At 49.3% G+C, this 57,671-nt stretch carries 61 protein-coding genes (2 of these 61 only partly in view); 18 read left to right on the top strand and 43 right to left on the bottom strand.

What is annotated here, in order from left to right; genetic code table 11:
* A protein-coding gene (cysM, locus tag ACJJIS_RS05910; RefSeq protein ID WP_475709694.1) for a cysteine synthase CysM crosses the window boundary here: on the bottom strand, window positions 1-614 show its 5' portion. The gene continues 283 nt to the left of window position 1, outside the view; 614 of the gene's 897 nt are visible here — the first part of the coding sequence; its start codon is at window positions 612-614; the stop codon falls past the left edge of the window.
* A 298-nt stretch (window positions 615-912) separates the two neighbouring features.
* Between cysM and ACJJIS_RS05905 the strand changes: the two genes are divergently transcribed.
* Window positions 913-3,744: a response regulator gene (locus ACJJIS_RS05905; protein ID WP_475709693.1), complete on the top strand. Its 2,832-nt coding sequence runs from the start codon at window positions 913-915 to the stop codon at window positions 3,742-3,744.
* Here ACJJIS_RS05905 and acpS read toward each other — a convergent pair.
* From acpS to ACJJIS_RS05865, 8 genes are all read right to left on the bottom strand, one after another.
* Entirely contained in the window at window positions 3,741-4,127 is a 387-nt protein-coding gene (acpS, locus tag ACJJIS_RS05900; protein WP_475709692.1) for a holo-ACP synthase, read from the bottom strand. The two genes, ACJJIS_RS05905 and acpS, sit on opposite strands and share 4 nt — an antisense overlap.
* The gene (gene recO / locus ACJJIS_RS05895; protein ID WP_475709691.1) at window positions 4,124-4,876 is read right to left on the bottom strand and encodes a DNA repair protein RecO; all 753 of its coding nucleotides are present in this window, start codon (window positions 4,874-4,876) and stop codon (window positions 4,124-4,126) included. Before recO ends, acpS begins: the two co-directional genes overlap by 4 nt.
* A 26-nt stretch (window positions 4,877-4,902) precedes the next feature.
* On the bottom strand, window positions 4,903-5,802 hold the full coding sequence (gene era, locus ACJJIS_RS05890) for a GTPase Era (protein WP_282931965.1): 900 nt from the start codon (window positions 5,800-5,802) through the stop codon (window positions 4,903-4,905).
* Between the two features lie 123 nt (window positions 5,803-5,925).
* A complete protein-coding gene (rnc, locus tag ACJJIS_RS05885; protein ID WP_282931964.1) occupies window positions 5,926-6,606 on the bottom strand; it encodes a ribonuclease III in 681 nt (226 codons plus the stop codon).
* Window positions 6,599-7,039, bottom strand: a complete 441-nt coding sequence (locus tag ACJJIS_RS05880; protein ID WP_475709690.1) for a DUF4845 domain-containing protein — start codon at window positions 7,037-7,039, stop codon at window positions 6,599-6,601. Before ACJJIS_RS05880 ends, rnc begins: the two co-directional genes overlap by 8 nt.
* A 53-nt stretch (window positions 7,040-7,092) precedes the next feature.
* Window positions 7,093-7,860, bottom strand: a complete 768-nt coding sequence (gene lepB / locus ACJJIS_RS05875) for a signal peptidase I (protein WP_413662745.1) — start codon at window positions 7,858-7,860, stop codon at window positions 7,093-7,095.
* Window positions 7,861-7,910: 50 nt separating this feature from the next.
* Complete coding sequence (lepA, locus tag ACJJIS_RS05870; RefSeq protein ID WP_475709689.1) at window positions 7,911-9,716, bottom strand: translation elongation factor 4; 1,806 nt, start codon at window positions 9,714-9,716, stop codon at window positions 7,911-7,913.
* Between the two features lie 134 nt (window positions 9,717-9,850).
* Window positions 9,851-11,245: a Do family serine endopeptidase gene (locus ACJJIS_RS05865; protein ID WP_413662747.1), complete on the bottom strand. Its 1,395-nt coding sequence runs from the start codon at window positions 11,243-11,245 to the stop codon at window positions 9,851-9,853.
* A 171-nt stretch (window positions 11,246-11,416) separates the two neighbouring features.
* Here ACJJIS_RS05865 and mpaA point away from each other — a divergent pair, with 171 nt between their 5' ends.
* Window positions 11,417-12,121, top strand: coding sequence for a murein tripeptide amidase MpaA (gene mpaA / locus ACJJIS_RS05860; protein WP_444911208.1), 705 nt, complete (start codon window positions 11,417-11,419; stop codon window positions 12,119-12,121).
* Here the strand turns inward: mpaA and ycjG are convergent.
* The 5 genes from ycjG to rpoE form a co-directional block, all read right to left on the bottom strand.
* Window positions 12,109-13,056, bottom strand: coding sequence for an L-Ala-D/L-Glu epimerase (ycjG, locus tag ACJJIS_RS05855; RefSeq protein WP_475709688.1), 948 nt, complete (start codon window positions 13,054-13,056; stop codon window positions 12,109-12,111). The two genes, mpaA and ycjG, sit on opposite strands and share 13 nt — an antisense overlap.
* An 83-nt stretch (window positions 13,057-13,139) precedes the next feature.
* A complete protein-coding gene (locus ACJJIS_RS05850; protein ID WP_475709687.1) occupies window positions 13,140-13,589 on the bottom strand; it encodes a SoxR reducing system RseC family protein in 450 nt (149 codons plus the stop codon).
* Between the two features lie 12 nt (window positions 13,590-13,601).
* A complete protein-coding gene (locus ACJJIS_RS05845; protein WP_475709685.1) occupies window positions 13,602-14,825 on the bottom strand; it encodes a MucB/RseB family sigma factor regulatory protein in 1,224 nt (407 codons plus the stop codon).
* A gap of 1 nt (window position 14,826) precedes the next feature.
* Window positions 14,827-15,531, bottom strand: a complete 705-nt coding sequence (locus tag ACJJIS_RS05840; RefSeq protein WP_475709684.1) for a sigma-E factor negative regulatory protein — start codon at window positions 15,529-15,531, stop codon at window positions 14,827-14,829.
* Between the two features lie 118 nt (window positions 15,532-15,649).
* Window positions 15,650-16,264, bottom strand: a complete 615-nt coding sequence (rpoE, locus tag ACJJIS_RS05835; RefSeq protein WP_282931954.1) for an RNA polymerase sigma factor RpoE — start codon at window positions 16,262-16,264, stop codon at window positions 15,650-15,652.
* A 178-nt stretch (window positions 16,265-16,442) separates the two neighbouring features.
* Between rpoE and nadB the strand changes: the two genes are divergently transcribed.
* Complete coding sequence (gene nadB, locus ACJJIS_RS05830) at window positions 16,443-18,050, top strand: L-aspartate oxidase (protein WP_413662753.1); 1,608 nt, start codon at window positions 16,443-16,445, stop codon at window positions 18,048-18,050.
* A 46-nt stretch (window positions 18,051-18,096) separates the two neighbouring features.
* On the opposite strand, the gene ACJJIS_RS05825 is transcribed toward nadB, so the two are convergent.
* Entirely contained in the window at window positions 18,097-18,549 is a 453-nt protein-coding gene (locus ACJJIS_RS05825; protein ID WP_413662754.1) for a protein YgfX, read from the bottom strand.
* The gene (locus ACJJIS_RS05820) at window positions 18,524-18,769 is read right to left on the bottom strand and encodes an FAD assembly factor SdhE (protein ID WP_282931952.1); all 246 of its coding nucleotides are present in this window, start codon (window positions 18,767-18,769) and stop codon (window positions 18,524-18,526) included. Before ACJJIS_RS05820 ends, ACJJIS_RS05825 begins: the two co-directional genes overlap by 26 nt.
* 112 nt (window positions 18,770-18,881) lie before the next feature.
* On the opposite strand from ACJJIS_RS05820, the gene ygfZ reads away from it, so the two are divergent.
* The 3 genes from ygfZ to ACJJIS_RS05805 all read left to right on the top strand — a co-directional run bounded on the left by ygfZ (window position 18,882) and on the right by ACJJIS_RS05805 (window position 21,402).
* Window positions 18,882-19,922, top strand: coding sequence for a CAF17-like 4Fe-4S cluster assembly/insertion protein YgfZ (gene ygfZ / locus ACJJIS_RS05815; RefSeq protein WP_475709683.1), 1,041 nt, complete (start codon window positions 18,882-18,884; stop codon window positions 19,920-19,922).
* A gap of 196 nt (window positions 19,923-20,118) precedes the next feature.
* Entirely contained in the window at window positions 20,119-20,670 is a 552-nt protein-coding gene (locus tag ACJJIS_RS05810) for a hypothetical protein (RefSeq protein ID WP_475709682.1), read from the top strand.
* 186 nt (window positions 20,671-20,856) lie between these two features.
* The gene (locus tag ACJJIS_RS05805; RefSeq protein WP_475709681.1) at window positions 20,857-21,402 is read left to right on the top strand and encodes a hypothetical protein; all 546 of its coding nucleotides are present in this window, start codon (window positions 20,857-20,859) and stop codon (window positions 21,400-21,402) included.
* 161 nt (window positions 21,403-21,563) lie between these two features.
* Here ACJJIS_RS05805 and ACJJIS_RS05800 read toward each other — a convergent pair whose 3' ends face one another.
* The 8 genes from ACJJIS_RS05800 to ACJJIS_RS05765 form a co-directional block, all read right to left on the bottom strand.
* Window positions 21,564-21,800, bottom strand: a complete 237-nt coding sequence (locus tag ACJJIS_RS05800; protein WP_475709680.1) for a DUF1059 domain-containing protein — start codon at window positions 21,798-21,800, stop codon at window positions 21,564-21,566.
* Between the two features lie 274 nt (window positions 21,801-22,074).
* Window positions 22,075-22,797, bottom strand: a complete 723-nt coding sequence (gene ung / locus ACJJIS_RS05795) for a uracil-DNA glycosylase (protein ID WP_282931947.1) — start codon at window positions 22,795-22,797, stop codon at window positions 22,075-22,077.
* A gap of 2 nt (window positions 22,798-22,799) precedes the next feature.
* Window positions 22,800-23,390, bottom strand: coding sequence for a uracil-DNA glycosylase family protein (locus ACJJIS_RS05790; RefSeq protein ID WP_475709679.1), 591 nt, complete (start codon window positions 23,388-23,390; stop codon window positions 22,800-22,802).
* Window positions 23,391-23,403: 13 nt separating this feature from the next.
* On the bottom strand, window positions 23,404-24,339 hold the full coding sequence (locus tag ACJJIS_RS05785) for an SdiA-regulated/phytase-like domain-containing protein (protein ID WP_475709678.1): 936 nt from the start codon (window positions 24,337-24,339) through the stop codon (window positions 23,404-23,406).
* Between the two features lie 64 nt (window positions 24,340-24,403).
* Window positions 24,404-25,342, bottom strand: coding sequence for a hypothetical protein (locus ACJJIS_RS05780; protein ID WP_444898016.1), 939 nt, complete (start codon window positions 25,340-25,342; stop codon window positions 24,404-24,406).
* Between the two features lie 246 nt (window positions 25,343-25,588).
* Complete coding sequence (locus ACJJIS_RS05775; protein ID WP_475709677.1) at window positions 25,589-26,533, bottom strand: SdiA-regulated domain-containing protein; 945 nt, start codon at window positions 26,531-26,533, stop codon at window positions 25,589-25,591.
* An 11-nt stretch (window positions 26,534-26,544) separates the two neighbouring features.
* Window positions 26,545-27,027 carry a YajQ family cyclic di-GMP-binding protein gene (locus tag ACJJIS_RS05770; RefSeq protein WP_108733959.1) on the bottom strand — a complete coding sequence of 161 codons (483 nt, stop codon included), beginning with the start codon at window positions 27,025-27,027 and terminating at the stop codon, window positions 26,545-26,547.
* Window positions 27,028-27,041: 14 nt separating this feature from the next.
* The gene (locus tag ACJJIS_RS05765) at window positions 27,042-27,578 is read right to left on the bottom strand and encodes a YaeQ family protein (protein WP_475709676.1); all 537 of its coding nucleotides are present in this window, start codon (window positions 27,576-27,578) and stop codon (window positions 27,042-27,044) included.
* An 86-nt stretch (window positions 27,579-27,664) separates the two neighbouring features.
* On the opposite strand from ACJJIS_RS05765, the gene ACJJIS_RS05760 reads away from it, so the two are divergent.
* The 6 genes from ACJJIS_RS05760 to ACJJIS_RS05735 all read left to right on the top strand — a co-directional run bounded on the left by ACJJIS_RS05760 (window position 27,665) and on the right by ACJJIS_RS05735 (window position 33,732).
* Window positions 27,665-28,525 (top strand): LemA family protein, encoded by an 861-nt coding sequence (locus tag ACJJIS_RS05760; protein ID WP_475709675.1) that lies wholly within the window; start codon window positions 27,665-27,667, stop codon window positions 28,523-28,525.
* A 42-nt stretch (window positions 28,526-28,567) separates the two neighbouring features.
* A complete protein-coding gene (locus ACJJIS_RS05755) occupies window positions 28,568-29,314 on the top strand; it encodes a TPM domain-containing protein (RefSeq protein ID WP_475709674.1) in 747 nt (248 codons plus the stop codon).
* Window positions 29,314-29,925 carry a TPM domain-containing protein gene (locus ACJJIS_RS05750; protein WP_444911226.1) on the top strand — a complete coding sequence of 204 codons (612 nt, stop codon included), beginning with the start codon at window positions 29,314-29,316 and terminating at the stop codon, window positions 29,923-29,925. The genes ACJJIS_RS05755 and ACJJIS_RS05750 overlap by 1 nt, the downstream gene beginning before the upstream one ends.
* Before the next feature lie 152 nt (window positions 29,926-30,077).
* Complete coding sequence (locus ACJJIS_RS05745; RefSeq protein ID WP_475709673.1) at window positions 30,078-30,563, top strand: hypothetical protein; 486 nt, start codon at window positions 30,078-30,080, stop codon at window positions 30,561-30,563.
* A 58-nt stretch (window positions 30,564-30,621) separates the two neighbouring features.
* Window positions 30,622-32,406 carry a hypothetical protein gene (locus ACJJIS_RS05740; RefSeq protein ID WP_475709672.1) on the top strand — a complete coding sequence of 595 codons (1,785 nt, stop codon included), beginning with the start codon at window positions 30,622-30,624 and terminating at the stop codon, window positions 32,404-32,406.
* A 57-nt stretch (window positions 32,407-32,463) separates the two neighbouring features.
* Window positions 32,464-33,732: a HupE/UreJ family protein gene (locus ACJJIS_RS05735; RefSeq protein ID WP_475709671.1), complete on the top strand. Its 1,269-nt coding sequence runs from the start codon at window positions 32,464-32,466 to the stop codon at window positions 33,730-33,732.
* Window positions 33,733-33,903: 171 nt separating this feature from the next.
* Here ACJJIS_RS05735 and ACJJIS_RS05730 read toward each other — a convergent pair whose 3' ends face one another.
* Entirely contained in the window at window positions 33,904-34,305 is a 402-nt protein-coding gene (locus tag ACJJIS_RS05730; RefSeq protein ID WP_444911230.1) for a GFA family protein, read from the bottom strand.
* 534 nt (window positions 34,306-34,839) lie between these two features.
* Entirely contained in the window at window positions 34,840-35,688 is an 849-nt protein-coding gene (locus ACJJIS_RS05725; RefSeq protein ID WP_444911231.1) for a TolB-like translocation protein, read from the bottom strand.
* A 915-nt stretch (window positions 35,689-36,603) separates the two neighbouring features.
* On the opposite strand from ACJJIS_RS05725, the gene ACJJIS_RS05720 reads away from it, so the two are divergent.
* The 3 genes from ACJJIS_RS05720 to ACJJIS_RS05710 are packed head-to-tail and all read left to right on the top strand — an operon-like array spanning window position 36,604 to window position 39,961.
* Window positions 36,604-38,013 (top strand): S41 family peptidase, encoded by a 1,410-nt coding sequence (locus ACJJIS_RS05720; protein WP_444911232.1) that lies wholly within the window; start codon window positions 36,604-36,606, stop codon window positions 38,011-38,013.
* A gap of 9 nt (window positions 38,014-38,022) precedes the next feature.
* Window positions 38,023-38,706 (top strand): response regulator transcription factor, encoded by a 684-nt coding sequence (locus ACJJIS_RS05715; RefSeq protein WP_444911233.1) that lies wholly within the window; start codon window positions 38,023-38,025, stop codon window positions 38,704-38,706.
* The gene (locus ACJJIS_RS05710) at window positions 38,699-39,961 is read left to right on the top strand and encodes a sensor histidine kinase (protein ID WP_444911234.1); all 1,263 of its coding nucleotides are present in this window, start codon (window positions 38,699-38,701) and stop codon (window positions 39,959-39,961) included. The genes ACJJIS_RS05715 and ACJJIS_RS05710 overlap by 8 nt, the downstream gene beginning before the upstream one ends.
* A 414-nt stretch (window positions 39,962-40,375) precedes the next feature.
* Here ACJJIS_RS05710 and ACJJIS_RS05705 read toward each other — a convergent pair whose 3' ends face one another.
* The 4 genes from ACJJIS_RS05705 to ACJJIS_RS05690 all read right to left on the bottom strand — a co-directional run bounded on the left by ACJJIS_RS05705 (window position 40,376) and on the right by ACJJIS_RS05690 (window position 43,258).
* Window positions 40,376-40,636, bottom strand: coding sequence for an MOSC domain-containing protein (locus ACJJIS_RS05705; protein ID WP_475708041.1), 261 nt, complete (start codon window positions 40,634-40,636; stop codon window positions 40,376-40,378).
* Between the two features lie 100 nt (window positions 40,637-40,736).
* Window positions 40,737-41,309, bottom strand: coding sequence for an NAD(P)H-dependent oxidoreductase (locus ACJJIS_RS05700; RefSeq protein WP_444911235.1), 573 nt, complete (start codon window positions 41,307-41,309; stop codon window positions 40,737-40,739).
* A gap of 36 nt (window positions 41,310-41,345) precedes the next feature.
* Entirely contained in the window at window positions 41,346-41,723 is a 378-nt protein-coding gene (locus tag ACJJIS_RS05695) for a MerR family transcriptional regulator (RefSeq protein ID WP_413662780.1), read from the bottom strand.
* 452 nt (window positions 41,724-42,175) lie between these two features.
* The gene (locus tag ACJJIS_RS05690) at window positions 42,176-43,258 is read right to left on the bottom strand and encodes an NAD(P)/FAD-dependent oxidoreductase (protein WP_475709670.1); all 1,083 of its coding nucleotides are present in this window, start codon (window positions 43,256-43,258) and stop codon (window positions 42,176-42,178) included.
* 208 nt (window positions 43,259-43,466) lie between these two features.
* Here ACJJIS_RS05690 and ACJJIS_RS05685 point away from each other — a divergent pair, with 208 nt between their 5' ends.
* The 3 genes from ACJJIS_RS05685 to csrA all read left to right on the top strand — a co-directional run bounded on the left by ACJJIS_RS05685 (window position 43,467) and on the right by csrA (window position 45,407).
* A complete protein-coding gene (locus tag ACJJIS_RS05685) occupies window positions 43,467-43,715 on the top strand; it encodes a hypothetical protein (RefSeq protein ID WP_444911237.1) in 249 nt (82 codons plus the stop codon).
* 12 nt (window positions 43,716-43,727) lie between these two features.
* Window positions 43,728-44,609 carry a LysR family transcriptional regulator gene (locus tag ACJJIS_RS05680; protein ID WP_444911238.1) on the top strand — a complete coding sequence of 294 codons (882 nt, stop codon included), beginning with the start codon at window positions 43,728-43,730 and terminating at the stop codon, window positions 44,607-44,609.
* Window positions 44,610-45,242: 633 nt separating this feature from the next.
* Window positions 45,243-45,407 (top strand): carbon storage regulator CsrA, encoded by a 165-nt coding sequence (gene csrA, locus ACJJIS_RS05675; protein ID WP_413662783.1) that lies wholly within the window; start codon window positions 45,243-45,245, stop codon window positions 45,405-45,407.
* 166 nt (window positions 45,408-45,573) lie between these two features.
* Here the strand turns inward: csrA and ACJJIS_RS05670 are convergent, their stop codons facing one another.
* The 13 genes from ACJJIS_RS05670 to thrC form a co-directional block, all read right to left on the bottom strand.
* Entirely contained in the window at window positions 45,574-46,152 is a 579-nt protein-coding gene (locus ACJJIS_RS05670; protein ID WP_413662784.1) for a dienelactone hydrolase family protein, read from the bottom strand.
* 57 nt (window positions 46,153-46,209) lie between these two features.
* Window positions 46,210-46,680, bottom strand: coding sequence for a GNAT family N-acetyltransferase (locus tag ACJJIS_RS05665; RefSeq protein WP_444911239.1), 471 nt, complete (start codon window positions 46,678-46,680; stop codon window positions 46,210-46,212).
* A 201-nt stretch (window positions 46,681-46,881) separates the two neighbouring features.
* Window positions 46,882-47,502, bottom strand: coding sequence for a TrmH family RNA methyltransferase (locus tag ACJJIS_RS05660; RefSeq protein WP_444911240.1), 621 nt, complete (start codon window positions 47,500-47,502; stop codon window positions 46,882-46,884).
* A 55-nt stretch (window positions 47,503-47,557) separates the two neighbouring features.
* Complete coding sequence (locus tag ACJJIS_RS05655) at window positions 47,558-47,863, bottom strand: hypothetical protein (RefSeq protein WP_444911241.1); 306 nt, start codon at window positions 47,861-47,863, stop codon at window positions 47,558-47,560.
* 671 nt (window positions 47,864-48,534) lie between these two features.
* Window positions 48,535-49,425, bottom strand: a complete 891-nt coding sequence (locus ACJJIS_RS05650; RefSeq protein ID WP_475709669.1) for a hypothetical protein — start codon at window positions 49,423-49,425, stop codon at window positions 48,535-48,537.
* Between the two features lie 151 nt (window positions 49,426-49,576).
* Window positions 49,577-51,061: a lysine--tRNA ligase gene (gene lysS, locus ACJJIS_RS05645; RefSeq protein ID WP_108733981.1), complete on the bottom strand. Its 1,485-nt coding sequence runs from the start codon at window positions 51,059-51,061 to the stop codon at window positions 49,577-49,579.
* Window positions 51,062-51,133: 72 nt separating this feature from the next.
* A protein-coding gene (prfB, locus tag ACJJIS_RS05640) for a peptide chain release factor 2 (protein ID WP_444893198.1) occupies window positions 51,134-52,229 on the bottom strand; the annotation gives its coding sequence in 2 pieces (ribosomal slippage) (window positions 51,134-52,156 and window positions 52,158-52,229; 1,095 coding nt in all).
* Between the two features lie 103 nt (window positions 52,230-52,332).
* A complete protein-coding gene (locus ACJJIS_RS05635; RefSeq protein WP_444893197.1) occupies window positions 52,333-52,725 on the bottom strand; it encodes a MerR family transcriptional regulator in 393 nt (130 codons plus the stop codon).
* Window positions 52,726-52,749: 24 nt separating this feature from the next.
* Window positions 52,750-53,208, bottom strand: a complete 459-nt coding sequence (locus ACJJIS_RS05630; RefSeq protein ID WP_444911243.1) for a hypothetical protein — start codon at window positions 53,206-53,208, stop codon at window positions 52,750-52,752.
* A gap of 33 nt (window positions 53,209-53,241) precedes the next feature.
* Window positions 53,242-53,868 carry a LysE family translocator gene (locus ACJJIS_RS05625; RefSeq protein ID WP_444907658.1) on the bottom strand — a complete coding sequence of 209 codons (627 nt, stop codon included), beginning with the start codon at window positions 53,866-53,868 and terminating at the stop codon, window positions 53,242-53,244.
* An 8-nt stretch (window positions 53,869-53,876) separates the two neighbouring features.
* Window positions 53,877-54,788, bottom strand: coding sequence for a DMT family transporter (locus ACJJIS_RS05620; protein WP_475709668.1), 912 nt, complete (start codon window positions 54,786-54,788; stop codon window positions 53,877-53,879).
* 79 nt (window positions 54,789-54,867) lie between these two features.
* The gene (recJ, locus tag ACJJIS_RS05615) at window positions 54,868-56,595 is read right to left on the bottom strand and encodes a single-stranded-DNA-specific exonuclease RecJ (RefSeq protein ID WP_445358740.1); all 1,728 of its coding nucleotides are present in this window, start codon (window positions 56,593-56,595) and stop codon (window positions 54,868-54,870) included.
* Between the two features lie 60 nt (window positions 56,596-56,655).
* On the bottom strand, window positions 56,656-57,671 hold the 3' portion of the coding sequence (gene thrC / locus ACJJIS_RS05610; RefSeq protein ID WP_445358741.1) for a threonine synthase. The gene runs 385 nt beyond the window's last position; 1,016 of the gene's 1,401 nt are visible here — the last part of the coding sequence; its start codon lies off the right edge, out of view; its stop codon occupies window positions 56,656-56,658.

Genomic DNA, 57,671 nt, shown 5'->3' with positions numbered 1-57,671 from the left:
CCTTCAGTTGGCTGCAATCCAACGATTTGAATATCGGGATTTTGCTCCTTCAAGTAACGCCCGCATCCCATAATGGTACCGGTTGTACCCATTGAGGAGACAAAGTGAGTCACCGTTCCAGAGGTCTGCTGCCAAATCTCCAGACCGGTTCCCTCATAGTGGGCCAGTGGATTATCGCTATTGGCAAACTGGTTCAGTACCAATCCTTTCTTATCCTCTTGCATTTGCAAAGCTAAGTCCCGCGCACCCTCCATACCTTCTTCAGCGCTAACCAATATCAACTCAGCGCCATAAGCTGTCATTGAAGCCTTGCGCTCCTCGGTAGCACTGTCTGGCATAATCAATATCATTTGATAGCCCTTAATCGCTGCAGCCATTGCCAGGGCAATTCCCGTATTACCGCTGGTGGCTTCAATCAGGGTATCTCCTGGAGAAATATATCCTGCAGCTTCCGCATGGTTGATCATTGAAAGTGCCGGGCGGTCTTTTACCGAACCCGCAGGGTTATTGCCTTCCAGCTTGAGCAAAACAGTATTACTGGTATCACCTGGCAGGCGCTGTAGTTTAACCAGCGGGGTATTGCCTACGCAGTCAGCAATTGTTGGATAATCCATAATGCAATAAATTCCAGAAATATCTCGCGGGATCCAAGTGTACAGCAAGCGGTACTACGCACTAAATACCGTCTACTTTGGTCTACTCCCTACCCAGGTTATTAAGGGAGTTATACCTGAAGCGGTATTATTCAGATGGCTATGCCGCGCTATCTAATCTTGGCAAGGTGAATCTTTGAGCCTCTAAAACGCGCATATTGTGACAAAAAAGAAGCGTTTTCTGATAAGTGAATGAGTGCGCTCAGATGTACATAACGGTAAAATGAGGGAAAAATAATCGTACAAGGCCCCTCTTAACATGGCCCCAGGCAACCCTATTCTCTCAATCGAGGAACCAGAGCAACCTCGATCCTTACGAACCCTGGTATTTCGCCTTACTGTAGCACCCGCACTAATTCTGTCCTTGCTCCTCGCTCTCGTTTTCACCCTGCAGCAAATGCACGATCGTCGCCAATTGCTATTAAGCCACGGTCGAGCCAGCGCCGAACAACTAGCTGAACTAATTGAGATGAGCGGGGGCCATCCAGCTGAACTTAGAATGGAATGGCTGCGTAAAAGTTTGCTGGCGCTTATGCTAGAAAAAGATATGGTCAGATCTGTTCATGTCTACTCCACCGAACCCAGCCCCAAGCTAGCCCTCAACCCCAGCACCGGACTCAGCTTGCTGGCCAGTGTCGGGCCGCGTCCACGCACCCCCATTAGCAGAGACACCCTTAACAAGCGCGAACCCTTTATTTTTGAAGATGATGAGACCCTTCAGGTTTTACAGCCATTGAAAGGCGATATCACCACCTGCTGGATAAGTATTGAGCTACATCGCCCCTATTTCCTGGTGGGAACTTACCAAGTTTTACTCGTAGGCTTGGTGGGGTTGATTCTCTGTACCCTAGCCGCGCTGGCCTGGTCGGTCATCATGTCTGAGCGCTTTGCTCACAGCCTGATTAGAATGGGACATACTCTGGAGGCGATTGGCAGAGGTGAGTTTGATCGACGCACCCATGAAACGGAGAATCGAGAACTCGCTCAACTGGGAAACCAAATTAACGAGATGGCTGAAAACCTGTCCAGTTACCAACAGGAATACAAAGCCAACTTGCTCCAGTCTATGGATGACCTGCGCCAATCCCTGGACAGTATGGAAGAACAAAATATTGAGCTGGACTTAGCACGTAAAAGGGCGCAGGAAGCAAGCAGGATTAAATCGACGTTCCTAGCCAATACCAGTCACGAGATTCGCACACCTTTAAATGGAATTATCGGTTTTACCAACCTGTTGTTAAAAACTGGAATTGATGAGCTACAGCAGGATTACCTGCAAACCATTTTACGTTCATCGGAAAACCTGTTGACTACCATCAACGACATCCTGGACTTTTCCCGCATTGAGTCCGGCAACCTGGTCCTTGACCATATCCCTATGGACCTTGGCTTACTACTTGAAGAGACCCTGCAAATACTGGCCCCAAACGCCTATGAGCACCATCTGGAACTGGTGCCCTTGATCGATTCTCAACTCCCTCCCACTTTAATCGGAGACCCGTTGCGAATAAAGCAAATACTTACAAACTTGGTGGGTAACGCGGTGCGCAGCTCGGCAAATGGCAATATCCCCGTGCGCTTGTCAGTACATAGCATTAATAACTCAGAACTTGTACTCCGTATTTCGGTTACCGGCCTGGGTAACCGTCTAGACGAGGCTGGTCGCCGTGAAATTGAGAACATCCTCACCAGCAAGTCCCCACAGCTCACCCAACAAATCAGCGCAAATGGTTTAGGGATGTCTATAGCCCGCAGCCTAGTTGAGAGGATGAGCGGCTGCACAGGTATTGAAGAAACAGCCAATGACGGCAGCACCTGTTGGGTGCAAATTTCCCTCCAGGCTGAACGCAATCGAGGCATGTATCCGCGTATTCAATATCCTGGCTGCCGAATTTTACTTGCAGACCCCAACCCAGTTACACGGACCCAGGTAGCTCAGCTACTCAGCCAATGGCAAGTGGAGCCCATAGAACTCGGCGATACCGATACTCTGCAACCGGCAATCGAGCAAATGTGGCGGCACGATGCCTTACCGGATGCGGTTATTATCGATACAGCTACTGCCAAAGGTGATTTTGATAATTTCAGTAGCAAAGTGCAGTCGCTGGTTGATACCTATCAGTGCCGCGTGATCGTACTGGGCCCACCCGCTGAATTGCGTCGCTGCTACGACCAACTGCGCACCCGCACTCTCACTTTCCTTAGCAAACCCGTCACCCGAGACAATTTGCTGCGGTCCCTGAAACGAGCAGTACCACAGCAGGGGCAACAGCGGGTTAGTGGCGGGGTACAGGCGCTACCGTGGCCCGCACCACCGCGTGTGCTGGCAGTGGATGACCACGCGGCAAACCGCCGACTGGTCGGCGAACTTCTGCGAGCACAATATGTAGAAGTCGTTATTGCAGCAAGCGGCGAAGAAGCTCTACAGCTTTGGCAGCAGGGAGCTTTCGACCTGGTATTTATGGATATTCAAATGCCCGAGATGGATGGTATCGAAGCTACACGCCTGATTCGTGAGCAGGAGACCGGCCGCCGTACTCCAATCATTGCCCTCACCGCCCACGCCGGCGCCGAAGAGAAAGCACGCCTGCTGTCTGCGGGACTGGACGACTACTTAAGCAAGCCTGTTAGCGAGGCCCAGCTCTCCCATATGATCAAGCGCTGGCTTAAGATCATCACTCCCCAGGCCGCAGAAAAAGTGAAGATTGAGGAGATGCGCCTGGTAGACATTGGCGAATGCCTGACCCTCGCCAACGGCGATGCCAAGCTGGCCAGGGACATGCTGCGCATGTTGATTGACGGTCTCAGTTCAGATGAGAGAGAACTGGAAAGGTTGTACAACCTTGGGGATTACAAGGGCATGTTCGAACTCACTCATCGCATGCACGGTGGCTGCTGCTATTGCGGAGTTTCACGCTTGAGAGAATCAACTTGCGTGTTACAAGAGGCATTGCGCACTATCCAAGGCTCCGATGCCCAAGCCTTTGACCAGCGCAAACTCAATGCTGTTCTCAGGGAGATCCGGGCGCTGCGCGAGTGGGCCTCTGAACAGGACTTGGATGCGCTCTTTGGCCTGGAGGTAGTTGCCTAGCAGGATTCAAATACGACGAATGCCAGGGCCGAGTCTTTTTCATCAGACAGGCTGAGGTGGATTCTGTCCACACCAAGTTTTTCGGCCCTCTCCTCAGCTGCGCCCGCCAGCACCACCTGCGGTGCAGCGCCCTTGCGGCGACGGACATCGATGTCTTGCCAGGAAATCCCCTCACCAATCCCAGTGCCCAAGGCCTTGGCTACAGCCTCCTTCGCCGCAAATCGCTTGCACAGATATGCAGCGCGGATGGGCTTAGCCATAGCATAAAAGTCCTTCCTCTCCGCACTGTTAAGAACACGCTCAACAAAGCGATCACCAAAGCGCTGCCACGCCACCTCGATACGGTCGTAGTTACAAATATCGGTGCCAATACTAACAATCATTTTTTTCCGTAAACCTGCCGAAAAAGCTCTCTGCTCTGCAAAGGCTTATCCCCCAATACTTTCCTCAACAATAAACGTGTAAGACGCTTTGCAGGTGCTAAAGCCTCACCTGACCAGCCACCCCCATTCATAGCGCTGTCCACCCCCAATAGTTCGGCACCTGAAAAAAAACACTCTCCCAGACTCTCATCTTTGGAGCGGTGAACAGGAATTAAACCCCACTCATCATCCAGGCGATAAACCCCATCTTCACTTACAGGGTCTCCTCGCGGGCCGCTAATATTGAGGGACGGGCAGGTACCGAGCTCCAGGAGCAGTTGTAACTCAAAGCGACGAAGCGGACCTTCCAGTTCAGCGTTGGAGAGTCCCTCCAGCTGAGACAGAGATTCCAGCAGGCTCTGATAAGCTGCAAACAGCGTGTAATGCGCCTCGCCCTCGGGAAGGAGCCTTACCATCAATTCATTGGCATAAAGGCCCGCATAAACCGCTCGGCTCTTGAGCCATAGTGGTACACCAACATTTTCGACTGGACCGAGCGTTTTAAGTGAACCCGCTCCCATCAATGTGACAAGCAACGGGGTGAAGGGCTGCAACGCTTGTTGGCGGCGTTGCTTGTCACGGCGGGCCCCACGGGCGACACAGCCCAGTCGACCGTAATCGGGAGTGAAAAGCTCCAGGATCAAGCTGGAGTCTTTGTAGGGCCGCGAATGGAGGATATACGCGGGTTGAGGCGGTTGAGGCGTTTTCATAGGTTCAGGGGAAATTACCCTGATGATTACTCGTCTCTATAACCGAGACTGCGCAGAGCCCGCTCATCATCAGACCAGCCAGATTTCACCTTCACCCACAAATTGAGCATTATCTTGCTATCAAACAAGCGCTCCATATCTTCTCTAGCCTGGCTGCCAATCTGCTTGATTCGCTCGCCCTTATTTCCAATGATGATACGTTTTTGGCCTGCCCGCTCAACCAAAATAGCAGCGCTGATATGCAAGACCTTACCCTCTTGGGCAAACTCCTCTACCTCCACAGTAACTTGGTAGGGAACCTCGGCACCCAATTGACGCATAATCTTTTCGCGAACAATTTCTGCTGCGAGAAAGCGCGAGCTGCGGTCAGTCACTTGATCTTCGGGGAAGAAATGCTGCCCCTCAGGCAAGTGCTTCAGAATAACCTCTTCCAGAGTATCCAGATTTACGTTGCGCAAGGCTGATATGGGAACAATTTCAGCTTTTGGATGCTCCTCAGCCAGGGCTTGTAGCTGGGGCAGTAGATCAGCTTTATCCTCAAGCTGATCCACCTTGTTCACGGCGATAATTAATGGGCATTTAATACCGCGCAGCTTATCTGCCACCAACTGGTCTGCCTCACTCCAACGAGTGCGCTCTACAACAAACACCACTACATCCACGTCCCGCGCAGCACTGGCGGCAGCTCGGTTCATATAGCGGTTAATCGCTTTTTCTTGATCGGAGTGCAAACCCGGAGTATCGACAAAAATAATCTGGTTTGGACCTTCGGTTTTAATACCGAGCATATTGTGGCGGGTGGTCTGCGGCTTGCGCGAAGTAATCGCGAGTTTCTGCCCCAGCAGGTGGTTCAACAGTGTGGATTTTCCCACATTGGGGCGGCCGACAATCGCGACATAGCCACAGCGAGAAGGTTGTTCGCTCAAGAAATTTCTCCGAAAGAGTTGGAGGTCTCCGGGAATCCCCGGAGCCAGAAGCGCCCCCAATGATACAGGAGGCTGTCATTACGATGCGGGAAATGGATCCGGCGCGTCGTTTCTATTGTAAGGTTAGTCCTGCCCGGTGAGGAGCTTATAAGCTTCCACCGCCGCAGTCTTTTCAGCATTACGGCGACTGCTGGCTTCGCCTTTTACGGGCTGTGTAAGGCCACTGACACGGCACTCCACTACAAAATGCTGGGCGTGTTCAGCGCCAGAGACATCTACGACTTTATATTCCGGCAGAGGTTTTTTACGCGCCTGCAGCCACTCCTGCAAGCGGGTTTTGGGATCCTTCACAGTCTCTAATGATAGGCCCTGCAAGCGCAATGCAAACCACTCAAGTACCCGGGCGCGCGCAGCCTCCAAACCGGCATCCAGATAGATGGCCCCAATAAGAGCCTCTACGGCATCGGCCAGAATCGATGCCCGACGAAAGCCGCCACTCTTCATTTCACCTTCACCGAGGCGCAGGCAATCGCCAATTTCCAACTCCCGGGCAAGTTTTGCCAGGGTTTCACCGCTAACCAATTGTGCCCTCAAGCGGCTCAACTGCCCCTCGCGCCCGTTGGGGAACTGCTCGTAAAGTGCCGCGCCGATAGTGAACCCGAGTATCGAGTCGCCGAGAAACTCCAGGCGCTCATTATTACGACTCCCATGGGATCGGTGAGTAAGAGCCAACTCAAGCAGCTCGGCCTGATCAAAATCATGGCCGAGGCGCTTGCAAAGGCGTTCCAATAAAAGATCAGTCACGTTTGCGGAATTGCTCCAGATCGATCAGCGCATCACAGCAAAGCTCCGGCTTCGCAGTGTCGAGCTGTTTATTAAACTTCATCACAACATCCACGTTGTATATCAGTGGCTGGCGCAGTTCGTAGTTGATGCTCACCACAGATCCCTTTGCGCCGCGAACTACCTGCACAGATTTAGTAGGCTCTCCGCGCACATTGTTTACCAGGAAAAAACGGCTCAGCTCTTTTTTAATCTGACCCGTGGTCATATCTTCCAGGTTTGGGTTTTGACCGAGGGTTTTTAGCCCTTCGTTAACGTAACGAGCATCTACGTAGGCCGGTGCCATCTTGGACACACAGGTCAAAGCAAATCCCAACATCGCGATAATCAGCAGCCAACCCCAGTAGCTCATACCGCGCTGCTGCTGCAGTGAAAGGTTGAGTTTACTACCCATAACTATGCCCTCTATCCTTTATAAATAACCGGGCTAACGCCCGGCTGGTTTCTTTATTGGATTGAGCCTACACGCTTAAAGCTGGGCAAACTGAGCAACTTGTCCCAGTGCATCCAAATGGCGAAAGCTTTGCCGACGATATCCTTCTCTGGGACAAAGCCCCACTCCCGGCTATCGAGGCTGTTATCGCGGTTATCGCCCATCATAAAATAATGCCCTTCCGGCACTACACCACTAAAGTTACTGTACTGCCGGGGACGGACACTTTTCTGCATCTCATGGCGATAGCCATCGAGATCTTCCCACATGACTTCTGTTTGCGGATTACTCGGCGGGATAGCCCGGATCAGTTCTTGGCGAGCCATCTCACCGTTGACATAGAGCACATTGTTCTTCAGTTCTATCTTGTCACCGGGTAATCCAATCACCCGCTTGATGTAGTAGGTATCGTTATTGTGGGGCGGAAAGAACACCATGACATCGCCGCGCTTGGGCTCACCCACATCCATTACCTTGGTTCGGGACACTGGCAAGCGCACACCATAGGCATACTTGTTGACCAGAATAAAATCCCCGACTTCCAATGTTGGAATCATTGAACCTGAAGGAATCTGGAAGGGCTCGACAATAAAAGAGCGCAGAACAAATACGATCGCCAGAATCGGGAAGAAAGACTTCGCGTACTCGACAACGATCGGATCTTCTTGCTGGTCCCCGACATTCTTCTTGCGTTGACGGGCGAAAAACAGGCTGTCAACTAACCAGATTCCGCCACTAATCACAACCAACCACAGCAGAATCAGAGGTAAATTTATATCCATTACTTTTCTCTACTATCCCTTATTTTTCGTCGTGGCGTAGGGCCGAAGCCCTACTGATCCACCTTCAGTACCGCCAGGAATGCCTCCTGCGGCACTTCAACACGGCCCAACTGCTTCATTCTGCGCTTACCCGCTTTCTGCTTCTCCAGCAGTTTCTTCTTACGAGTAACATCACCACCGTAACATTTGGCCGTCACGTTTTTGCGCAGCGCCTTCACCGTGGTTCTCGAAACTACCTGACCACCAATAGCCGCCTGGATCGCCACATCAAACATCTGACGGGGAATCAGCTCTTTCATCTTTTCCGCCATTGCGCGGCCTTTCTGCTGCGCATTATCGCGGTGGACAATCAGCGCCAGAGCATCCACCCGGTCACCATTAATCAGGATATCCAGTCGCACCAACTTGGCAGCTTCAAAGCGGACAAAGCTGTAATCCAAAGAGGCAAAGCCGCGGCTTACGGATTTGAGACGGTCGAAGAAGTCCATAACCACTTCGCTCATCGGCAGTTCATAGCGCAGGGACACTTGTGAACCTACGTACTGCATGTCCTTTTGAATACCGCGTTTTTCCACACACAAAGTGATGACGTTGCCCAGATACTCCTGAGGTACAAGAATATTCACCTCGGCAATCGGCTCCCTCATCTCTTCGATGGAGCCTACATCGGGTAAGCGCGATGGATTATCTACCATCACTATCTCACCGTCTGACTGTTCAACTTCATAAACCACGGTCGGCGCTGTGGTAATCAGATCCAGGTCGTATTCCCGCTCCAGGCGCTCCTGGATAATTTCCATATGCAGCATGCCGAGGAAGCCACAACGGAATCCAAAGCCCAGGGCATCAGATGTTTCTGGCTCGTAGAACAGGGAGGCATCGTTCAGCGACAGCTTCTCCAGCGCATCCCGGAAAGCCTCATAATCATCTGAACTAACCGGGAACAAGCCTGCATAAACCTGGGGCTTAACCTTCTGGAAGCCCGGCAGCATATCAATATCATCGGCGCCCTTAGCATGGGTCAGTGTATCGCCCACAGGAGCGCCATGAATATCCTTGATCCCTGCCACCACAAAGCCCACTTCACCTGCGCGAAGTACACCGGTTTCGTGGCGCTTGGGTGTAAAGATTCCCACGCTGTCCACAACATGGGCACGACCGATAGATTTGGTGACAATCTTTTCTTTGGTTTTCAGGGTGCCCTGGACAACACGCACCAAGGAAACAACGCCCAGGTAGCTGTCAAACCATGAGTCGATAATCAGCGCCTGTAGAGGAGCATCGACATCGCCTTCCGGCGGTGGTACCGAACGCACCAGATCTTCCAGTACATCCTCAACACCGAGGCCAGACTTAGCACTGCAACGAGTCGCTTCGGCGGCATCGATACCGATAATATCTTCAATTTCTTCGGCAACCTTTTCAGGGTCTGCCTGGGGCAAGTCCATCTTGTTCAAGACAGGGATAACTTCCAACCCCTGTTCAATGGCTGTATAGCAGTTGGCAACCGACTGGGCCTCAACGCCCTGGGCGGCATCTACCACCAGTAGCGCGCCTTCACAAGCTGCCAGAGAACGGGACACCTCATAGGAGAAATCCACGTGTCCGGGGGTATCAATAAAGTTCAGCTGATAGGTCTTACCATCGCGCGCTTCATAGTCGAGCGTCACACTCTGCGCCTTGATGGTAATCCCACGCTCGCGCTCGAGCTCCATGCTGTCCAGCACCTGTTCAGCCATCTCCCGATCGGAGAGGCCACCACAGTCCTGGATAAAGCGGTCAGCCAGGGTAGATTTCCCGTGGTCGATATGGGCAATAATGGAGAAATTGCGGATATGAGAGAGATCTGTGGCCACTGCGGAATAAAAACCCTTGCAAAATCAAATGATTAGCTGGCTATAGTGCCAACTGTGTGGCGCAAGTCTAACAGAACTCATGGACAGAGGTGAGAGCTAGGTGGCCCAATGGGCCACCAATCGCTGGAAAGCGGCTAGCTTTCGATCTTAATTGTACGGAAAGTGGACTGCCCGGCGCGGAAGAAGCGAATCGGCAATAGCTCATCCTCCGGCAGATCCTTGACGACAGTTTTGTAGTCACTAATGTCGCCAACTTCTTCAAAACCAAGTTGCGCGATGATATCGCCACTGCGCAAACCTGCTTTGGCACCAGGCTTGCCTGGAATCACTTGTTTCACCAGCACCCCAGTTTCCACATTCCAGCGCTGCTTCAGGATATCGGGAATTTCCTCAACCACGACTCCCAGGCGCCCACCCACTCCAGAGCTGGGATTGGCTGCCACTTGCCTCGCTTCATCTTCAGAACCTGGTAGGGTGCCGACAGTAACACTCAGACGCTCGGGTTTACGATTGCGGATCAACTCCACCTGGGCCTGTGTACCCGGTCGAATCTGCCCTACAACGTGAGGCAGGTCGCCAAAAACCCCTATCTTCTGACCATGGAATCGCAAAATGATATCACCGGGCATAATTCCCGCTTGAGCTGCGGGCGACCCAGGGCTTACCTGATCGATCAGGGCGCCGGCAGGCTTACCAAGACCCATGGCTTCCGCCATATTGCGGTCGACATTACTGATTCCCACTCCGAGCCACCCGCGATCCACCCGCCCTTTTTCTTTTAACTGGGCAACCACATCCTGGGCAAGGCTTGCGGGAATAGCGAAGGAGAGCCCGATAGATCCGCCACTGCGGGTATAGATCTGAGAGTTGATACCCACTACTTCGCCATCCAGGTTAAAAAGCGGGCCTCCGGAATTTCCGGGGTTAATTGCAACATCTGTCTGGATAAAAGGAACGTAATTCTCGCGGCTCTCATTGGGGATACTGCGCCCCATCGCACTTACGATCCCGGCGCTTGCGGAGTAGTCCAAGCCGAAGGGAGAGCCAATAGCGACAACCCATTCTCCCACCTGTAGTTCTTCGGAATCCCCCCAGCGTACTGACGACAGGTCTTCCGCGTCGATCTTTAACAGGGCCAGGTCGGAGCGCACATCCTTGCCGATAACCTGCGCCTCGTATTCGCGACGATCAGTCAATGTAACGGTTACCTGGTCCGCACCATCGACCACGTGATTATTGGTTACGATATAACCGTCTTCAGAGATGATAAAGCCGGACCCCATACTCGCTACCGGGCGCTGCTGGCGCTGGCGCGGCTCGAAAAGGTGGCGGAAGATATCGGGAATTTCCTGTTGAAGCTGCGGCTGGCTACTGCGACTAGTGCGGTTGCGATCAACCGTGTTGATTTTGACGACTGCCGGAGAGTTATCTTCGATCAACTCCGTAAGTTCGGGCAGTCCGCGGGCACTGGCAGCCCCGGAAACCAACAGACAAAGAACCAGTAGATATTGTGTACAACGTTTAACCATAGGTTTGTTACCCCTAGTGATCCCTTCTAATATGAAACCATTGGATTTTCGAGTCCTTTCAAGGGCGAGCCTTGGCTTGTCCAGCCCCTTAGGGACTCTCAGTAACGACTTAGTGGCGATCTAGTCACCAAAGTTCTACAACAGACTGTAAAACTGTGTAAAGAGTTAACGATGTCCGAAATGCGCCCGCGCCCAGAACGCGGTCAGTTTCACCTGCCCACCGAGCTCTACGGCCAAAGTGTTTTGGGCGCCCCCCTACTCTATTTTCCCGCGCAAACCGGCACCCACCACGGCCTCATAATGGCCGGCACCCACGGAGATGAAGTCGCCGCAGTCGTCGCTCTATCCTGCGCGTTGCGAGCCCTCGCCACCAATTCATTGAGACATCACGTAATCCTCGCTGTCAATCCGGATGGCTGCCAGCTGGGCACCAGGGCCAACGCGCGCGGCGTAGATCTCAACCGCAACTTTGCCACTGCAAATTGGGATGGCAGTGGCAATGTCTACCGGTGGAACAGTGCTGCGGAAAAACGCGATGTTAGGTTAAGTACAGGTGATAGCGCCGCCTCTGAACCCGAGACCTCTGCACTTTGCCAGCTGCTTGCAAAGCTGGGACCGACCTGGACCGTTTCCATTCACGAGCCCCTTGCCTGTGTCGAGGACCCCAGCAACAGCCCTCTGGGCATGCAGCTTGCCAGTGATTTCAAGCTGCCTCTGGTTGGGGATGTGGGTTACCAGACCCCAGGATCATTCGGCACCTGGTGTGCCGAGCAAACACTGCCCTGTATTACCCTTGAATTCCCCCCAATATCAGCTGATGCGGCAAGTGAAGACTATCTGCAAGCGCTAATCGATCTGCTGACTTACGACCAATAAACTCTACCCGCCTTGAAACGCAGAGGGGGCTCCACATCGCTGGCCAGCCAGGTGGGCCCATCCAGGTCCAGAAAGCTAGCTCGACTTCCCAAGGGCCAGGCTGCGCGGATAGCCCGAGAGGTACACAGCATACATCCCAGCATAATTTCCAGGCCGAGATCAGTCGCTTCATCTGCCAGTGCCAGGGCCTCGGTAATCCCGCCAGTTTTGTCCAACTTGATATTGACCATCTCATAGCGTTTAAGCAACTTCGGCAGATCCTCCCGAGTATGGCAACTCTCGTCCGCACAAATCGTCAGCGGGTGTTCAAAGCTCTCCAAAAATTCATCTTCACTCGCTGGAAGTGGCTGCTCAAGCATCGCCACCCCCAACTTGCTTAAATCATGACATCTCTGCAACAAGGTCTCTTTTCGCCATGCCTCATTGGCATCAATCACCAACCTGGCATCCGGTGCTGCTGAGCGTACTGCCGACACCCTTTCTTGCACATGTTGGTCATCAAGTTTCAACTTGAGAACATCAGCTCCCGCAGTCACAGCAATTTTCGCAGCACTTGCCATTGCCTCGGGACTATCAACAACTAATGTCTGTACGGTAGGGAGAAAATCCGGAGCCGGATATAGACGCCCCGCTTTTCTAGCCTCCCAGTCTGCCAGCGCACAATCCAATGCATTTCGCGCCGCTCCGGCAGGCATACGCAGCTGTAATTGCTCTCGGGTCAACCCATCGCTCACCTCTTTGAGCATCGGCTGCAGCTGGTGCAAAACAGAGGCAGCACTTTCTCCATAGCGAGCATAAGGCGTGCACTCACCGACGCCAGAGACTTCACCATCACTAAGCTCCACCACCACAACCTGAGCCTCAGTGCGCGCGCCACGAGAGATGACAAATGCAGTACGTAGAGGCCAGCGCTCATCAAAACAGCGAGCCCTCATTGGCAGAGCCTCCAGGCAATAAAAGGAACTCTCAGTTTAGGTCAGGGAGACGAGGGCTAGCTGGCGAAGGCGGAGGCGACGGACTATTTCATTTGGGAGGGCTCAATCTGCAGAAGTACAGGGGTGTAGGTGGGGTTTTGCGACTGGGACCTACTGTACCAGCGAACTCCCAAAGCACCTAAGACCAGACCGATCAAGGCCCCGATTACAGCGCCGGGTTCAGCGAAGAGCGAATCCCCAATCAGTGCAACTAGCACCAGGGACATCAAGGGGACGAGGTAAACCAGCAAGGCACTACTGGTCAGGGCATTCTCGGTAATACCAATTACCGCCACATCATCGAGGTGGATTTTATCTACGGAAAAACCGTTGAGAGCTACTTTAACGCGGGTCGAAGAAGAAAACAGATCGCCCAGCAATCCGGTCCCACAGCTGGACTTGGTAGAACAGCCATTACAGGCGCTACTCTGGGTGGTCTCCACCCAGATAGCATCGGCCTCTATGGCCACCACCCGGCCACGCTCTTGAAGCACCTATATACTCACTTAGCTCTTTGCGGTAATTGAGCTGGCGACACGGCGCGCTGTAGTTTCGGGGATTTCACCCACCACTGTTACAGTGTAAGCAACGCCTTCAATTTCCAGACGGTCCATATAGGCTGTTGTGGCTCCGCGAATTGCGCGACCTTTAAAGCCCTCAAGTTCTGGACCGAGGCGCTGGACAAATACAGAAAACACTCCCAGCCCGTCGCTAAACACCATCATATCGCCATCAGATAAGGGCTTGACGGACACTACCCGGAAACCGTCGGGCAACCAGCCCACCTGCCAGCGGCTCTGTGAAGCCGTACACTCATTCCGATTATCGATGCGCCGGGCATTATTGGAGACCGCCTGTAGTGCGGCATCCTCTACAGGGGAGAGATCCAGTTGTACAAACTGGTAACGCTCCAGTACGCGGCCCTGAGTGCTAACCAGCATGGTCTTCAACGGCAGCCCAGTCTGTTTATCGAGACTCACTACCAAGCCCAGGCGATAGCGATCCCTCGGTCGCGCCTCAATCACAACAGCATCGCGATCCGCGATTCGCTCCTCACCCCGCAAGATAAATTGGTAGGCGCGCTGAGCCTGTTGTTGGCCCGCCGAGCTCCATGCTGTAGCACGATTTCTTGGCGAAGCACTGACATCGCAATTTCCGGCACTGCCGTGGCTGATCAACTCTCTAGGCTCACCACTGAGGTAGCGCACGCGCTCTACCTGCTCACCTTCTCGAACCGCGTGAACAACCTGCAAAGTCTCCAGGAGGCCCGCATGCTCAAAGGTCACCAGACCACTGTATTCAAGTTCAGTTACTGCCTTTGCCAACTTGGCTAGCCAATGCTCAACCTCGTTATTACTCACCACACCCGGGCTTACCATGCCGCTCTGCGCTGCAGGGTTGAGGTTAACTACGCCAGATGTCACCGTCTCTTGCGCCGGCACGCCGCCAACAGCACTTTCTGGAGTTGCAGTTGCTGGAACGGCCGGTACCGCAGCGGGACTTTCCACCTCTCCCGAGCCCCCGTCCGTCATAGCAACTTCCACAACAGCCGGGGCTGCTGCGGGAGCAGTACTCATATCGAGATTGATAGTGGTGGGGGCACTGGGCTCTACGCCAGCGTCAACCTGGGCAAATGACATGGGTGCCAATAACGAGGAGGCCAACAGTAGACCGTTGGCCTTGAGAATCCCACTGAGGATTCGGCGCCCCCTGGTTTCGACTTTCGTCACACTACATTCCAACTTGTTCGCCGTAAGTGGCGCGAGCAAAAGGCACCATGCCCTGACTGCCCACATGAGCGGCTTGTTCTGAGTGCTGAATCATTACGCGATTCAGGTGGCGCATCAACTCGGGGGTTGGTGCCTGCTGTATTACAGCCTGCCCCACAACACCTGTGCGCTGCTCGGGTACAAAGCGGGGAGCCGCAGTGCTCACAGAGCGCGTAGAGGGAGCGGGCACATAAAAACCGGAAGGCTGCGGAGCAGACTGAACCACTGGTTGGGCTTCACGCTCAACCGATGCTACTGGCTGGCTCCCCCCCTGGATGGTGTTCTGCGGAGAATCTGTCATTTGCTGCACACCCAAAATGGCAGCAAAAGCCACCGTCGCAGCAACAGCACCACGGGACAGCGGACGCCACCAGCGATTGTTGACCAAATTGCCAGCAACCGCAGATCCCCCATTGCCGTTTTGCGACAGAGGCTCTTCCTCATCGATGGCGGCAGAAATACTCGCTGCAAGGCCGATGTCGACCGGCGCGACCTGTTCGCGGCGCATAACACTCGCCGCAAGTTGGTAACGCGACCAGCGCTCACCGAACTCTTCAGAGGCCGCGCTGGCCTTCAGAAGCCGTTGCAGCTCCAGTTCGCTGACTTCGCCATCCATGAGCGCCGAGAGCGACTCGTTAAGACGTTCCTGATGATTCCCGTGGGACATAGGGGTTAACCCTCTTGTGCAATCATTTATTCGGTGCCCACAAGCACCATATTTGGTTACATGTTATGACCGGAGTCTGAGCGGTTGGTTTCCCCGACTGGGAAAATTTTCCGCAATTTTAACCCCTGTCACCCAGTGTTTCCGGCTCGCCGGCCATCACGGCCTGGACTGTCCGGTCTATCGCCTCCCGTGCGCGAAATATTCTAGAGCGCACAGTTCCCACCGGGCATCCCATAACCTCGGCGATTTCCTCGTAGCTCAGTCCCTCAAGCTCTCTCAGCGTTACCGCTGAGCGCAGATCCTCTGGCAGTGCGCGAATAGCGCGATGCACCGCCGCTTCCAGCTGGTCGCGAAACATCTGACTTTCAGGTGTCTCGTTGTCACGCAGCAGGTCAGCACCCGAGTAAAACTCAGCATCTTCCAGTTCAACATCGGAAGATGGCGGCCGACGACTGCGGGAAACCAGGTGATTCTTGGCGGTATTAATCGCAATCCGATACATCCAGGTGTAAAAAGCACTCTCGCCGCGAAAATTGGCAAGAGCACGATAAGCCTTAATAAAAGCTTCTTGGGTTACATCCTGTACTTCACTGTGGTCCTTAATGAACCGACTCACTACAGCAACAATTTTGTGCTGGTACTTGAGTACAAGAAGGTCAAAAGCGCGTTTGTCCCCTTTTTGTACCCGTTCTACCAGCTCACGGTCACTCGTTGACGCCTGATGCGCTGTCATCCCCAACTCCCATATCCAGCCACACTGCGGGCGCCACAAAATTTGACTGCGGGGCCACCGGCGCAGGCGTTTCTTTTACTGTGTTGATGACAATGACAATAGGACATAAGTTCCACGTCAAATCGACGAATAATCAGGAGGCGCTATACTACGCGACCCTTAAACATAATTGAAATCTATGAATGCCCAGGCAAACTACGACGTTCTCGTAATTGGAAGCGGTGCAGCAGGCCTTACACTGGCCCTGCATCTCGCCTCCCAGTATCGCGTGGCCCTGCTCTCCAAACAGAGATTGCAAGATGGCTCCACCTGGTTCGCCCAGGGAGGCATCGCTGCAGTGCTGGATGAGATGGATTCGGTTGAGTCGCATATTGCAGACACATTAGACGCGGGTGCAGGACTCTGCCACCCCGCTTCAGTGCGCTTTACCGTAGAGGAGAGCACTGCCGCGATCAGCTGGTTAATCGATCAGGGTGTGGACTTCACCCGCGAGGAACAGGGTTACCACCTCACCAAAGAGGGGGGGCACAGTCACAGGCGCATTATTCATAGCGCCGATGCCACCGGCCAAGCGGTACACAGCACCCTGATCACCAAGGTGCTAAACAGCCCCAATATCGACTGTTTCGAACACCACGTTGCCATCGATCTAATCCGCCAGCCGGATCCAGATAAAGGCCGATTTCGCTGTGCCGGCGCCTATGTACTCAACAAGAGCAACGATGAGGTCGAGCTGATCCAGGCTAAAGCCGTCGTCCTGGCCACCGGGGGGGCCAGCAAGGCCTACCTTTATACCAGTAACCCGGACGGTGCCAGCGGCGATGGAATCGCAATGGCTTGGCGCGCCGGGTGCCGCGTGGCCAATATGGAGTTCAATCAATTTCACCCCACTTGCCTTTACCATCCCAAGGCCAAAGCCCTGCTGGTGACAGAGGCTTTGCGCGGTGAAGGCGCTGTACTCAAGCTTCCCGACGGCAGCCGGTTTATGGACCGCTTCGACAAGCGAGGAGAGTTGGCGCCACGGGATATCGTCGCCCGCGCTATCGACCACGAGATGAAACGGCTGGGGGCAGATTGCCTCTATCTGGACATTTCCCACAAAGATCCACAGTTTGTCCGCGATCACTTCCCAACGGTTTATAACAATTGCCTTCGATATGGCATTGATATCACCCGAGAGCCTATTCCAGTGGTGCCTGCAGCTCACTATACCTGTGGAGGCATTATGGTCGATCGCCATGGGCGCACAGATCTGGACCAGCTCTACGCCATTGGCGAAACGACATTTACCGGCTTACACGGCGCCAACCGCCTTGCCAGCAACTCGCTGTTAGAGTGTCTGGTTTACGCTCGCTCAGCAGCCCTGCATATCGATGAGCACCTGGGTATGGTACAGGCGCCCCGCCCATCTCCAGACTGGGATGCATCGCGAGTCACCGATTCCGATGAAGATGTAGTGATTTCCCATAACTGGGATGAGCTGCGCCGGTTTATGTGGGACTACGTAGGCATTGTGCGCACCCGCAAGCGACTCTTGCGCGCACAACACCGAGTAACGTTGCTGCAGAAAGAAATTCGCGAGTTCTACGCCAATTACCGCATCAGCAGCGACCTGGTTGAACTGCGCAATCTCTCCCTGGTATCGGAATTGATTATTCGTTCGGCCCTGGATCGCCGCGAGAGCCGGGGGCTGCACTACTCCCTCGACTACCCCCAACTACGTGAACTTGCTATGGACACGATTTTGGTGCCAGAGAACTTTGCCGGCCAACGCCAATTTATTTAACCGACCAATTTTTAGCCAACTGGGCCCGCCACGGCAACCCAGCTAACTAGCGGGAATAGCGCAGTGCCACTTGTAGCCTGCGCCAATCCTGCGGCGCCAGCATATCCTTGGCCAACACCAAACGGAGCCGGCGCCCAGCCCTGTCCCGACCATTTATCACCACCAACCAAGACCACAACACCAGCTCATTTACAAACTGGAATTCGCGACGATCTGCGCCATCAGGGTGCCAAAACCACCTTCGCTCACGGGTCGATAAATGGCCGCTCACAGTTTTCACCCGGCGCCACTCTATCCCGGCGTAAACCATAACAAAAAGGCTCGCCAGCCCTGATAACACTAAAGGCAGGTTACACAACCAGACCAGTAAGATCGCCAGGAAGGTGATCAGCAAAAGGAGCAAATGCAAAAGAAAGGAAGGCGCAACGACGCAACTTAAGCGGGCGCTGCGCTCATAAAGCGGGGGTGTCGAGCTATTCCTGGAGTCCGGTGTTGTCACGGATGATTTGCACTATACGCTTCAAGTCCGGGTCAGCCGGGTCTTCTCGACGCAAGAACCAGGCGAACAGATCCTGATCCTGCTCATCAAGCAGGCGGATATAGCGCTGCTGATCCTCTGGCTCCAGGGTCTCGTAAACATTATCCAGAAACGGCAGCAAAACCAGATCCAATTCCAACATGCCACGGCGACTGGCCCAAAACAGGCGGTTGCGATCCATACTTCTTTCCAACCAGATAAAAAGCGCAGTATACCCCCTGCCCCACCAAACTTGAAAAGGGCGCGAAGGACCCCCAAATTATGCCCCGAATACAAATGCAGGTGGCAGGATTATGGATCAGCAACAGTGGCAGGATTTTCTCAGCAACGAGGGCGCCATTTGGGAGGGCAGCAAAGCTCACTTCCCTCTCACTAGTCGCGAAGACCCTCAGAGTTTGCACCTGCTGGACCTGGGCCCAATCGGAGCTATTTCCATTACCGGACCCGACAGCCAGAAGTTCTTACAGGGGCAGCTCACCTGTGACTTGATCAACCTTCCCGATGAACACAGCACCCTGGGAGCTCACTGCAATCCTAAGGGGCGTATGATCAGTGCTTTTAGTGCACTGAAACTTTCGCAAAGTGAGTTCATCTTCCGGTTGCCAAAGGATTTGGCCCCCATCGCCCAGCAAGCGCTGGCCAAGTACGCCGTCTTTTTCAAAACAGAGCTGCACGACATCAGTGATGAAACCCACTGGTTAGGCCTGCAGGGGCGCGATGTGGCAGAGCGCACCTCCAAACTGCTGGGCTTCGAGCAACCCTCTGTCGGCGAGGTGAAGCTATTTGACTTGGAAGGAGAGCGCTGCATTGCCCAATGTATTACCGACCTGCAACTAGCCATCCTGGTACCCACCAGCAAGGTCCAGCAACTGTGGCAAAAGCTATCACCAGAGTGTGAAGCTACCGGCTATGACTGTTGGCAAATGCGCCAAATTGAAGCCGGCATCCCCCAGCTGGACGTCGCCACTACAGAGATGTTTATCCCGCAGATGACCAACCTGCACCTGCTCGGTGGCGTGAGCTTTAAAAAAGGCTGCTATACCGGCCAGGAAGTAATTGCCCGTATGCAATTCCGCGGCGCCGCCAAGCGTCGCCTTTACCGGGCAAGCTGCGCTTCGGGGGATCTCCCTGAATCGGGCATGGAGATATTTGGAGATGGAAAGCAAAGCATTGGCAATCTGGTGGAAGCCTGCCATAGCAAAGAAGGCGTTCAGCTACTCGCCGTACTCACCATCGCCAAAGTGGCCGCAGGTGAAACCTTACACCTGAAAGATGGCCGCACTTTGGATATCGGAGAACTTCCCTACGATGCAGACGCCGATCCGCTAGCCTAAACCGGAAAAGTACTTTTAATCAAAAAGGCGGCTTTTTAGTCGCCTTTTTTGTTTATGATTTAACAACCAGAAAAAACCTCTGGAAAGTAAAAAGGTTTGCACCAATCAAAACGCAGCTTACTACCGCTACTATATTTATGGATATTTCCCTGGGCTTCAAAATTTCAGCTAAATAAAGCAGTAGAGGGAGGCAATATTGAAAGAGTTAGACCAACTAATTGTCGTTCTTGAATGCTGCATTATTCTGGCAGGCTTTGCTGCAATAGTTGGCACACTCCAACCCAGAAAAGGCAGAAATCTTGGCAAAGGAAGAATTGTATCCCTCGCAATGATTATTTATATCAGTTTGATCAACGCATTACTGGCAGCCTTCACCCTGACTCTATCCAATTTTGATCTCGCTGATCGCACCCTGTGGTCAGTAAGCAGTTTTGCCATGAGTGTGGCTACGTCGTTTTCTATCGGCTACCTATGGATAAAGAAGCGACTCAAATCTGTTTCAATTGTTGCCAAGGTTACCTATTTCCTTCTTTTTGGAATTGCCGGCTCAGTCGTTATTATCAATATCATGAATGCGCTAGGGGTCATTTTCAACAGGGAGTATGGGCCGTATTTTTTATCCTTTGTTTGCAACCTATTTGTCGTCGGTTATGCATTTTCAAGACTGCTTATGCGCCCATTATGGGTAGCTGTTAGAGAAAATGAACTAGGCCGAACCGGCAAAGAGAAAACGGTGGCGTCCGGCTGATTTTCAGCTAAAAATGTGGCGCCAACCATTGGACACCTACACCTAACAACAATTATTAACCATATAGCAAGCGGGCTAAAATAAAGCTAATTGTGAGACGGGAAACAACTTACCAGCTCTCCATTTCACTCATATACTGTTATCAACTTTCCTATTTAACCTTTCTGCTTGGGACAATAGCGGAAGATGGAAAAACTGTCGGTACAAATCGATCAATTGCTTGTCATTATTGAAATATCCATAGTGCTGGCAGGATTTGCGGCAATGGTTGCCACATTTCAATCAAGGAGAATAGAGAGTATCTCTAGGGGCCATGTGGTGTCTCTGGCCATGATTGTCTATATCAGCCTATTCAGCGCACTGCTCGCCGCCTTTTCTTTGGCGCTTTTGAACTTCCGTATTGATGCTGGCTATGTTTGGTCTACAAGCAGCTCCTTGATGGGAATAGCCACCACAGGCTTTATTGTCTATCTGTGGAAAAAAAGACACTTCAAATTTGTGTCTATTGTAATGAAAGTTACCTACTATGGGCTTTTCAGTATCGCTTCATCGGTAGTTATCGTCAGCACCCTCAACGCTACTGGCATATTTTTCGAAAGAGAGTTTGGCCCTTATTTTTTAGCCTATATCTGTAACTTGTTTTTTGTCGGCTTTGCGTTTGCCCGGTTGTTAATGCGACCTCTTTGGAAGGCCGTTGAAACCAAAAATAAACACCCTGTGAAGGGCCGCTAATCCAAAACAGAGAAGATTATTGAGCAATTAATATATCACCACTCAACTGGAAATACTTTCTGATTTACTCAAGCTTTATATCTACAGTCAATTCCAACACGATTTTAGCGCCATTTTTTACGCTCAAATGATTTTTACCTATAAATACTAATCTTCTCTATTTACAATCCGGGAGAGCTGAAAACTCTTCTTTTTTTTGACTCGTACCACTTCTTCATCGATTCAGGATCTTTCATCAGTTCCTGCATTTTCTTCATAGCCAGTAAGTGCTGGGCATCATTTTTACGATACATCTCGATTCCGTGCATCTTACTGAGTTCCGCCACCTCTTCAAAACTATCCCCGTGAAACTCCACATCGCAGGCACCTCCCAACTCCTTACAAGTCATCATTTTCATAGCAATATCACCTTAGATTTCATAAGTTATATTTTATCTGACAGATAAATAACTTCAAAAGAGCCAAAAATAGATAATAGCTCTGATTGGCTTTCAAGTCTCTAAAGACCCCCATCACAAAACACTGCCGAAGCAGAGAGTTGACACATATAACCACTAAAAAAAATAGAAGGATTTTTTATCTGGAAGCCAAGAGAAGGATAACAGGAATAGAATTTTTGGCGCTCTGGATAAATACAAACCCGGATAGATAATACCTATCCGGGTCAAGCCACTAAATCTCCACAGCAATCCGCTTCAATTGACCCGCCTCTGGCAAAGCCCATTCAATAGGCTTTTCTCCACGCTGTTGCAACCAGTGATTTGCCTGGGAAAAAGGACGGGTACCAAAGAACCCCCGGTGCGCAGATAGAGGGGAAGGATGTGGAGCACGCAACACTAAATGCTTATTGCGGTCGATAAAGCCTCCCTTCTTTTGGGCATAGCTCCCCCAAAGAACAAAGACTAACCCTTCGCGCTGTTCCGCTAGCTTGTGAATCGCCGCATCCGTAAATTGCTCCCAACCCTGCCCTTGGTGGGCGCCGGCCTTGCTGTCCTCAACAGTAAGGGTGGCATTTAGCAAAAGCACGCCCTGCTCTGCCCAAGGTTGCAGGCAACCGTGGTGTGCAGGGGGAATACCCATATCGGAGTGCAACTCTTTATAAATATTTTGCAGCGATGGAGGAATGCGTACTCCGGGCATCACAGAAAAGCACAGGCCATGGGCTTGGCCAACGCCATGGTATGGGTCCTGACCCAGGATAACGACTTTTACCTGATCAAAAGGTGTGGAGTTAAAGGCATTAAAGATCTGGCCACCGGCTGGGTAGATCTTCTTACCGGCAGCCTTCTCCCCCTTTAAAAACTGACGCAATTGGGCCATGTAGGGTTGGTCAAACTCCCCGCCCAAAACATCGTACCAAGAGGGGTGGATCTTTATTTTGTCCGGAACCGGCATTCTTAAACCTTCAATATCTTTTTAACATAGTGTTGTAACTCGGGCACAACTTCCTCCTCAAACCAGGGCCTGCGACGCAACCACAGGGTGTTGCGCGGGCTTGGATGCGGCAAGGGAAAGTATCCCGCTGGCAGAGCATCGCGGTAATGGCGAACATTCTCGGTAATACTGCCATACCAGTGCGGGAGGTAATGGCGCTGGGCGTATTGTCCCACCAACAGCGACAGTTGCAAGTTGGGTAATTGTGCCATTAGGCGCTGATGCCAGGTGGCGGCACACTCGGGTCGCGGCGGCAGGTCACCGCCCTTGCCGCGCCCAGGGTAACAGAAGCCCATGGGAATAATGGCAATCTGGGATTCGTCGTAAAAGGTGTCCCGATCAATCGCCAGCCAATCTCTCAGGCGATCTCCTGAGGGATCATTCCAGGGGATACTGGTAGCGTGGACCCTGGTGCCCGGGGCCTGGCCTACGATCAGTAAGCGTGCAGACGCTGCAGCCCTCAAGACTGGATTCGGCCCTAGAGGAAGCTGTTCTTCACAGAGGCGACAAGCCCGTATTTCCTCCAGCAGTGCCGGTAACTTCTCAACTACCACCTACTATATGTCCCTATTGTTTACCGTCGGGGAAAGCTAAATGTAACAACCGCGCGCGGCGATCCTGGGGATCACGGACACGACTGATATTATTGTTATTGAAAACCACAAATACCCCCTGGTTATTTACAGCAACTCCAGACCCCATCCCCCCCAACCGCGACACTTCATAGGCGTGCTCCGGGGATTCTTCAATCTCACGGTAAACCAAGCACCATTCAGCTTGCAAGCTCGGCAGAGCTCTTCTACATACCGCATATGCGTTGCTTTCAAGAGTAAAAAGAGCGCCGTCATGATAATCAAGTCCTCTCAGATTCTCCGGGTGGTTTCCAAAATCCAGCCCCACTACAGAAGGCAAGAAGAAAACTTGAAACTCTCCTTTATTTCCCACCTTTAACAATCCCCTGGGTTCCCGCTCTAAAGCTACCCACAAGTCATCGCCAACCTCAACTATTCCCTCCCCGCCATTATTGTATCTCAGCGAATAACCCAGGTGTTCTATTGCTGATGACCACTTGTTATTAATCCAGCGTGAACTCCCATCTGTGTCCACTTCTGCTATTCGATTGTGGCGTTCACTCAATAAAAATGTACCGTCGTCTCTACAACATATTCCACCAAAACGCATTGCGGTTTTAGGCCGCAATAAATCCATAACAAAGTGAGAAACATTATCGGCTACTCCCCTTTTGGGCGGAGGCAGGCCGCTAACTTTCAGGTATTTTTCTAATGTCGCACTCTGACCGTGTAAATTGATTCTATATATTTTTTCCGATTCTTTAGGAGAAATCGTTATTAATTGGCCACAAAAACTCAAACCAGATAGACCTACACCCGAGCTATTATCTATCCAGTAATCAGCAATATCTTTAGCCAAAAAAATCTCAGCAGCCATCCCCACGGATGCTAAAAATATGAAATTAATTGCGAGGAAAACTGTCTTGATCATTACATCCCCCTTTAAACACTACCTGACTATTCGAATCCCAATAATAGAAAGTCTCTATTGGTATTTAGTCAGATTGATCTGGTAGAGCCAGATGTAATAAGAGTGCTCTGCGATCCTGTGGGTCGTGAATACGGCTGATATTATCATTGTCAAACACAATAAAAACGCCCCGCTCTCCAATAGCCAAACCATCTCCCTTTCCACCGGTCCGCGATACCTCGTAGCCGAGTTCAGAGGAGTTTTCATGTTCCCAGTAATCCAGACACCACTCGGCTTTCAAGCTGGGTAATTCCCTGCGGCAAACTGCATAGGCATTAGGTTCCAGGGTCCACAAAGCCCCATCATAGTAATAGAGGCCTGCCATATTTTCCGACTCATCACGAAAATCCAGCCCTTTTACTGGCGGCGGTGTAAAAATCTGTACACTTCCCTTGGGGCCGAGTTTTACCAGGGCACGGGGATCCCGCTCTATAGCCATCCAAAAGTCATCGCCCACCTTCTGCAGCCCTACACCGGAGAGATTGTACCCGTGCATATAGCCTTGGGCTTTAGCCGTGGCCGACCACATATTTTCTAACCAATGCCCCTTTCCCTCCATATTTATTTCAGCTATGCGGTTGTAACGTTCACTCAACAAATAGAATTTATCATCGGCACAGGTGATGGCTTCAAAATCCATCGCTGCAGCTGGGCGAGTAAGTTCCAGTAGAAAATACCATAAATTAGTAGGCCTATCTTTTTTCGGAACCCGGAGCCCAGCCAGCTTGATATAAGGCTCCAAGGTTGCACTCCTATCTCCCAATACTATCTGGTAGATCTCCCTGGATTGCTTATCCGACACCGTAACCATTTTTCCATCGCAAAAACTCAGTCCAGATATGCTTAACCCGGCACTATCATCCACCCAATAATGAGCTATTTTTTTGGCGGGAATAATTTCAGCTGCCAGCCCCAAGGATGACAAGAGCGCACATACGATAGTTAAAAAAATACGCTTAATCACGATCCTTCCAATTTATCGCCAAAGTGATTTAAGAACCGGGAGATTCCCTGCGGCCAACAGACACTACCAAGCTGTAAGGTCCCAATAGCTATTGGTACACAGCATAGTTACCCCAATTGCTCTAAACAATTTTAGCGCTAGTGACTAGAAGATATTTTAAAAATGGAGGGACTTGTTGAACGGGAAAGAACTAAAGGGATGGGATTAGCGCCGACTCCCGGAAAGTACGGCGCCAGACAGAGTCAATTATTGCAGCCTACTGACCTCATCTGGCATTGCCAGATGCAACAGCAGCGCGCGCTTGTCGTCAGGCGCCTGGGCACGGCCAACATTATTGTTGTCGAGGATAACGAAAATACCCTGCTCTCCGACTGCCAGCCCCTCGCCCTTTCCATAGCGGGTTTCTTCATAAACCCGCTCGGGAGATTCTTCAAGGGCGCGATAATCCAGGCACCACTCTGCTTCCAGGCTAGGAAGTGCCCTGCGGCACACGGCGTGGGCGTTGCGCTCCAAGGTAAAGAGTGCGCCGTCGTGGTAATCCAATCCCGCCAAGTCCTCTGAACGGCCAGCAAAGTCCAGACCATCTACTTGAGGCAGAGTCAGTGTGCTGGCCTCGCCATCTGCATTAAGCCTCAACAAACCACGGGGTTCGCGCTCCATGGCTATCCAGAAAGTATCGTCGGCTTTCACCAACCCCTCGCTGGAAGCATTGGTCTTCTGTAGAAACCCCTGGGACCTGGCTAATGCCGACCAGCTATGCTCCTGCCAGCGTGCATTTCCCTCGATATCTACGATGGCAATACGGTTGTAATGCTCACTGACCAGATAGACCTGGCCATCGCTACAGGTAACACCTTCAAAGTCCAGATCTTCTGCCGGGCGGAACAACTCCTTGAAGCCTTCCCAAGCGCTGACAGGCTCATCCTGCTCCGGTATCCCAAGGCCGCTTAAGCGAAGATGTGATACCAGGTCGGCACTGCCATCGCGAAGTTCAAGCGTGTAGATCTCTTCAGAATTCTTATCGGAGACTGCCAGCAGATCTCCAGAACAAAAACTTAAGCCGGAAATATCCAGGCCTGCACTACTATCAACCCAATAGCTGGCCAGCAACCTAGCCGGGGTAATTTCTGCGGCTATCGCCAGTGGCGACAACAGCACGGATAGAACACTGAAGAGAGTACGCTTGATCACTGCAAAACCAATTAATCGCGGAAGTTATTAAACTGCAATGGCTGTTCCAGCTCTTTACCGCGTAACAAGGCGATCACCTGCTGCAAGTCATCGCGCTTCTTGCCAGTAACACGCACCTGCTCACCCTGAATGGCAGCCTGCACCTTGAGCTTTTCATCTTTGATCAGCTTAACAATCTTTTTTGACAGTTCTTTGTCAAGGCCATTTTTCAGGGTCACGTCCAATTTGACCTGCTTGCCGGACTGCTCTTTATCACCTACATCCATCGCCAGTGGATCGATATCGCATTTGATCAGTGCGCCGCGCAGCATATCCACCATCTGGTCTACCTGCATGTCCACTTCAGCGCGAACTACCAGGGAGAACTCACTCATCTCCACTTCCGCATCCACACCTTTAAAGTCGAAGCGGTTGGTAATAGTGCGATTCACCTGATCCACAGCGTTGGTGAGTTGGTGCTTATCCACTTCAGATACAATGTCAAAAGAAGGCATTAAGTTGTCTGCTCCTATTTCCAGGTTTCCGGAGTAATCTCCGCGTTGTTGTCACTATCAGCCAGCCAGATGTGGCCATCCTGAATGGTTGCACTCAGGTCCATATTGCGCTCAGCCATAGCCGCCAATTGCTCAGTGGCATCAGCGGCTAAATGGTAGACGGTAAGGTTATCAAAGCGCTCCAATTGGCTGGCCTGTTTCTGCCACCAGATTGGTGCTGCACGGCGCCCGTAACTGTATACGATAACGCGCTTCGAGCGGTTGCAGGCTTTGCGAATTCGTTCCTCAGTGGGCAACCCCACTTCGATCCAGAGATCGATTTCCCCGCTCAGTTTTTTTTGCCAGAGATCCGCTTCCTCATCGGAGGACAATCCCCGGGTAAACTCCAGCGTTTCCGCCGCATTGTGTGCAAAAGCCAGTAGGCGCACCATCATACGCTCATCTGTTTCCGAGGGATGTCGCGCCAAAGTGAGCGGATGTTCGGCGTAATAATCCCTGTCCATATCGGATATCTGGACTTTGGCTTTAAATATTGTTGCTTTTAACGCCATTTTGGCTCCATGGTGATGCCTTCTCCAGCGCCGGGAGTCAGGCGGACTATTCTTGATGGGTTCACGTGAGAATAAGGATATTCCGCATGACCTCTGCGCTCCCCAGCGGCTGGCCCTTTTGGCAGAGCTCACTGCTACTGCTGCTGGCAACCACCCTCAGCGGCTGTGGTGTCAACAATATCCCAACCTATGACGAGCAGGTTAAAGCCACCTGGGCCCAGGTCCAAAACCAATACCAGCGCCGTGCCGATCTGGTTCCCAATCTGGTGCAAACCGTAAAAGCTTACGCATCCCACGAACGGGAAACCCTACAAGCCGTCACTGAGGCCAGGGCCAAAGTCAGCTCTCTCCAGGTTGACGGCAACCTTCTCAATGACCCAGCCAAGCTGCAACAGTTCGAAGCAGCACAAGGCCAGTTAACGAGCGCGCTATCCCGCCTTATGTTGGTGGTAGAGCGATACCCCGACCTCAAAGCCAACCAGAACTTCCTCACACTGCAATCTCAGTTAGAGGGCACCGAAAACCGCATCAGTGTCGCGCGCCGGGATTATATCCAGGCTGTAGAGCGCTACAACCGTGAGATTCGCACTTTTCCAGGAAGAATCTGGCATGCCGTGCTCTACACAGATATGCCGCTTCGAGAAACTTTCGAAGCCACCAGTGAAGATGCCGATAAGGCACCTGAGGTTAAGGAGTCTCTGAATAACTCCATGATACCTCTGGCATGCAGAGCGGTTCACAATCAAGGCGCGGCTTCGCAGGAATGTCTAGACCTTTCAAGAAGTCGTAACGCGGAGTGTGAATCGCTCTGCAAGCCCCGAAGGGCGGGCCTTGAAGGCCACAGCTGCTGTGTTGCAGCTCTTGCAAAGGGCTACGGCCATTCGCGGCGAGCTGCGCCTAACATCTGCAGCCTTCAAGACCCGCAGAGGTATTACGGAGTTATTTAGAGGCTCCTCAACTTCCAATAGACAGGCGCCATCGACCCCAAAATGAACCGCCCCAGTCTTGCCATAACCACCCTGATCGCTCTGGTCTGTGCCTTAGCAGCCTGGGCCGATGTACAGTTTCCAGCGCTGTCCGGCCGGGTAGTAGATCAGGGAGAGTTGTTAAAGGCCGATGAGAGATACCAACTTACTGAGTTGATACAGCAGTATGAGCGCGACAGCGACAATCAGCTGGTTGTAGCCACCATCCCCGAGCTTCAGGGCATCACTATAGAGGAGTATGCCAACCAACTGGCACGCAAGTGGAAGCTAGGAAAAAAAGACAAAGACAATGGAGTGCTTTTCCTGATTGCGCCCAATGATAGAAAGGTCCGTATCGAAGTAGGCTACGGCCTGGAAGGAGCCCTAACCGATGCACTGGCGGCAAATATTATCCAAACCAAAGTACTGCCAGAGTTTCGCAATGGCGATTTTAGCGGCGGAATCAATGCAGGGGTTCGATCAATTATCGCCGCGACGAAAAATGAATATGTCGCTGAACCCGTAGAAACCAAAGAGAGGCGTCGAATTGCTGTACTGGTCGGCCTGTTCCTTCTGCTGGTCATGCTACACCTCTTCGGCAGTGCCGCACTGGGTTCACCTGCACAGAGCCGCATTTTTAAGCGGGGGCGCTACGGCGGCTACTATGGTGGAGGTGGATTTGGCGGAGGTCTATCCGGCGGCAGCTCTGGGGGCGGGTTTAGCGGGGGCGGCGGAGGTTTTGGCGGAGGGGGCGCATCGGGAGGATGGTAATGCTCACCAATACTTATCAACGCCAGGTAGCAGAGGCAATCAAGGAAGTAGAGTCCCGCACCGACGCTGAAGTCATGGCTGTGGTCGCTAAGGAAGCCGACAACTACCTTTATATCTCTACCCTATGGGCCGCATTCCTAACACTGTTAGTCTCCCCTCTGATCGAATTCCTGCCGTTCTGGATCAACCTCCAACAGGCGGTGACGCTTCAGTGGATTTTATTTATTGTCCTGGCAGTAATATTCCGCTGGCGCCCCATCACCATGCGCCTGGTACCAAAGAAAATAAAATTCTGGCGAGCTTCAAATTTAGCCCGCAGGCAATTTCTGGAGCAGGATTTACACGCAACCAAGGACCGACTCGGGCTACTGATATTTGTTTCAGAAGCCGAACACTATGTAGAAATACTGGCCGACAGAGGCATTGCTCAACACATCACCAATGACAACTGGCAGAGAGTAGTTGAAAATTTTGTGCAACAAATCAAGCGGGGAAAAGCTGGAGAGGCATTACTGGCATGTATTGAGCAATGCGGAGATCTACTTCACGAAGCGATACCCACCAGCACCATTAAAGATGAACTGCCGAATCATCTAGTCGTCATCAATTAAATCCCCGTATCCCCCCAAAACTGGCAACACCAACTTATTCAAGTTTCAAAACGAAACTCCACGCCATACCAACCTACCCTCATATTGTGACTTGAATCATCAACTAAGCTGCCTAAAGGCATAAAACCCATAAGTAAACTCTGTACAAGAAGATGATTCCGACTAAAACCCTATTGCAGCGTTTCAGTATTACTCTTCTGTTACTGGCATCCGGATTCAGTGATGCTCTCTGGTCTCAAGAACTACAAAAGAAAAATACGACTTCGGCAATCGGGGACGCTTACTTGCCCGGCGCTCGTATAGCCTCCCCTCGCCAAAAGCAAGCCACCACCTACTTCCTGCCAGCATTGAGTAACAGCGACAAATTAACTTTTCATGTCGAGCATTTGCTCAGCAACCACATTGGCGATCTCGACGCCCTCAGAATGGAATGGGCCATCAGTAACCGGCAAGTGAAATTTCCGACCTGGGACCCCAGCAGTACAAAGGCGGAGTCCGAAAAGTTACCAGCTGCCCCTACTGAGGTTGTATTCATACTTACCATTTATGGCGGAAAAGTAATTTATAAAAAGCTGATTGAGAAAATCTACGGGGAAGTCAATGCAGCCTTCGGTACTAATCTTGAAGCACCAGACTAAATTAACCCCCCTTCAAAAACGAATAATGTGCAACTGATCAACTCTGCTCAAGCAACACATGACTCCCAAAGCGAAATTTTATTTATCATTCGACAAAATACTTATCAGCCTGGCCCTGATACTATTCAACAGTACATTATCAACAACCAGCAAGGCTGATTTCATCAGTTTAAGTGGCGCAGAGACCGCCAACAATATTGCGGAGATTGATATACAAAAAAATATCCTAAACATTAGATTCGAGATATCAGCAAGCGATGCCAAACTATTTTGGCCAGGAATTGAAGATACACCAGACATTTATCGACTGGCCCAATCGGCAAAAACCCAGCAATCTTTCGATTTTCAAGTACTCTCTGGAAACAAGAGCATTAAGCCCAAAGTCATCTCAATTCGAGTAGCCCAGAGGAAACCTAGAATTTCCCCTTTTGCTGGGCAAACCGATCCCCGCACCGGCATAAAAATGCCGGATTTCCCAGCAGATAAAAAGATTCTTTTAACTCAGCTGAAATATCCTATCAGTGGACTTTCAGACCTGCAACTAAAACCACCCATCGGTAGTGACAAGCTGGCATCCGTGACAATTGGCTTTACCAGTCGCCACGGGCAAACACCTATCAGCGGCTTTCACTACCTATCCCAACCTGAGCCACTCATTATCGACTGGAAAGACCCATGGAATACACATTTTAAGAACACCGACATTAGTCGGCATAATCGCTACCCTCTAATGTCTTTCCTCTACGTAGAGCCCCGCCAGATACGCCATGAGATACTCGTGCGCACCAAGGACTTACTGGAGTGGACCAATCACCCTTTTGATGCCTGGCAACCATTAACACCAGAAAGTAAGGCCTTCCTGCACCACACAGTACGCAGCTATCTAAATAATAAAAATCCAACTTCTATTGATCAGTCGCCCTCACAGCCGAATAGCATTGAGACTGTTTTTCTCCGCGCAAATAATAGCGGGTACTCACAGATTTCAGAGAATGACACTATTGAAATGGGCTCAGTGATGATTGGCTACCGGGAAAAATTTTCCATCGATGCACTGCCCCAGAGTGTTACCGTAGACTGGAATATATTCACCGATACGATCAACTCCGTTCCCACCCTTATTCAGGACCCCACAGGCCCATTCCCCACCCATGTAATTCCCTCATTTCCTGATATTCAGTGGCACAACTACCTATACGATTACCGACCTCCAAATAGCGATCCACTCGTAATAGAAACCCCTAGTTTGGCGGTCCCTATGGCTATCCTATTTTCATTTCTTATTATTACGATAATTGTATTGACGCTATCCACCAAACACTCACTTTTAGGCCGCAAGGGTTCAACTATTATCTATACCGCCATAATAATCTCAGCTGGCGCTTTGTACCTCAATCTTCCAGAAGAATACCTGGTAAACCTCCCAGGAACCGCTAAAAAACGGGACTTGGGCCAAGTAACAGAACAGCTACTGTTAAAAGTTGCAGCCGCATTTAAAGAACCTCTACCGATCAATCTGGAATTAAAGCTAAAAAACCTGATTACCAAGGAAGGCTTCGAAAGTACCTATGCAAATCTGGCACAAATTTATCGCCCCCAAACAACGAGTGGTGGCTTGGGATCAATCAGTACTATTACAAATCTTAAAGTCGAGTACTCCAGCCAAATTAACCTGAATGGCAATAAAGGGTTCCGATTGATTACAAGTTGGCAGGCGGTAGTAGAGGACCGAAGCTGGGGACACTTTGAACAAAGACCGCAAGAAACCCGGGCCAATATCGCAATTATCCAGTCTGATAACCACTGGAAAATCGCTGGATTTACTCCCCTATCCGTGCGGTAAGAATAAAATAGAGAAATAGTTAGGGCCATGAAAAACAGCACATACAGGTTCCCCGCAATGCTTGTTCTATACCTCCTCATGTCCAGCATCAGCGGGCAAGCACAAGCGCATTTCCTTCTCAACCTCAATGTACGGATTTTCCATATAGAGCACACAGCCAGTGGTGCCAACCTATATATGAGAGTGCCTATGCCCTATTTACTGGCAGATAAAGCAGGAAAGGGGCGCGACCCCTATACAGGCAAACTCCCACAACCCGCCCCATATACCAAAAACTCCTTGGATCAAGGTGACCTGGTCCATTATGTGGATTTCCAGCAGCTGGAGCTAGCGCCTCTAGGACTCGGTAGTATTACAGAGAGCGCCACTTTTCTCCGCAATACTGACATGCAAATAAAAGGCGATGTAAAAGCCGTGCGCCTGTATCGGATAGGGAATGAACCGGATTTTGCAACGCTGGAGGAGGCACAGCAGGCATTTATGCAGCAATACTTTCCTGAAGATACCAATCAAAGGTTGTATGTGGGCGACACCTTGGTTGATATTCAGATTTACTACCCTCTGGAAGCTCCCCTTGGTGAATACCAACTATCCAGCTCTCTTAACCCCGGCCTCCCCAACCAGGAAGACACCGCAAACCTGGTGCTGGATTACAACCCAGGTAAGACCCAGGTATTTCGCTCACGCGGTCTTATGCAAAAGCCACTACTGATTACCCACTCCTCAATAGACGCTGTAAAGACTTTTCTGGCGGAGGGCATGGCCCATATCCTGAAGGGGTTGGACCACGTGTTGTTTGTACTCTGCCTAAGCCTCGGTGCACTCAGCCTACCCCTACTCTTGTGGCGCGCTACCGGCTTTACCATCGGTCACAGTATCACCCTCTCAGCCGGATTCTTTGGCTTTGTTCCCACAGTCAGCTGGTTTGTGCCTATGGTAGAAACCGGTATCGCCCTATCCATAATCTATATGGCCTGGATATCACTACACAGGGAAGACACTAAGATCACAGGCAGCGAAAGTACAATTTTTATCGGCACCTGCATGCTCGGCCTGCTCCATGGCCTGGGTTTTTCATTTTTATTACATGAAATACTCCAAGTTGATTCCCCAAATATCTGGCAAAGCCTCTTGGCCTTCAACCTGGGAATAGAAGCCGGGCAAGTACTCATAATTCTTGCCATATGGCCCCTTACCTATTTGGCCAGTCGATGGAAAAAGGAGTGGGAAATCCGGATACGTTATTCTGTTGCTGGACTCTGTAGCGCAATTGCTTTTATATGGACATTAGATAGAGGATATGAGCTTGTTTCGGCAATTTTCTGAACAGGAGAATGAGTTATCTCTCTGGCTATTACAGCCGAGATAATACACCTAAAAATGCCTTGTATTCTCAAGCTCCAGAAACAAAACTCACTCCAAAATTAACCTCCCTGCCACTACACACGTAATAATGAGTAAAAATATAAAGCGCAATAAACCAGGACGTTAAATAATTTAAGATTCAAACCCCTTGGGATGCTGCTTCCCGGCGTCACCTATTACTTCCCAAGAGGCCTTTGAGTCAACCCATAAATGATGAACCACTTTTAGATTCTCGTTACCATCCACCAAGCTTCCTGCAGGAATGTAAGTATTTAAAGAATCATTCTCTCCGGGCAGAGTCGAACCGCAAGTAGCACAAAAATTTGTATGCCAATCATGCCCGGGCTTAGACCAGTACTTAAGGTTCTCCTTACCTTTAACCCAACTAAACTTCTCGGTAGGCACAATAGCTACAGTAATAGCGCCACTCCCTGTGGAACGACGACAGATTGAACAGTGGCACATATATAAATCTGTGAGGGATTCTTGTATCTCATAAGCTATCTCTCCACAATTGCATTCACCTTTAGTCAAAAAGACACTCCTTTTTTAGTAATAGAAAGATACAAAGCCCACATATCTGAGACATCTATATCACCTTGTATAGATTTTAACCGATCATGGAGCCCCAAAAGAGCATCTATTCGCACTGAACAATCCCTCCAGCTAATTTTAACTCCGGTATTAGCTATCTGTTCTACAACAAATGTCTCAGACTGAACTTCCGCTCCAAATAGATAAAAGGTTATCAGAAAGAACAGGCTTTTGTGGTGCGCATATCTATTTGCACAAACCTTTATCTAACCTGATTTCTCTCAACATAGATTCAAGTTTTCGGTAGCAAGTGGCTAATAGAGGCTGAGTTGAGCAATATATAAAAGTGAGCGCCAGCACACTTAGTGTGGTGCTCACCTTCTCACTTGGTGAAAGGATTCTATACAACTTAACAAGTTGCTGCGGGATCAACCGGGGCTTCATGTATCGTGAAGACCGGAAATATCATTAAAGAATTTAAATTTAGCAACATGATGATAGATACAGAGAACTAGGCGTAGCTTAGTGTAAATTTTATTTAGGCCTAAGGGCCTCAATAAACTTCGCATCTACCCACATTATTTCAAAATTCGGTGGAGTACAACGCCGACAGTAGAAAAGGTATTTCCCATCGGGCGTTACATATCCACCACCATCTTCCCCCTCTGTATTGATCTTATCACCGAAGTTAATAGCCGCACCCCATGAGCCATCTTGTTGACGAAAACTGATGTACATATCGCTATCACCATATCCACCCTCTCTTTCACTATCCCAGATAATGTAGGACTCATCAGGGGCAATAAACGGATGAGCAGTCCACTTGCCTGTATTTATCTGCTCTCCAAAAGGTTTTGGCGCTTCACGCTTACCATCTAACAGACGCGAATAGCGAAGAATACCATCTCCATTTGAACCTACTTCATCAAATACAAACGTTCCTTTTGCAGAAGCCGTAAGGCGCATGATACGAAAGTCTTCAAATAGTGGCCCCATGGTTTTAGGTTCTGACCAACCATTGTCAGTGCGCTCTCTATATCGATTTCTAGAATACATTATTTGACCATCAGGTGAGATAGAGCCACCCCAGGCCACCTCCGATTCATACCAGCGATTACCCTCAAGCTTAAATACAACCTTCGAAGACTCGCCACTTTGGTGATATCTTCTTGTAACGTAGTACTCCTGCATATCAGGCGTGAAGTAGCCACCCCAATCCCGATACTCTTTCGAGGGATTAGGAGCGAATAACTTTGGAGTTAACCCAGGAGGTTTCTGTCCAAGATAGGGCCCCTCAAGAGCTGTCGGTGTATCCTGACTATAACTGTGAACACTCAAAATTAGGAGTGAGAGTAGAGCAATTGAAATACAAAGGTGCCTCATGACATATCCTTGCTTAAACATGAAGTAATAAGCAACCAATGTATCTATTCAGGCTTTATAAGACCTGACGTCCATATGAATTTTGTCTGATTCTTGTGAGAAGAGGTGTGATCCGCCGACTATTTGTATGAAATATACACAAAAGCGACTCTATAGCGAAGGTTCAGACCTCCCTCTTGCCCTCCATATATACTGACCTTGCGGCTCATTTAGTATTGCCAATCCACACTGAGCACTCAGTTACAGAGAGAGTTATCGGGACACGACGATCTTAAATTTATAGATACACCCTCAGATATCCACCTATTCGCTGTAAGTAAATCCACAAGTCTGTCCAAAAGAATAGATGATGATGGAAACTATGGAGTAACGAGCACTATTTTCTAATATCAATCGAATGATCAATTTTTATTCTGCGGGATTAAGATTGAGCGATACTATAGCCCCAATAGCTACTGCACTTTCTACCAGATAGACATAAACCTGGTAGAAAATACACTCAATTAGATACATTGCATGAAACACACTTTCTTAGATCTCTACCTATTGAAGTGAGAGCGCTTTCCTTGGTGGGAGGCTTGGTAAGTGATGTCTAGAGGTTGGATTGGGAGAAAGAACCCTGGGCGTTAGGTTCCTAGAACTAGACAAGCTATTGAATTTACAACATTTTATCAGCTCCGGTGTCAATACTCTATTTGCTGGGTTTCCAGAACTGCTCCTGGGGTTGTAACTTACCCAAATAACAGAGATGCAATGCCAAACAAACTACCTGCCTTTAGCTGACGCAAGTTGAACTGGGTGTTTAACTAGGCCTGTTGAGTTAATGGAATAGCTTCTAGCTTTGCTATTACGTAGCTTGACAGAATCTTCACAACCCCATTGTTAAGCTGCTCATTTCAAACTTGAGTTTTCGAAATGAAAAGGTTATATCAAATTTGTTTTTTTCTGGTAAGTTCAGTATTGGTTATTGCTTGTAACTCATCACATCTAGAGATTTTTCCTGAGTTAACAGACAGCTCTTTGTTGGAAAAAAAATTAACTGTTGCTGAAATGCGAGAAGATGTGGAGGCATTCTACTTGGGGGCTTTAGAAAGACATCCGGCACTAGATCATTATACCGATTTGCAGGAGCTGGAAGAAGCGGTGAGAGACTTACAGCTACAAATCTCTGATTCTATGAATCGACTCCATTTCTATCGAATTGTAGGGCAACTGGCGCACAAGTTTAATGATGGTCATTCTTTTCTGATATGGCCTTATCAGGAGTATGAAAAACTTATAGCCAGTGGCAAAAAGCCCTTTCCATTGGCTGTTACTTTAACTCCTGATGGTAGTATCGTAACAAAGAATACGTATATAAATGGTAGGCAATCAGTGCCGGCAGGGGCAAGAATTACAGGAATTAATGGTCAAAGTATTCAAACCTTGATGGATCATATGCAGAAGTTTGCAGGTGGGGAGTCTCGCTTTCTAAGAGAGCAAATTATTACTAAACGGTTTGGTGTAATGTTATGGGCTGTCTTTGGGTTTATTGACGATTTTGAATTGAAATGGCAGGAGCCTGTAAGCCGATCCAATCATACTACCCAGTTACTTTCCAAACAAAACTGGCACCTTCAAGATGAAATTATCAATGGCAGGCAGGACTTCTATTTTAAAGTCATATCAGATGACACTGCTTATCTTCATATAGGCAGCTTTGATGTAGGATTGGACTGGTTTAGCAAGTTTATCGATCAAGCTTTTACTGATATCAAAAATAGAAAAATTACATGCTTGATTATCGATTTGCGCGAAAACTTAGGGGGTAATACTGATAGCGCCACCTATTTATTAAGCTATATTGCCCACAAAGAGTTTCGTATGATTTCTTATATGACAGAAAAATTGAATCAACAAAATCGAGGGCTTTTTAACTATAAGGGAAAAGCTGGAGAATTGATTCAATACGACTGGGATGAATGGCACCGCCCCATAGATAATAATAACTTATTTGAAGGAGAAGTTTATATACTGATTAGCCCGGTTACTTATTCTGCTGCTATCGTATTTTCTAGTGCGGCTCAAGATCATCGATTTGCTACATTGATTGGTCAGAAAACGGAAGGCTACTCTAACCAAACTGCGCAAGGTAACTTGTTTAATTTGCCACATTCACAATTGAGGGCTTATATCACTACACGCAAGCTGGTAAGGCCCAATGGGGACAATAAAGTTAGCGGTGTAATACCAGATATCCCAGTAACTCCGAATGCAGAAGCTATCGCTGCCGGATATGACTTGGCCATCAACAAAGTGTTATCTTTACGAAATAGTGCTGACTAAGAGGTAATCATGAGCCTGACAGCTTTATTAATTGAAGACAATACAGACATCGCTTGCCAGGTGTGCGACTTTTTAGAGCAACAACTGTTCCAGGTAGACTATGCCAGTAGTGGCAAGATGGGGTATAGCCTGTTTCAACAACATCAATATGATGTAGTATTGCTGGACTTAATGTTGCCTGATATTGATGGTATTAAGTTATGCCGACAGATCAAAACTAATTATGAAGTGAATACCCCGGTGTTGATGCTCACCGCTAGAGATAGTATTTATGACAAAGGGATTGGTTTTGAAGCTGGTGCTGATGATTATCTAACCAAGCCATTTTCATTGGAAGAGGTGGCTATGCGGTGTAAGGCCTTATATCGTCGACATAACCTTTATCGATCTCAAATCCTTAATATTGGAGAATTGTGTATTGATATACGCCAGCATAAAGCTACCCGCCGAGGGCAGACTCTAAAGCTCAGTCGTACAGACTTCAAACTACTATTGTTACTCGCCAAGGCGTTCCCTCAAGCTATGACCCGCTCTGAACTATTAAGTAAAATTTGGGGAGATAATTTTCCTGATAGTGATGTATTACGATCACATATCTATATATTGAGAAGTATATTGGATAAGCCTTTTTCATATAACATGCTAAAAAATATTCATGGGGTTGGATATAAATTAGATGTGCCATATGAATAACCCAGCTCAGTGGCCAAAGAAAGGCATACAGCAGCGCACCTTGTATTTAATTGCAATTTACTCAATTTTTTTGGGTTTGCTTTATAGTCTTGTAATAGTGGCTTATGCTTGGGTAGTAGAAGATAATATTTTTAATAGATTAGTCAATAATGAGGCCATATATCTCAAGGAAGTCTATAAATCATCGGGAGAAATTACAACTCCAAGATTGCAGTTTATTCAGTTGTATGGAAGTAGAAGTGCTTTGCCAGGTAATATTCCTGTTTTGCTAGAGCAAGATCCAGAAAGAGTTGAATTTGTATTAGATCGAGGCCCAACTCTCCATATCAAACCAGTAATTCTGGGGGAGCTGGAAATGGTATTAGTTGCAGACATTTCCGCTTACGAAGTTAGTACTGATTTTCTACCAGAAGTAACGATATGGCTATCATTGATGCTTGTGTTACTCGTAGTTTTAGGTTTATTGCTGGCCTTCTGGGTATCAAGTTATACTTTAAAGCCTCTACAATCTCTTGCTTATGCAATCTCAAGAAGTAAGCAGCAGCCCATTTCGCCGGGCTTCGCCAGAGCTTACCCTAAAGATGAAATAGGTTATTTGGCAAAGACTTTTGAAGATACCTTATTGTATAAACAAGTCATCTTAAAGCGTGAGTCCGACTTTACTCGGGACATTAGTCATGAACTCAGAACTCCATTGAGTGTATTACGTAATATTATTAGCAAAGTAGCTGGTACTGGCAGAATATCTTTAATGGAGATTGAGAGACTACAAAAATCTTCATCAGAGATGCAAAGAACTATATCAACTCTGCTGGCTCTGGCAAGGCAGGAGTCACTGGAACGCCAGGAGGTAAGCTTATTGTTTGTACTTGAAAAATCGATATTAAATCATGTACAAGCAAGCCCTGATAGCCTTTTAACTTTTGAACTTCAGGTTTCTGCTGAAGAAAAGGTGCGAGCTAATGAAAATTTGTTGCTGCACCTTTTTACTAACCTCATAGAAAATGCAGATCATTACGCCAGCGACCATAAATTGAGCATTAAATTTTCACAAGGAAATTTACATTTTTCGAATAATATTGATGAGATTCAGCAGAAGTTGATAAAAGATCCTTTTACTGAAAGTGCAAAAAACAAACATAGTTCCGGCTTGGGGCAAGGGCTGTACTTAGTAAAGCGTATTTGTGAAATGTGTTCTTGGCAAGCACGGTATCAATGCGCTCAAAGCAGATTTGAAATAATTATCAAAACTTAAAGGCGTTAACTATTAATGGCCACTCCACTCTCTCAAGTTGGATGCCCCAAGGTAGCAGTGACTCATAACCCTCAACGGATTGACAGTGAGGAATCTGCTCAAGCAACTTGACGTAATACATTTAGGGGGCAAGGCCGTGCATCTTGGCAGTGCAAATCAATCTGAAGTGCAGGCATAATGCTTTAGCGCCATTGACCAAAGATACAAACAGGAAGGTCTTACGAGCCATCACAAAACTGCTTATCTAATCAATCCTCTTCAGGCGTCTTTCCACTTTTTCTCGCCACTCTTGGGAGAGGGGCCGCAATTGATGGACGGCCTCAAGTACTTGTTTGCTAAAAGCATACTCCTTATCAAATAAGGCTCTAAACATGGCATTTACACTGACAGAACCAGGTGCCTCAGCAACTTTACTTAGTTTTTTTCTTGTCCTATATAACCTTCCTCAAGCACCCTAAAATACACACCAGTGTTGAAGTAATCTTTAAATAATTTAACGGTATTATCATTATCTAAAGCCATATTGAGTTTAAAACATGGAATTCTTGGCTGACTTACCTCGAGGAGACAATCGCCTATGCTAAGTTGGTCGCCGATAAAGACTTCATCTTCGATAAGCCCAGAGACTGTCAAATTTTCCCCGAAAGTTCCATAGGGTAAATGGCTTTTATACAGGATTTGTTGCCAATAATCATAACTATTGAAGTTAAGGTATCGTCAAGTGTATTGGTTGTCGTTAGGAAGTCATAACTAACATAGATTGATTTGTTCTAGGCTAAATACAGCTAGCACCAAGTGCTTTAACAGTTTTCAACCAGGAGTCCTGTTGTTTCTTATCAGACATAATCATTGAACCAAATAAACTAACCTCTGCTTTCGAGAAGCCGCAGTATTGAAGAGTAAATCGATCAAGCTGCTCTAATACTGGCTTTGCTTGTTCTTCTAAATATTCTGTAGGGGCATCCATTGTCAAAATTATTCTTGATGTTTTGCCTTTAAGAAGTTGTATCGGTTCTGCACTACCACTCTCAAATTTAAAGGTAATTCCGGGAAGAAAAGATCGATCAATCAAGCCTTTAAGCTTTCCTGGCAATCCGCCCCACCAAATAGGCGACACCACAACAATATGCTGTGCCCATTTAAGAGCCTCTTGAAATTCAGATAGACAATCCTCCAATACTTGATAGTCATCGTACCCAAACTCTAAATTCGAATTGAAGTCCATTTCCGACAGGTTATATCGTCGAACATTAGTCTGTCTCTTTGCTTCAGACTCATAGACATCGCTCAACTGCTTAACAAAACTGTTCTTCTTTGGATTGCCATTTATAAGTAGGATATTTTTCATCTCGTCATACTATTGCTTAAAGACATGATGAAAAGTCTACCGTCTCCCCTTAAGGGGAGGGTCAAGGCTTTTATGACAGGAATCTATAGACGCAATACATTGATCAACCTTTTCAGCTTTATTAGAAAGTGATTCCAATTCAGCCTCAATTTTTCTTTTTACTTTCTTCAGAAAGACACTGATTCGAGCCCAATCAACCTCTCCATTATGGTATCGAATAACATCCTTCAACTCAGCCAAAGTCACCCCAAGTACTTTGGCTTCTGAGATCAAAGTAAGAATTTCAACATCTTCTGCTGTATAGACTCTATATCTGCCCTGCCTTTTAGGAACGGCAATGAGGCCTTTTTCCTCATAAAATCTTATCGCTTTTACAGTGAGATTCGTCCTTCTTGACACCTCTCCTATAAACATACAGACCTCCTACCTATGCTCAATTTCCCATTCAGATTACAGCCTATGAAAAATATTCATCACACGAAAGGAGCCGTCCATAAGTTTGGACCTTCACCAGCCCTTACGGGTGCCCCGTAGAACCCCATAAGAGCGGGAACTCACTTCTTACATTTTCATGCTTTCGGCATAAACATTACGTTGAAGAAAGTAAATACGCAATACCGCAAATTAAGAAGAAAAGGCCACCTGGTTTCCTGTAATCAATTCAGAGGGGGGAACCTACCTACGCAAATAAACTACTACTAATGGCAGTAACACCTCTATGCCGCCTCATACGCATCTGGCAAGTATGGCTAGTATCTGGACTACCTCTTACTTAATTTTCAATGGCCAGTGAGAATGTCTACTCAAAGGAACCTTAAAGACTAGTAGATTTTCATCAGAGATACTCTACTGCATACCAAAAAGCTCTAGCTAAGTAAGTCTGGAGTTGTACCGCTCGCTTTAAGCATATGGCCTATCCCCATGTCTTTTTGTTTTAAGTTAACGAATAGCTTTGAGGTAAATACACCAAAGGGCATTTGAGCTACACCAGTCTCTGTACCGGTCGGTGTAACAATGGCATAACTAGGTGTTTTATAAGGCTTAACCTTTTTACCTTTGGCTTGATTAATGATAACGCTCGCTAAGATGCCTCCTTGAACGTTTGCTATATAGCCGTGCTTATTTTCATCCAGAGTAGAGCAATCACCTATCGCATAAAGGTTAGAATAACCCCTAACTCGCATATATTCGTCCACTTTAATTAATCCCATCTTATCTAACACACCGGGTAATTCTGTTTTCAGAAACTCGGTATTTGGCGACATACCTACACATTCATAAACCAAGTCTGCCTTGAAAGTTTCTTGAGTATTCATAGAACGGTAAATTGCACCTTCCTTAACTAGCCGGGTATTGAGATGTACGCTAACACCCTTAGCCGCAAGCTGTTCTAGCGCCTTGTTCTGAGTTTTAGGCTTAAGATGGCCAAGTAGTACATCTTTAGAATGGACTAACGTCACGGTTTTATTGGGATAAGCGCTGCTAATTTCCCCGGCCAGCTCCACGCCAACCGTACCGCCTCCTACAATCAAAACTGACTGAGATTTCGACAGTATTTTTTGCTCATTCCGCATTTCTTGCTCACGCTCGGAAATTGTATAAGCTGATGTAGATTTAGCTATCGGCAAGGTTGGGTAGCGGCTGTCTGTCGCGATAACTGCCCGCTTAAAGTAAATCTCTAATCCATTCGATGACTTTGCTATCCGGTCATCCATGGAAACCACATCTGCTTGAACAAAATCACTCTGAATAAAGTCACGATAATACTTACGTGGATTAGCAGTCAGTAAGCTAGGAGCTATCGCATTACGCAATGTGGCAAAGGTCACTTCAAAATGGTCCTTTCGATCAACCAACACCACCTGCATACCCTGCTTAGCTAACTTTTGGGCCACAGAAACACCAGCAAAGCCTCCGCCAACGATTAACACGTCTGTCCGTTTGATCATAACTCGCCTCAATATCGTCCAAATGTTCGGATAAAGCGCGACCGTTCGCAATGCCTCACGAACAGGTCACTTCTTGATAGGGAGATAAGGATAAAGTTAGACTTAAGCTAATGATATTAACTATAATCTAACCTCTTGTTAGCTTTTGACTAACATGTTGGTTTAGCTGATATCGGGTGATGATACCGCGCAGGTATGTAGTAAAAAGGTGTATGCAGACTCCCAGCTTCTGCTGGCAGAAGAAAAACAAATAGCTGGTTTACGTTACTCATTCAAAATGATCAGCGGTGTTGATGCTGTCCAGTTTGCAAGCACTGGCAAATGGTATCAAGTGCAGATTACTCATGTTGTCAGCACAACAGAAAAGATGCTTCACAAAAGAAAGCCAGTTAATGGCTATTTTCAGTTTAAGATCCTCAAATATGCTGCATCAGAAACTTACCTATATTTTCTCTAAGCTCACGCCACTATGACTTTGGAACAATTACGATATTTTAAGGCGATAGTTGAAGGTGGCTCGCTAAAAGCTGCTGCCCAAACACTTCACCGAACACAGCCCACTATAAGCGCCGCCATCAAGAAATTAGAGGCGGACCTCAATCTACAGTTGTTTGATCGGGACCAATACAGGAGCACACTCACAGCTGACGGCAAAGCCCTGTATGAACAATCCAAACATGTACTAGCTGAAGCCCACTCGTTTGAGAGCTTAGCTAAACAGCTAGTCGCAGGAGAAGAACTGGAAGTAGGTATTGCGTTTACTTCCGCCATACCAGTCGGCCCAATACTCAGCGCAATCCGTCAGTGCAAAATTGAGTACCCAAAAACACGCTTGGAGGTCTATTCCGAAAATGGCCTTGGGCCACTGGACTTATTGAAGGGAGGCCAGGTTTCCATAGCTATTATTCCGTGGACTGAAACTTACGACCAGCTTGAATCCATTCATCTAATGAATATGAAATTCATTTCTGTGATCGCTGGCGACTCTCCCCTACTTACCCAATACGAGGAAGTCCCAAGGCAGATTATGCTACGCCATCCCCAGGTGATCATCAGTGGTAGGAAGTCATCCACTAAAACCTACGGGGTGCTTGAAGGGGGCGATCAATGGAGAGTCAACGATTTTCCAACTAAAAAAGAAATTATTCTTCAAGGTATGGGTTGGGGTACGCTACCAGAACATATGATAGAAGCGGAGCTTGAACAGGGCTTATTATCTCCCATTGCAGTGGAAGGGATCCCAAAACCGCAAGAACTGGAAGTACGCGTGGCAAGACAAGCTTCTAATCCAATGGGCCCCGTAGCAAGTTACCTTTGGCAATTATTCCTAAAGCTTCAGGGTTTTCATTAAAAAACACTTACGATATTTCGACCAAAATTTTTCAGATTCTTTATGTTTAATATATAGATTCTAAGAATTTGAAGCTGACCTACCAGGTGCTTGTATTTTACGAGAGAAACTCTTTGGTTGAGCTTCATCACACTAGCGCATAGGTAAATAAAAGGCGCTTAAATTATCCTATTAGAAACAATTAAGTTTGTTTCCATATCAAAGATGCGTAAAATCGATAGATCTCTATTAATATTTTGTTATTTTTGGTTGGGCTTGATTCGGCTCTCACCTAAATAGAAGTACCAGAACTTCCTAAACGATCTATTTCTTCAAGAGGAGAACGGTAGCGAGATATAAGAATAAGTAAAAGGCGCTGACCCAAGGTGCTACCAACACCCGGGGCCAGCTAACCAAATTGATACCATAATTATCAAAATGGCTATATGCATCATACGCTAGATACCCGCTCGTCTTCAATAAAGTGGTGTACATTCAGCAGCTTGAGGCGTGTCCCCAAGCCCTGGGAGCGTTGCGCTCGCCTTTTCTTCTTCTATGCTTATCGCTCTCGTGCTCCCCCTCTTCTAGCCGCTTCTTTCAATACTCACCCAAGAGAACGCCCTTTCTTGTAGCTTGTATCAATAGGAAACGAATATGTTGATGTTGAAACGCCGAATAGGTGAAAGCCTACGAATCGGCACCAAAGTTTCGGTTAAGGTATTAGAGGTTAAAGGCAATCAAGTGAAGATGGGGATACATGCCCCCAGATCCGTACCTGTTCATCGAGAAGAAATATATAGGCGCATCCAAAAGGAATAGATGGTGAAGTGTCGAAGCCGTTGAGAAGCAAATGTTCGGTCTTCCCAGCGGCTTTCCAGTTAGTCTATGACCTTTAGAAAGGCCTCGGTTAGCTAAATACTTGCACAAACTAACCAACAACAACTGTCTCTATGTGATATTTTTCAAACTCCAATACGAACTGCACTCAACTGAAACCTTTACAGATGGGGTCATTGAAGGGCGTATTACATACTATCTGCTTGTATTTAGCATAAGATTCTGCATTATAATTTCTGGAATGGGGATTCATAAAGCCATGAAGGTAAGTGGAATGATGAACCTCCACTTGCTCTTTCTGCTTCAACGTCTGCATGACCTCTGATACAGAAAAGTGAGGCTCCATCGCCGGGAATATCAAGCGCGTAGGAAATATAGGATCAATTTTGACGTAATGGCGAACTTGTGAACTATAAAATAAAATTGCCCCTGAAACATTACTCAAAGCTTGATGATCAGATAATCTCCATATGGCCGATGCACCAATACTAAAACCTACTAAACTCACATGACCAAATGATGCGCTGATTCGTTCTGATAATTTTTCAACGTATTTATCGAGCCCAACCTTTGATGTAAAGTGTGAATACGCCTCAACTTCACAATCGAAATTCATCAATTCTGAATTATACGGATCAACTATCTCTACACTACCAGGAAGATCAGCTGCAAATCGCTCTAACGCTTTTGTACGACCAAAAATATCTGAAACCAAAATCCAAGCCATAGTTTATTTTTTCATATAACAAGAAAGAAACGATACACCGACCAGTTATAGTTTAATCTATACATATTTATCGAGTTCGATACAGTATGTCGTAAAACATCGACCCAACAGCTCAGTTTTATGTACTGTTTTGGATATTCTTTTCAAAGCTCTGTATTCTGGCCTACTGTCAAGCAAATGACACACCATTTCCTTATGCCCTAACTCCTTAGCCCAACCGATCATTGTTTTGAATACCGAGAGTCCAGAACCCCAAAACTGTTGAGATATGACAACGGCCATCTCAAAGCCGCTATCGTCAGGTTGAATACCACACCACCCAGCTAATACTCCACCGATGTAAATTAGTCGAACACGGCACCCAGGCAGGGAGTCTACTTCTAACTTAGACTTGATCCACCCATTAAGGCTTTGGTCATCAAAATATTCATGTTTAATTAAGTGCTCCCTAAGTGAATCCTCATTGAGTACAGCTAACAGCTCACCTCGATTCGCTTGGGTTAGTTCCTTAAACTCTATTCTGCTCATATTAAAGTAACTTTGACCTTATCGTTTTGGGGTGCTTTTAAGGACGAAATAATTTTTGCTTGTTTTATAAGTTACCCAAGAGTAATTGCGACCGAAAGGTAGGTGCCTATTCAATAAGGAAAGTTTCTTAACCCATTTGAGGAAAAGAATGCAGCCACCGTGTAAAAAACACACAAATAGGACATCAACTTCATCGTTCTATTAGTCGCTACGGTTTGCTCTCTTGTACTTTTCCTGGTATTCACGGCGCTGCTTAGTAACTTCATACAATACAATTCCAGAAGTTGTTCCGAGGTTCAAGCTTTCAATCATTCCAAACATTGGAATGGATACGCAGAAAGCGCTATTTTCGACTGCTAGATCACTTATACCTCTAGATTCGTTACCAAACCAAACAGCCAGTTTTGGCTGAGTGTAATCAGCCTCATGCAATATAAAGTTGTTTTTTCCTTTTACATGGGGAGAGGTGACAATCGAGATAAATCCGTTGTTCACCAAATGATCCAGGCATTCTTTGGTACTATCAAAACGCTTTACGAAACTCCATTTGATCGCAGAGACAGACGGTTTTGAGAGTGATTTCCTTTCTCTCATTTCCTGCCAGTCATCGGGTATTAGGTTGCGTGGATCAATAATATACGTTTTTTCAACACCCAATGCATTGACGTTTCTAATGACTGCTCCAATGTTCTTCATATCCATTGGACACTCGAGAACAGCTATCAGATTTTTACAACGATAAGGCTTAATTTCATCGGCTCTTTTTCGAGCATCACTTTTATCAATTTTCATATTCTCGAAGATCTCAGGAAATTTATTCACTCCTAACGTCCAAATATGGGTCATTATTCAGGAGCAAAGCCTAAACTTGTTACATTTACTTTACACCACTACCCATGGGCTTTATAGGTTGTGGCATATGAATTGGTTTTTTGTATTGAGAAATTACACTTTTAAGGTTTTTATTTTCTTTTGTGAGAGTCTTGATCGCTTCGTTATATACTTTATCAGCCTCTTCCCTTTCGGCAATAAGCCTTTGCAACTCTTTATCTTTACTATCAATCGATGCTTGGAGGATTCCAATTTTTTCGGAGAGGACATGATTACGTCGGATGAGGAACCAGCAAAGTGGAGCCAGTCCGCCAGCTATCAATGTAATGATGTAGACTGCAGGATTTTCCATAGTGACTCACGTTTAATGAATGTAGTGCCTAACTTTAAAGCAGTAGAAAAGCCATTCCGCCCCATAGGATCGATAACAGCCACTAGCTGTATAATTCATGGAATATTGCCCAGGTCGTAAGCGCTATACCGCACAAAAGAGCTACTATTGTTAAAAACAGGAATGTAAAAACTCCAAATTTAAATGAACAGATTATGCTACTGAGCATAAGAGAAGCTCGACTTCTAGATTCTTCCGACAACTCTCCACGCCTAGCTTGGTTACTCCAACAGGTCATATACATTGGATAAATCAGCCCTACGACCATACCTATAATTGTCAAAGAGTAATATTTCTCTAAAAATATTGGCCAACCCACCTAATCATCCATTCATGCAGCATTTATATAGTAGTCACCCTAACCACTATTATCTTGACTACTATTTCAAATGTAAATCAACTGCTCACATTTACCTTTCACTATCATTTCAATTAGATGTACATAAATGAGACCATCGAACCAAATAAAAAAGTATGATCAATATAACCACTATCAAATGTTGCAGATAGATAACCAACTCTTTGATTTTAAGATTATTACTCTAAAAATCTTAGCCTCTTCATAAATAACGGTCACTAAGAAGATCATTGAGCGACCCCACACGCTTTAATCAAAAATAGAACTCGCTCAACTACCACCGCCAAGTCGCCGCTATATACGGCCCATGTTGAGTAATATCATAAGCAAAACGCCCATCAGAGAGTCGATCGGAATAATCAATACTGTAATACTGATACCCAAAACGCAGCGAGGTTGTCTTCCAGGCGCGCCAGTCGAATCCGGCTAGTAGATTCCACTGTAAGTCATCACCCCCAGCGCCAAAGCCTCCCAATTCCGTGCGTACAGCAATGGTTAGGCATTCAGTAATTCCGATTGCACCTCGCGCAGATAGTGTAGGTTCCCACCAACTCTGTTTGCCTCCGAGGCGATTCCTGAACTCGGGTCTGGGGCCTATATTAATTCCCGCTCGTGCTTTCACTTCCTGCTTTAATCGGTTCCAGCGCAAACCCGCTCCCACATCAACGAAGTACTTTCGCCCACTATTAGCCAGGTTCCCTTCCAAAATCCGGTAACCGGCTAGGGCATTTATCCAGCCCTGGCGAGCATCCACTTCCACATCAATATCTACATCGATATCCAGCTGTGGGTTTCGCGGCGGGGTGATGGTTGCTCCCTTGTCCAGTCTGAGGTGCACATAGTAGAGATCCGCCACTACCCCAAAGCGCCCTTTCCAGGCTTCCAGACGTACAGAAAATGCAGCGTTGAGGAGCTCCAGGGTTTTGCTTAAATCCAGATCAATATCGACACTGGTGTCAGCGACAGTAGAAGTCCCTTTAGTGCGAAGCGGGAGAAAAAGATAGGGAGTGGCAAGGAAGCGCCAGTCATCGGGCTCTTTGGAAGTTAGTCTGACAGCTGGTGCAGGTTCCGAACTTTGCGCAGCGGCGGCACAGGAGATAAAGCTACAGAGCGCCAGCGCCAATAATTGCTTTGCGCTTTTCACTTTCCCCTGTCCCTGTTTCATAGCAGCAACCGCTCCAAATCATTCGAGGCTCGATAGAGCACCAATGAATAAGGATAGATAGAGCTGAGGGAAGTTTCAGAGTGAGGAAATATGCGGCATAGGGGGAGGAAATACTGCCGGGCAGGTAAAACTACCCGGCAGTGAGAAGCGATTAGTCGTTCGCTTCAGGGCGCATATGCGGGAACAGCAGTACGTCGCGAATCGACGGAGAGTTGGTAAACAGCATTACCAGACGGTCGATACCGATGCCCTCACCAGCCGTGGGCGGCAGGCCGTATTCCAGCGCGCGGATATAGTCGGCGTCGTAGTGCATGGCTTCGTCGTCACCGGCATCTTTCTCCGCAACCTGGGCTTTGAAGCGCTCGGCCTGATCTTCCGCGTCGTTCAACTCGGAGAAACCATTGGCTATCTCGCGGCCGCCTACGAAGAATTCAAAGCGGTCGGTGACAAACGGATTGTCATCGTTACGGCGAGCCAACGGAGACACTTCGGTTGGGTACTCAGTGATAAAGGTCGGCTGGTCGAGACGGTGCTCTACAGTCTTCTCGAAGATCTCGATCTGTACCTTACCCAGGCCCCAGCTGTCTTTCAGCGGGATTTCCAGCTTCTCAGCTACCGCGCGGGCGGATTCGATATTGTCGATATCGGCCGCCGTGAGTTCCGGGTTGTAGTGCAGGATGGAGTCGAACACAGACAAACGCGCGAACGGCTTGGAGAAGTCGTAGCTGCTGTCCTGGTATTCCACAGTGGTAGAGCCCAGTACATCTTCACAGATACCGCGCAGCATCTTCTCGGTGAGATCCATCAGGTCGTTGTAGTCCGCGTACGCCTGGTAAAACTCAAGCATGGTGAATTCGGGATTGTGGCGCGTGGACAGACCTTCGTTGCGGAAGTTGCGGTTGATCTCGTAAACCCGCTCAAAACCACCCACGACCAGACGCTTCAGGTACAGCTCCGGGGCAATACGCAGGTACATATCGATATCCAGCGCATTGTGGTGGGTAACGAACGGACGCGCGCTGGCACCGCCGGGAATAACTTGCAGCATGGGCGTTTCCACTTCCATAAACTGCTGGGCGTTGAGGAAATCGCGGATGTACTCGATCACTTTGGAGCGCACGCGAAACACTTCGCGGGCTTCCGGCGTGGCGATCAGGTCCACGTAGCGCTGGCGATAACGCATTTCCTGATCGGCGATGCCGTGGAATTTTTCCGGCAGCGGGCGCAGTGCTTTGGTCAGCAGGCTGTACTCTTCACAGTTGACGTAGAGGTCGCCCTTGCCGGATTTGTGCAGTGTGCCTTTTACGCCGACGATATCGCCGATATCCCAGGCACCGAAGCGCTCTTTAATATCTTTCTGTGCCGCTTTATCGGCGTAGAGCTGGATGCGGTCAGACACATCCTGGATCACCATAAAGGGTCCGCGTTTAGCCAGGATTCGCCCTGCTACGCACGCCCGTTTACCCAGTTCTTCCAGCTCCTCTTTCTGTTTATCGCCGAACTCAGCTTGCAGGTCGGCAGCGAGGTTCTCGCGGCGAAAACTGTTGGGGAAAGCATTGCCCTTCTCGCGCAGAGCGGAAAGCTTGGTGCGGCGCTCGGCGATCAGTTTGTTTTCGTCTTGCTGGATATCAGTCATGGTGATCTATCAGTTTTGTGATTGATATTGCCCCTCATCGACGAGGGGCGCGGTGAGAGTGGAGACTTTAAATCAGAGGCCGGCTTTTAGGCTGGCTTCGATAAATTGGTCCAGGTCTCCGTCCAGTACTGCCTGGCAGTTGCTGGTCTGGACATTGGTGCGCAGGTCCTTGATACGCTGGTCGTCCAACACGTAAGAGCGGATCTGGCTGCCCCAACCGATGTCGGCCTTGCTGTCTTCCATGGCCTGCTTCTCTGCGTTGCGCTTGAGCATTTCCTGCTCGTACATTTTTGCGCGCAGCATTTTCCAGGCTTTGTCGCGGTTCTGGTGCTGGGAGCGCTCGCTCTGGCACTGTACGACGATACCGGATTCTGTGTGGGTCAAACGCACCGCAGAATCGGTTTTGTTCACGTGCTGACCACCGGCGCCGGAGGCGCGGTAGGTGTCTTCACGCACCTGCGATTTGTCGATTTCAATCTCGATATTGTCATCGATCTCCGGTGACACAAATACCGAGCTGAAAGAAGTGTGACGGCGGTTGCCGGAATCAAATGGCGATTTGCGCACCAGGCGGTGTACGCCGGTTTCCGTGCGCAGCCAGCCGAAGGCGTGGTCGCCGGCGAAATGCACAGTGGCACTCTTGATACCGGCAACTTCCCCTGCGGAGACCTCTTCCAGGGTGGTCTTAAAGCCGTGGGCTTCACCCCAGCGCAGGTACATGCGCAGGATCATTTCCGCCCAATCCTGGGCCTCGGTACCACCGGAGCCGGCCTGGATATCCAGGTAGGCATTGTTCTCGTCGTTCTCGCCGGAGAACATACGGCGGAATTCCAGAATCCCCAGCTGCTGCTGGAGACCTTCGATCTCAGTGGAGACCTCCCCTACGGAGTCCTCATCATTTTCCTCGACTGCCATTTCCAGCAGCTCGCGGCAATCGGCGATGCCGGAGTCGAGGTTTTCGATGGTATTAACCACCGTTTCCAGGGAAGAGCGCTCGCGCCCCAGTTCCTGTGCGCGGTTGGGGTCGTCCCAAACACTCGGCTCAGCCAGCTCCAGCTCTACTTCGGTAAGGCGTTCTTTCTTGCTGGCGTAGTCAAAGATACCCCCTAAGAACGTCGGTGCGCTCTTCGAGGTCTTTTAATTGATTGATGAGGGGATTGATTTCCATGAACTTTCGGTGTCCGGACAAAATAAAAAGCGGCGCGCATTCTACCGCAGCGCGCGGGGGCCCTTCCAGTCAGATAGAGGCTGATATGGCGGCAAATCCTCTACTAGGCGGTCTGTCCCGAGAGCTTTTCCAGAATTGCGCAGTCTGGGGACTCATTGCCGGCGCAGCTATCGGCAAAGGCCCGCAAGGTTGCGCGCATCCCCAGCAGAGTCTGCAACTGCTCTTCGAGCTGCCCGAGCTTGTGATTGACCAGGTCTTTGGTCTCGCGGCTGTGGCGCTCCGGGTTATCCCGCAACCCCAGTAGCGCCCGGACCTCCTCAGTGGTAAAGCCACAGGCCCGCGCGCGGCGCACGAAGCAGAGGGTTTCGACATCGGCAGTGGAGTAATCCCGATAGCCATTAGCAGAGCGGCCGGGCACCACCAGGCCAATATTTTCGTAGTGCCGCAGGGCTTTTGCACTGAGGCCCGAATTCTCTGCGGCCTGGGAAATGTTCACGATTACCCCACTTAAGGTTTCAATTCAGGCACTGTTGTCCCGACAGGCAGCAAACTGATACTGCACTTTCTCGGCGGGGCTATATCCCAGCTCAATTGAGGCATCCAGGGCATCCATACCGATCAGGTGCATCAGGATATCTCCTGTGGGTGCGCCACATACGGCGGGGAACATCCTGTCGGTGCGGACTCCACAGCGGGACTCCTGCACCTTCACCCCATTGTCACTCAACTTGGCCTGACTCTGCTGAAGGGTCATGCCACCCCCTTCGCACTGCTTGCTGCCACTACCGCGGTAAATCCACACCATATCCCCTGGCCTCATAGTCGCTGCGGGAGGTGTGGGTGCGACTTCGGGTTCCGCCGCGCCGGGTGTGTTCTCAACCTCGTTCTCCATCGCTTTCTCCTCCCTCGACTGGCCGCAAGCCGCCACCGAGATAATCAGGGCCCATACCCATAAGAATGACAACCGTTTTTTCAGCACAGAACATCCTCCATAAAGCGATAAATAGCCGTGTCAGGATAACGCCAACCAGGCTCCCACCGATAGCATCAAAGTACCAGAAATCCGATTAACCAAACGCACATTTTCAGACCGCTCCAACAATCGACTCAGGGCCTGGCCGCCACTGGCATAAATCAGCAGGCACAACGCCTCCAAAAGCAGCAATATCGCCAGCAAGACTGAGAGCTGCGGTACCAGGGGTTTGGTATCGTTAATAAATGGCGGTAATAACGCAATAAAAAACGCCCAGCCCTTGGGGTTAGCCACAGCTGTAACAAAACCCTGTAGTGCCAGCGCTCTTCGCGACGGTCGGCTAGCGTCGACCGTATCACCCTGATCCATAAGAGCCAGCTGCCCTCGGGAGCGCCACATCTGCACGCCTATCCAGGCCAAATAGGCGGCCCCGCAGTATTTGAATAGCTGAAATAAAGTCGGATACTGAACCATCAATACCGCAGCACCAAGTGCAGAGGTAATCGCCACCGACGCAACACCGATCAACTCTCCCACCATCATCCACAGAGTCTGGCGCACGCCCAGGGTAATTCCCAGACTCAGTGATAGCATCATGCAGAGCCCCGGTGTGACCGAGGCAAAGAAGCTTGCGGGAACAAAGAGTGCCAGTGTCGATAATTCCATTGATATTCCTAGTGGTGAGTACCGCTGTGGTTGCCGTAATGACTGACCAGCATCCCCGCCAGCATCAAACCACAACCAATTAACTCCGTGGTATTGAGCATTTCATTGAGGAATAGCCAGCCCGCCGCCAGGGCAAAAACTGCCTCCAAGCTCATAATTACGGTAGCGTGAGAAGGCGCGGCGTAGCGTTGGGCCAAGAGCTGGAAAGTAAACGCCAGTGCCGTGGAGAAAATCATCATATAGGCGATAGGCCAAGCCGCATCGATCGCCGATTGCAGTGTCGCCTCTTCGGTAAATAGCGAAGCTACGGCGGACAAAAGGCCACACACCAGGAACTGGATACAGGCGAGTCGCAAAGCGTCGTAGCGTTTTACCAATCGATCCGCCGTCAACACCTGGATGGCAAAAACAAAGGCACTGGCAAATACCATTAAGTCGCCCACCAGCTGGGATTCTTCACTGAAGTCCGCCAACCAATAGAGACCGAGCAAAGCGAGACCAATTCCCATCCAGGTCCAGCGATTGGTTTTATGCCCCAGGGACAAACCGATTACAGGCACCAGCAGTAAATAAAAACCGGTAATAAATCCAGCGCGGCCGGCAGTGGTATACAGCAGGCTCACCTGTTGCAGTGCCGCGCCTAGAAACAGCCAAAAACCCAACAGTGCGCCACCGGGCAGGCAGGCCCGCCAGGTGTGATTCACCGATTGCCCTTCGGCTTCACCGGGCTGGGCATCGCGACGGGAGGACAACCAGTAAACGATGGGGATCAGGATTAAACCGCCGAGAATAAAACGCCATGCGTTAAATGCCAGCGGCTCAATATCCGCCATGGCAATCTTTTGTGGCACAAAGGCAACGCCCCAGAAGAGAGCGGCTAATAACAGTAGGACTTCGGCCTGGACTTGTTTACGTTTCACTACTTTTTACTTCCAAACAACTTGGGAGCTGTTGCAAAAAACTCCGTGTTTTTCCCAACAGCCAAATACAAAGTGCGCCCTATACCGCTTCTAACAGGCTCACCATTAATTGCAGGGATTCCCGCCCGCGAAATTCATTAACATCGAGCTTAAAAGCCAAGCGCACTCTTTCCGTGGGCTGCGGCCACTGCTCGGTGTCCACATTAAAAGCAATAGCATCCAGCGCCAGTTGCGGCGCCTGGGGCGGCGCCACCACCATTTTTAAATGGCGCTCGCCGACGATGCGCTGTTGCAGCAACAGGAATTCACCGTCGAATACCGGCTCTGGAAACGCCTGTCCCCAGGGCGCACAAGCGCGCAACATGGCTGCCGTGTGCAAAGTGTAATCCCCAGATTCCAACTCACCGTCAGAGTCGATAACCGCGTGCAGCTGGTTTTCATTCAGGCGGTTGCGCACCACCTGCTCAAAAGCCTTGCGGAAAGCCTCCAGGTTTTCCTGGGGTAAGCTCAGCCCCGCCGCCATGGCGTGGCCACCGAACTTGCTGATCAGGTCCGGGTGAGAGGCGGCTACGTCACTCAGGGCATCGCGAATATGCAGCCCGGGAATCGAACGCGCAGAGCCCTTCACCAGGCCGTTATCACCCTCAGCAAATGCGATCACCGGGCGGTGGAATTTCTCTTTGATGCGGCTGGCCAAAATACCCACCACACCTTGATGCCAGTTGGCATCGTACAGACACAAACTCCAGGGAATTTCGCCCTCCAGGCGCAACTCATCCAGGGCCGCCATTGCCTCCCGCTGCATCCCCTGCTCGATCGCTTTGCGATCCCGGTTCAGGGCGTCCAGCTCGCCGGCCAGCTCCCGCGCTTCACTGGGATCGCGGGTGAGCAGGCAGCGGATACCGGTGCCGATATCGTCGAGACGACCAGCCGCATTAATTCGCGGCCCCAAAATAAAACCAATATCTGTGGTAGAGAGCCTGCGCTGGTCGCGCCCGGCAACCTCCATCAGGGCGGCAATACCGGGCCGGCAGCGGCCGGCGCGGATACGGGCGATGCCCTGGTGAACCAGAATCCGGTTGTTGTGATCCAGCGGGACCAGGTCGGCCACAGTACCCAAGGCGACCAAATCCAGGTATTCGGCCATATTGGGCGGGGCAATACCGCTCTGCTCAAACCACCCACTCTGCTGTAGGGCCGTGCGCAAACGGCTGAGCAGATAAAAGATCACCCCCACCCCAGCGAGGTTCTTGCTGGGAAAGTCACAGTCCGGCTGGTTCGGGTTTACGATGGCATCCGCCTGCGGCAGCTCACTGCCGGGCAGGTGGTGATCCGTCACAATCACTTTCATACCAGCAGCTTTTGCCGCTGCCACGCCCTCGATACTGCTGATACCGTTATCTACGGTGATCAGCAGATCGGGCTGATAACCTTTGGCTACCTCGACAATTTCTGGAGTCAGCCCGTAGCCGAAGTCAAAGCGGTTCGGCACCAGGTACTCCACCCCCGGCGCGCCCATTGCACCCAGGGCCAACACCCCCAAGGTGCTGCTGGTGGCTCCATCCGCATCGAAATCCCCCACGATAAGGATTTTCTTTTGCCCGTGGATAGCATCCACCAGCAAGGCAACGGCAGCCTCCAGCCCTCGCATACTCTGCGGGCTCTGTAATTGAGAGAGACTGTGATCCAGCGCTTCTTCGCTGACAATTCCCCGCCCCAACAGGACACGCTGCAATATTTTTGGTGTTTCAGAAGCAAAACGGCCAGTAGACAAATCCACTGGCCGCCGCTGAATTTTTGTACTCAATGTATTTCTCAGCAAACAAATAGCTAATCGGTTGCCGCTTATTACACGACAGCGTGCCGATTAACTGCCTTCTGACAGCATCGTCGCCATATAGTCGTGTACTTGGGACAAGTTATTGGGCAATACCTTGAAGCGCTCCTCCCGCTGCCAGAGATCCTGCATATGAGTCGGCAGGGGAATCTCTTTTTCTGGCAGGGCCTGGGCCACGGCATCGGGGAATTTTGCCGGGTGTGCGGTAGATAAGCAAACCATGGGCTGTTCGGTGGAGTGACGTACCTGTCGTGCGGCTTCAACCCCGATAGCTGTATGCGGATCGAGCAGATATTCGCAGGAGCTGAAGGTCTCGCCAATCACTTCAACCGTGCGCTTATCATCCACCCGGCTGGAGGAGAAAACTTCCCTCGCTTTGCCCAGGGCCGATTCACTCAAATGCATGGGCTGGCTGCGATCCGCGAGCAATTCAGCAACCGTCGCACCATCGCGACCGTAGAGATCAAACAGCAATCGCTCAAAGTTGCTCGACACCATAATATCCATACTGGGAGACAAGCTGTGCACCAGTGGTTTGGGAGTGTGGTCATTGCCGCTGATGCAACGATGCAGAATATCGTTGGCATTGGTCGCAATTACCAGTTGGTCGATAGGCAATCCCATCTGCCTCGCCAGATAACCGGCAAAAATATCGCCAAAATTACCGGTGGGCACGGAGAAGTTAACGGTTTTATCCGGCGCCCCCAGGCGCAGGGCGGCATAAAAGTAATAGACGATCTGCGCCATAATCCGCGCCCAGTTAATGGAGTTAACCGCTACCAGGCGGCGTCCATCGGGCAGGAATGATTGATCGGCAAAACTCGCTTTCACCATATTCTGGCAATCGTCAAAATTACCTTCGAGAGCGATATTAAATACGTTGTCCGACTGCACTGTGGTCATCTGGCGTCGCTGGACTTCAGACACACGGTTATGGGGGTGCAGAATAAAAATATCGATATTGTCGCAGTGGCGGCAACCTTCGATCGCGGCCGAACCGGTATCCCCAGAAGTTGCCCCCATAACCACCACTCTCTCACCGCGCT

It is taken from the genome of Microbulbifer maximicatervae (SeqCode), assembly GCF_056231245.1.
Note: the sequence above shows the minus strand (reverse complement) of the source record. Positions and strands in the feature narration are given on the sequence as shown.

Excerpts from the sequence above, each read along its gene's own strand:
- ACJJIS_RS05905 (WP_475709693.1), top strand. The coding sequence starts at position 913 with ATGGCCCCAGGCAACCCTATTCTCTCAATCGAGGAACCAGAGCAACCT.
- acpS (WP_475709692.1), bottom strand. The coding sequence starts at position 4,127 with ATGATTGTTAGTATTGGCACCGATATTTGTAACTACGACCGTATCGAG.
- recO (WP_475709691.1), bottom strand. The coding sequence starts at position 4,876 with ATGAAAACGCCTCAACCGCCTCAACCCGCGTATATCCTCCATTCGCGG.
- ACJJIS_RS05880 (WP_475709690.1), bottom strand. The coding sequence starts at position 7,039 with ATGGGTAGTAAACTCAACCTTTCACTGCAGCAGCAGCGCGGTATGAGC.
- lepB (WP_413662745.1), bottom strand. The coding sequence starts at position 7,860 with ATGGATATAAATTTACCTCTGATTCTGCTGTGGTTGGTTGTGATTAGT.
- ACJJIS_RS05865 (WP_413662747.1), bottom strand. The coding sequence starts at position 11,245 with ATGGTTAAACGTTGTACACAATATCTACTGGTTCTTTGTCTGTTGGTT.
- mpaA (WP_444911208.1), top strand. The coding sequence starts at position 11,417 with ATGTCCGAAATGCGCCCGCGCCCAGAACGCGGTCAGTTTCACCTGCCC.
- ycjG (WP_475709688.1), bottom strand. The coding sequence starts at position 13,056 with ATGAGGGCTCGCTGTTTTGATGAGCGCTGGCCTCTACGTACTGCATTT.
- ACJJIS_RS05840 (WP_475709684.1), bottom strand. The coding sequence starts at position 15,531 with ATGTCCCACGGGAATCATCAGGAACGTCTTAACGAGTCGCTCTCGGCG.
- rpoE (WP_282931954.1), bottom strand. The coding sequence starts at position 16,264 with ATGACAGCGCATCAGGCGTCAACGAGTGACCGTGAGCTGGTAGAACGG.
- nadB (WP_413662753.1), top strand. The coding sequence starts at position 16,443 with ATGAATGCCCAGGCAAACTACGACGTTCTCGTAATTGGAAGCGGTGCA.
- ACJJIS_RS05820 (WP_282931952.1), bottom strand. The coding sequence starts at position 18,769 with ATGGATCGCAACCGCCTGTTTTGGGCCAGTCGCCGTGGCATGTTGGAA.
- ygfZ (WP_475709683.1), top strand. The coding sequence starts at position 18,882 with ATGGATCAGCAACAGTGGCAGGATTTTCTCAGCAACGAGGGCGCCATT.
- ACJJIS_RS05805 (WP_475709681.1), top strand. The coding sequence starts at position 20,857 with ATGGAAAAACTGTCGGTACAAATCGATCAATTGCTTGTCATTATTGAA.
- ACJJIS_RS05800 (WP_475709680.1), bottom strand. The coding sequence starts at position 21,800 with ATGAAAATGATGACTTGTAAGGAGTTGGGAGGTGCCTGCGATGTGGAG.
- ung (WP_282931947.1), bottom strand. The coding sequence starts at position 22,797 with ATGCCGGTTCCGGACAAAATAAAGATCCACCCCTCTTGGTACGATGTT.
- ACJJIS_RS05785 (WP_475709678.1), bottom strand. The coding sequence starts at position 24,339 with ATGATCAAGACAGTTTTCCTCGCAATTAATTTCATATTTTTAGCATCC.
- ACJJIS_RS05770 (WP_108733959.1), bottom strand. The coding sequence starts at position 27,027 with ATGCCTTCTTTTGACATTGTATCTGAAGTGGATAAGCACCAACTCACC.
- ACJJIS_RS05765 (WP_475709676.1), bottom strand. The coding sequence starts at position 27,578 with ATGGCGTTAAAAGCAACAATATTTAAAGCCAAAGTCCAGATATCCGAT.
- ACJJIS_RS05760 (WP_475709675.1), top strand. The coding sequence starts at position 27,665 with ATGACCTCTGCGCTCCCCAGCGGCTGGCCCTTTTGGCAGAGCTCACTG.
- ACJJIS_RS05755 (WP_475709674.1), top strand. The coding sequence starts at position 28,568 with ATGAACCGCCCCAGTCTTGCCATAACCACCCTGATCGCTCTGGTCTGT.
- ACJJIS_RS05750 (WP_444911226.1), top strand. The coding sequence starts at position 29,314 with ATGCTCACCAATACTTATCAACGCCAGGTAGCAGAGGCAATCAAGGAA.
- ACJJIS_RS05745 (WP_475709673.1), top strand. The coding sequence starts at position 30,078 with ATGATTCCGACTAAAACCCTATTGCAGCGTTTCAGTATTACTCTTCTG.
- ACJJIS_RS05740 (WP_475709672.1), top strand. The coding sequence starts at position 30,622 with ATGACTCCCAAAGCGAAATTTTATTTATCATTCGACAAAATACTTATC.
- ACJJIS_RS05735 (WP_475709671.1), top strand. The coding sequence starts at position 32,464 with ATGCTTGTTCTATACCTCCTCATGTCCAGCATCAGCGGGCAAGCACAA.
- ACJJIS_RS05725 (WP_444911231.1), bottom strand. The coding sequence starts at position 35,688 with ATGAGGCACCTTTGTATTTCAATTGCTCTACTCTCACTCCTAATTTTG.
- ACJJIS_RS05720 (WP_444911232.1), top strand. The coding sequence starts at position 36,604 with ATGAAAAGGTTATATCAAATTTGTTTTTTTCTGGTAAGTTCAGTATTG.
- ACJJIS_RS05715 (WP_444911233.1), top strand. The coding sequence starts at position 38,023 with ATGAGCCTGACAGCTTTATTAATTGAAGACAATACAGACATCGCTTGC.
- ACJJIS_RS05710 (WP_444911234.1), top strand. The coding sequence starts at position 38,699 with ATGAATAACCCAGCTCAGTGGCCAAAGAAAGGCATACAGCAGCGCACC.
- ACJJIS_RS05700 (WP_444911235.1), bottom strand. The coding sequence starts at position 41,309 with ATGAAAAATATCCTACTTATAAATGGCAATCCAAAGAAGAACAGTTTT.
- ACJJIS_RS05695 (WP_413662780.1), bottom strand. The coding sequence starts at position 41,723 with ATGTTTATAGGAGAGGTGTCAAGAAGGACGAATCTCACTGTAAAAGCG.
- ACJJIS_RS05690 (WP_475709670.1), bottom strand. The coding sequence starts at position 43,258 with ATGATCAAACGGACAGACGTGTTAATCGTTGGCGGAGGCTTTGCTGGT.
- ACJJIS_RS05680 (WP_444911238.1), top strand. The coding sequence starts at position 43,728 with ATGACTTTGGAACAATTACGATATTTTAAGGCGATAGTTGAAGGTGGC.
- csrA (WP_413662783.1), top strand. The coding sequence starts at position 45,243 with ATGTTGATGTTGAAACGCCGAATAGGTGAAAGCCTACGAATCGGCACC.
- ACJJIS_RS05670 (WP_413662784.1), bottom strand. The coding sequence starts at position 46,152 with ATGGCTTGGATTTTGGTTTCAGATATTTTTGGTCGTACAAAAGCGTTA.
- ACJJIS_RS05665 (WP_444911239.1), bottom strand. The coding sequence starts at position 46,680 with ATGAGCAGAATAGAGTTTAAGGAACTAACCCAAGCGAATCGAGGTGAG.
- ACJJIS_RS05655 (WP_444911241.1), bottom strand. The coding sequence starts at position 47,863 with ATGGAAAATCCTGCAGTCTACATCATTACATTGATAGCTGGCGGACTG.
- ACJJIS_RS05650 (WP_475709669.1), bottom strand. The coding sequence starts at position 49,425 with ATGAAACAGGGACAGGGGAAAGTGAAAAGCGCAAAGCAATTATTGGCG.
- lysS (WP_108733981.1), bottom strand. The coding sequence starts at position 51,061 with ATGACTGATATCCAGCAAGACGAAAACAAACTGATCGCCGAGCGCCGC.
- ACJJIS_RS05625 (WP_444907658.1), bottom strand. The coding sequence starts at position 53,868 with ATGGAATTATCGACACTGGCACTCTTTGTTCCCGCAAGCTTCTTTGCC.